Source organism: Cytobacillus oceanisediminis (genome assembly GCF_004366035.1).
In the GTDB taxonomy this organism is placed as follows: Bacteria; Bacillota; Bacilli; order Bacillales; family Cytobacillaceae; genus Cytobacillus; species Cytobacillus oceanisediminis_C.
Genome location: NZ_SOEE01000003.1, coordinates 457,719 through 515,389 on the forward strand (window position 1 = coordinate 457,719; position 57,671 = coordinate 515,389).

General features: G+C 38.9%; 50 protein-coding genes and 4 pseudogenes (2 of these 54 cut by a window edge). 42 read left to right on the forward strand and 12 right to left on the reverse strand.

Annotated elements, in window-relative coordinates; genetic code table 11:
• Nucleotides 1-4,123: the 3' portion of an AVAST type 4 anti-phage nuclease Avs4 gene (gene avs4, locus DFO72_RS10470; RefSeq protein WP_113881639.1), read on the forward strand. 395 nt of this gene lie to the left of the window's left edge; only the last 4,123 of its 4,518 coding nucleotides appear in the window; its start codon lies beyond the left edge, outside the window; its stop codon occupies nt 4,121-4,123.
• 629 nt (nt 4,124-4,752) lie between these two features.
• Here avs4 and DFO72_RS10475 read toward each other — a convergent pair.
• Nucleotides 4,753-4,965: a hypothetical protein gene (locus DFO72_RS10475; protein WP_113881640.1), complete on the reverse strand. Its 213-nt coding sequence runs from the start codon at nt 4,963-4,965 to the stop codon at nt 4,753-4,755.
• A 7-nt stretch (nt 4,966-4,972) separates the two neighbouring features.
• Nucleotides 4,973-5,680: pseudogene (locus DFO72_RS10480) on the reverse strand (ATP-binding protein).
• Between the two features lie 291 nt (nt 5,681-5,971).
• Here DFO72_RS10480 and DFO72_RS10485 point away from each other — a divergent pair.
• Nucleotides 5,972-8,860, forward strand: a complete 2,889-nt coding sequence (locus tag DFO72_RS10485) for a DUF3427 domain-containing protein (protein WP_113881641.1) — start codon at nt 5,972-5,974, stop codon at nt 8,858-8,860.
• Nucleotides 8,861-8,876: 16 nt separating this feature from the next.
• Here DFO72_RS10485 and DFO72_RS10490 read toward each other — a convergent pair whose 3' ends face one another.
• A complete protein-coding gene (locus DFO72_RS10490; RefSeq protein ID WP_113881642.1) occupies nt 8,877-9,287 on the reverse strand; it encodes a (deoxy)nucleoside triphosphate pyrophosphohydrolase in 411 nt (136 codons plus the stop codon).
• A gap of 207 nt (nt 9,288-9,494) precedes the next feature.
• Between DFO72_RS10490 and DFO72_RS29900 the strand changes: the two are divergent.
• From DFO72_RS29900 to DFO72_RS10500, 3 genes and pseudogenes are all read left to right on the forward strand, one after another.
• Nucleotides 9,495-9,629: pseudogene (locus tag DFO72_RS29900) on the forward strand (hypothetical protein); the annotation flags it as partial.
• 559 nt (nt 9,630-10,188) lie between these two features.
• Nucleotides 10,189-10,743 (forward strand): hypothetical protein, encoded by a 555-nt coding sequence (locus DFO72_RS10495; protein WP_113881643.1) that lies wholly within the window; start codon nt 10,189-10,191, stop codon nt 10,741-10,743.
• Nucleotides 10,744-11,289: 546 nt separating this feature from the next.
• Nucleotides 11,290-11,766, forward strand: a complete 477-nt coding sequence (locus DFO72_RS10500) for a carboxymuconolactone decarboxylase family protein (protein ID WP_113881644.1) — start codon at nt 11,290-11,292, stop codon at nt 11,764-11,766.
• Nucleotides 11,767-11,887: 121 nt separating this feature from the next.
• Here the strand turns inward: DFO72_RS10500 and sigJ are convergent, their stop codons facing one another.
• Nucleotides 11,888-12,757, reverse strand: a complete 870-nt coding sequence (gene sigJ / locus DFO72_RS10505; protein ID WP_113881645.1) for an RNA polymerase sigma factor SigJ — start codon at nt 12,755-12,757, stop codon at nt 11,888-11,890.
• A 363-nt stretch (nt 12,758-13,120) separates the two neighbouring features.
• Here sigJ and DFO72_RS10510 point away from each other — a divergent pair, with 363 nt between their 5' ends.
• The 5 genes from DFO72_RS10510 (at nt 13,121) to DFO72_RS10530 (ending at nt 18,521) form a co-directional block, all read left to right on the forward strand.
• Nucleotides 13,121-14,242: a sensor histidine kinase gene (locus DFO72_RS10510; RefSeq protein ID WP_113881646.1), complete on the forward strand. Its 1,122-nt coding sequence runs from the start codon at nt 13,121-13,123 to the stop codon at nt 14,240-14,242.
• A gap of 214 nt (nt 14,243-14,456) precedes the next feature.
• Nucleotides 14,457-15,089 carry a response regulator gene (locus tag DFO72_RS10515; protein WP_113881647.1) on the forward strand — a complete coding sequence of 211 codons (633 nt, stop codon included), beginning with the start codon at nt 14,457-14,459 and terminating at the stop codon, nt 15,087-15,089.
• A 117-nt stretch (nt 15,090-15,206) separates the two neighbouring features.
• Entirely contained in the window at nt 15,207-16,139 is a 933-nt protein-coding gene (locus DFO72_RS10520; RefSeq protein WP_113881648.1) for an ABC transporter ATP-binding protein, read from the forward strand.
• A 13-nt stretch (nt 16,140-16,152) separates the two neighbouring features.
• Nucleotides 16,153-17,418, forward strand: coding sequence for an ABC transporter permease (locus DFO72_RS10525; protein ID WP_113881649.1), 1,266 nt, complete (start codon nt 16,153-16,155; stop codon nt 17,416-17,418).
• The gene (locus tag DFO72_RS10530) at nt 17,418-18,521 is read left to right on the forward strand and encodes an ABC transporter permease (RefSeq protein WP_113881650.1); all 1,104 of its coding nucleotides are present in this window, start codon (nt 17,418-17,420) and stop codon (nt 18,519-18,521) included. Before DFO72_RS10525 ends, DFO72_RS10530 begins: the two co-directional genes overlap by 1 nt.
• Nucleotides 18,522-18,793: 272 nt before the next feature.
• Here DFO72_RS10530 and DFO72_RS10535 read toward each other — a convergent pair whose 3' ends face one another.
• Entirely contained in the window at nt 18,794-19,327 is a 534-nt protein-coding gene (locus tag DFO72_RS10535; protein ID WP_113881651.1) for a DUF3231 family protein, read from the reverse strand.
• 496 nt (nt 19,328-19,823) lie between these two features.
• Between DFO72_RS10535 and DFO72_RS10540 the strand changes: the two are divergent.
• The 4 genes and pseudogenes from DFO72_RS10540 to DFO72_RS10560 form a co-directional block, all read left to right on the forward strand.
• A pseudogene (locus DFO72_RS10540) lies at nt 19,824-20,016 on the forward strand (thiamine pyrophosphate-dependent enzyme); the annotation flags it as partial.
• Nucleotides 19,994-20,122, forward strand: coding sequence for a helix-turn-helix domain-containing protein (locus DFO72_RS10545; protein ID WP_347876532.1), 129 nt, complete (start codon nt 19,994-19,996; stop codon nt 20,120-20,122). The pseudogene DFO72_RS10540 and the gene DFO72_RS10545, both read left to right, overlap by 23 nt.
• Before the next feature lie 248 nt (nt 20,123-20,370).
• Nucleotides 20,371-21,270 carry a formyltetrahydrofolate deformylase gene (gene purU / locus DFO72_RS10550; RefSeq protein ID WP_113881652.1) on the forward strand — a complete coding sequence of 300 codons (900 nt, stop codon included), beginning with the start codon at nt 20,371-20,373 and terminating at the stop codon, nt 21,268-21,270.
• Nucleotides 21,271-21,693: 423 nt separating this feature from the next.
• On the forward strand, nt 21,694-22,182 hold the full coding sequence (locus DFO72_RS10560) for a DinB family protein (protein ID WP_113881653.1): 489 nt from the start codon (nt 21,694-21,696) through the stop codon (nt 22,180-22,182).
• Between the two features lie 93 nt (nt 22,183-22,275).
• Here the strand turns inward: DFO72_RS10560 and DFO72_RS10565 are convergent, their stop codons facing one another.
• Nucleotides 22,276-22,746: a DinB family protein gene (locus tag DFO72_RS10565; protein WP_113881654.1), complete on the reverse strand. Its 471-nt coding sequence runs from the start codon at nt 22,744-22,746 to the stop codon at nt 22,276-22,278.
• 350 nt (nt 22,747-23,096) lie between these two features.
• Nucleotides 23,097-24,440: a short-chain fatty acid transporter gene (locus tag DFO72_RS10570; protein WP_113881655.1), complete on the reverse strand. Its 1,344-nt coding sequence runs from the start codon at nt 24,438-24,440 to the stop codon at nt 23,097-23,099.
• Between the two features lie 200 nt (nt 24,441-24,640).
• Between DFO72_RS10570 and DFO72_RS10575 the strand changes: the two genes are divergently transcribed.
• The 5 genes from DFO72_RS10575 to DFO72_RS10595 all read left to right on the forward strand — a co-directional run bounded on the left by DFO72_RS10575 (nt 24,641) and on the right by DFO72_RS10595 (nt 30,529).
• Entirely contained in the window at nt 24,641-25,234 is a 594-nt protein-coding gene (locus DFO72_RS10575) for a TetR/AcrR family transcriptional regulator (RefSeq protein ID WP_166672461.1), read from the forward strand.
• A 225-nt stretch (nt 25,235-25,459) separates the two neighbouring features.
• Nucleotides 25,460-26,974 carry a class I adenylate-forming enzyme family protein gene (locus tag DFO72_RS10580; protein WP_113881657.1) on the forward strand — a complete coding sequence of 505 codons (1,515 nt, stop codon included), beginning with the start codon at nt 25,460-25,462 and terminating at the stop codon, nt 26,972-26,974.
• 41 nt (nt 26,975-27,015) lie between these two features.
• Nucleotides 27,016-28,332, forward strand: coding sequence for a GntP family permease (locus tag DFO72_RS10585; protein ID WP_243856120.1), 1,317 nt, complete (start codon nt 27,016-27,018; stop codon nt 28,330-28,332).
• Between the two features lie 17 nt (nt 28,333-28,349).
• Nucleotides 28,350-29,297, forward strand: coding sequence for a 3-hydroxyacyl-CoA dehydrogenase family protein (locus DFO72_RS10590; RefSeq protein ID WP_166672462.1), 948 nt, complete (start codon nt 28,350-28,352; stop codon nt 29,295-29,297).
• Nucleotides 29,298-29,350: 53 nt separating this feature from the next.
• Nucleotides 29,351-30,529, forward strand: a complete 1,179-nt coding sequence (locus DFO72_RS10595; protein WP_113881659.1) for a thiolase family protein — start codon at nt 29,351-29,353, stop codon at nt 30,527-30,529.
• Nucleotides 30,530-30,663: 134 nt separating this feature from the next.
• Here the strand turns inward: DFO72_RS10595 and DFO72_RS10600 are convergent, their stop codons facing one another.
• Nucleotides 30,664-31,221 (reverse strand): helix-turn-helix domain-containing protein, encoded by a 558-nt coding sequence (locus DFO72_RS10600; protein WP_113881660.1) that lies wholly within the window; start codon nt 31,219-31,221, stop codon nt 30,664-30,666.
• 113 nt (nt 31,222-31,334) lie between these two features.
• On the opposite strand from DFO72_RS10600, the gene DFO72_RS10605 reads away from it, so the two are divergent.
• The 9 genes from DFO72_RS10605 (at nt 31,335) to DFO72_RS10645 (ending at nt 42,947) form a co-directional block, all read left to right on the forward strand.
• Entirely contained in the window at nt 31,335-31,931 is a 597-nt protein-coding gene (locus DFO72_RS10605; protein WP_113881661.1) for a LysE family transporter, read from the forward strand.
• A gap of 172 nt (nt 31,932-32,103) precedes the next feature.
• Nucleotides 32,104-33,681: a helix-turn-helix domain-containing protein gene (locus DFO72_RS10610; RefSeq protein WP_113881662.1), complete on the forward strand. Its 1,578-nt coding sequence runs from the start codon at nt 32,104-32,106 to the stop codon at nt 33,679-33,681.
• Between the two features lie 111 nt (nt 33,682-33,792).
• Nucleotides 33,793-34,977 (forward strand): metal-dependent hydrolase family protein, encoded by a 1,185-nt coding sequence (locus tag DFO72_RS10615; protein WP_113881663.1) that lies wholly within the window; start codon nt 33,793-33,795, stop codon nt 34,975-34,977.
• Between the two features lie 192 nt (nt 34,978-35,169).
• On the forward strand, nt 35,170-36,585 hold the full coding sequence (locus DFO72_RS10620) for a sodium:solute symporter family protein (RefSeq protein WP_243856121.1): 1,416 nt from the start codon (nt 35,170-35,172) through the stop codon (nt 36,583-36,585).
• A gap of 38 nt (nt 36,586-36,623) precedes the next feature.
• Nucleotides 36,624-37,745: a M24 family metallopeptidase gene (locus DFO72_RS10625; protein WP_243856127.1), complete on the forward strand. Its 1,122-nt coding sequence runs from the start codon at nt 36,624-36,626 to the stop codon at nt 37,743-37,745.
• Between the two features lie 70 nt (nt 37,746-37,815).
• On the forward strand, nt 37,816-38,982 hold the full coding sequence (locus DFO72_RS10630; RefSeq protein WP_113881666.1) for a metal-dependent hydrolase family protein: 1,167 nt from the start codon (nt 37,816-37,818) through the stop codon (nt 38,980-38,982).
• Between the two features lie 232 nt (nt 38,983-39,214).
• A complete protein-coding gene (locus DFO72_RS10635) occupies nt 39,215-40,738 on the forward strand; it encodes a spore germination protein (RefSeq protein ID WP_113881667.1) in 1,524 nt (507 codons plus the stop codon).
• Nucleotides 40,738-41,835: a GerAB/ArcD/ProY family transporter gene (locus DFO72_RS10640; protein ID WP_113881668.1), complete on the forward strand. Its 1,098-nt coding sequence runs from the start codon at nt 40,738-40,740 to the stop codon at nt 41,833-41,835. Before DFO72_RS10635 ends, DFO72_RS10640 begins: the two co-directional genes overlap by 1 nt.
• Nucleotides 41,832-42,947, forward strand: a complete 1,116-nt coding sequence (locus DFO72_RS10645; protein ID WP_113881669.1) for a Ger(x)C family spore germination protein — start codon at nt 41,832-41,834, stop codon at nt 42,945-42,947. The genes DFO72_RS10640 and DFO72_RS10645 overlap by 4 nt, the downstream gene beginning before the upstream one ends.
• 159 nt (nt 42,948-43,106) lie before the next feature.
• On the opposite strand, the gene DFO72_RS10650 is transcribed toward DFO72_RS10645, so the two are convergent.
• Nucleotides 43,107-43,505 carry a DUF1259 domain-containing protein gene (locus DFO72_RS10650; protein ID WP_113881670.1) on the reverse strand — a complete coding sequence of 133 codons (399 nt, stop codon included), beginning with the start codon at nt 43,503-43,505 and terminating at the stop codon, nt 43,107-43,109.
• 277 nt (nt 43,506-43,782) lie between these two features.
• Between DFO72_RS10650 and DFO72_RS10655 the strand changes: the two genes are divergently transcribed.
• The 3 genes from DFO72_RS10655 to DFO72_RS10665 all read left to right on the forward strand — a co-directional run bounded on the left by DFO72_RS10655 (nt 43,783) and on the right by DFO72_RS10665 (nt 46,433).
• Complete coding sequence (locus DFO72_RS10655; RefSeq protein WP_009333910.1) at nt 43,783-44,145, forward strand: Na-translocating system protein MpsC family protein; 363 nt, start codon at nt 43,783-43,785, stop codon at nt 44,143-44,145.
• A gap of 126 nt (nt 44,146-44,271) precedes the next feature.
• The gene (locus DFO72_RS10660; protein WP_113881671.1) at nt 44,272-45,294 is read left to right on the forward strand and encodes a Nif3-like dinuclear metal center hexameric protein; all 1,023 of its coding nucleotides are present in this window, start codon (nt 44,272-44,274) and stop codon (nt 45,292-45,294) included.
• 17 nt (nt 45,295-45,311) lie between these two features.
• Nucleotides 45,312-46,433 (forward strand): hypothetical protein, encoded by a 1,122-nt coding sequence (locus DFO72_RS10665; protein WP_113881672.1) that lies wholly within the window; start codon nt 45,312-45,314, stop codon nt 46,431-46,433.
• 48 nt (nt 46,434-46,481) lie between these two features.
• Here the strand turns inward: DFO72_RS10665 and DFO72_RS10670 are convergent, their stop codons facing one another.
• Nucleotides 46,482-46,946: a hypothetical protein gene (locus DFO72_RS10670; RefSeq protein WP_113881673.1), complete on the reverse strand. Its 465-nt coding sequence runs from the start codon at nt 46,944-46,946 to the stop codon at nt 46,482-46,484.
• Between the two features lie 1,016 nt (nt 46,947-47,962).
• Between DFO72_RS10670 and DFO72_RS10675 the strand changes: the two are divergent.
• The 7 genes and pseudogenes from DFO72_RS10675 to DFO72_RS10710 form a co-directional block, all read left to right on the forward strand.
• Nucleotides 47,963-48,052: pseudogene (locus tag DFO72_RS10675) on the forward strand (YjcZ family sporulation protein); the annotation flags it as partial.
• Nucleotides 48,053-48,104: 52 nt separating this feature from the next.
• Nucleotides 48,105-48,194, forward strand: coding sequence for a YjcZ family sporulation protein (locus tag DFO72_RS10680; RefSeq protein ID WP_083390419.1), 90 nt, complete (start codon nt 48,105-48,107; stop codon nt 48,192-48,194).
• A gap of 177 nt (nt 48,195-48,371) precedes the next feature.
• On the forward strand, nt 48,372-48,602 hold the full coding sequence (locus tag DFO72_RS10685; RefSeq protein ID WP_113881674.1) for a hypothetical protein: 231 nt from the start codon (nt 48,372-48,374) through the stop codon (nt 48,600-48,602).
• A 321-nt stretch (nt 48,603-48,923) separates the two neighbouring features.
• Nucleotides 48,924-49,274: a hypothetical protein gene (locus DFO72_RS10690; RefSeq protein ID WP_113881675.1), complete on the forward strand. Its 351-nt coding sequence runs from the start codon at nt 48,924-48,926 to the stop codon at nt 49,272-49,274.
• A 1,209-nt stretch (nt 49,275-50,483) separates the two neighbouring features.
• A complete protein-coding gene (locus DFO72_RS10700; protein ID WP_113881676.1) occupies nt 50,484-51,128 on the forward strand; it encodes a hypothetical protein in 645 nt (214 codons plus the stop codon).
• A gap of 427 nt (nt 51,129-51,555) precedes the next feature.
• Nucleotides 51,556-51,774, forward strand: coding sequence for a hypothetical protein (locus tag DFO72_RS10705; protein WP_113881677.1), 219 nt, complete (start codon nt 51,556-51,558; stop codon nt 51,772-51,774).
• Between the two features lie 153 nt (nt 51,775-51,927).
• Nucleotides 51,928-52,494: a competence protein ComK gene (locus tag DFO72_RS10710; RefSeq protein ID WP_113881678.1), complete on the forward strand. Its 567-nt coding sequence runs from the start codon at nt 51,928-51,930 to the stop codon at nt 52,492-52,494.
• Between the two features lie 89 nt (nt 52,495-52,583).
• Here DFO72_RS10710 and madM read toward each other — a convergent pair whose 3' ends face one another.
• Together madM and madL are read right to left on the reverse strand one after the other, a co-directional pair.
• On the reverse strand, nt 52,584-53,348 hold the full coding sequence (madM, locus tag DFO72_RS10715; RefSeq protein ID WP_113881679.1) for a malonate transporter subunit MadM: 765 nt from the start codon (nt 53,346-53,348) through the stop codon (nt 52,584-52,586).
• Nucleotides 53,329-53,742 (reverse strand): malonate transporter subunit MadL, encoded by a 414-nt coding sequence (gene madL, locus DFO72_RS10720; RefSeq protein ID WP_113881680.1) that lies wholly within the window; start codon nt 53,740-53,742, stop codon nt 53,329-53,331. Before madL ends, madM begins: the two co-directional genes overlap by 20 nt.
• Nucleotides 53,743-54,028: 286 nt before the next feature.
• On the opposite strand from madL, the gene DFO72_RS10725 reads away from it, so the two are divergent.
• The 4 genes in view from DFO72_RS10725 to DFO72_RS10740 are tightly spaced (at most 30 nt apart) and all read left to right on the forward strand, a layout consistent with a single transcriptional unit that may run on beyond the window.
• Nucleotides 54,029-54,694 (forward strand): GntR family transcriptional regulator, encoded by a 666-nt coding sequence (locus DFO72_RS10725; protein WP_113881681.1) that lies wholly within the window; start codon nt 54,029-54,031, stop codon nt 54,692-54,694.
• Nucleotides 54,691-55,617 (forward strand): malonate decarboxylase subunit epsilon, encoded by a 927-nt coding sequence (gene mdcH, locus DFO72_RS10730; RefSeq protein ID WP_113881682.1) that lies wholly within the window; start codon nt 54,691-54,693, stop codon nt 55,615-55,617. Before DFO72_RS10725 ends, mdcH begins: the two co-directional genes overlap by 4 nt.
• 30 nt (nt 55,618-55,647) lie before the next feature.
• Nucleotides 55,648-57,294 (forward strand): malonate decarboxylase subunit alpha, encoded by a 1,647-nt coding sequence (gene mdcA, locus DFO72_RS10735; protein ID WP_113881683.1) that lies wholly within the window; start codon nt 55,648-55,650, stop codon nt 57,292-57,294.
• A 19-nt stretch (nt 57,295-57,313) separates the two neighbouring features.
• Nucleotides 57,314-57,671: the 5' end (the start) of a triphosphoribosyl-dephospho-CoA synthase gene (locus DFO72_RS10740; RefSeq protein ID WP_113881714.1), read on the forward strand. Its footprint extends 512 nt past the window's final position; the window shows 358 of its 870 coding nt (coding positions 1-358); its start codon is at nt 57,314-57,316; its stop codon lies off the right edge, out of view.

Here is a 57,671-nt window from a genome sequence, read left to right on the forward strand (position 1 = left end):
AGCAAGTTTTTTTGAATCTGAATTTGTTACAGTAAAAAATGATATTATTTCGAAGCACTTTTTTACGTTTGAAAAAAGCATATTCACAATATTAGAAGAAATGCGAGAACATAGTGATAATCTATTGAAATACATAAGCACGGACATCTCTTTCAACGATAAAAAATTTGAAATTGAAAAAGAGCATGAATTGAATCAACTTATCGTCGGTTCTAATCAAGTATGTATTATCAGTGGTGTTGGCGGGGTTGGAAAAACTGTCTTAGTAAAAAAAATGTATGAACGTTATGCAGAAGGTGAACCATTCTATATCTTTAAGGCAACAGAGTTTGAGCTTAGAAATATTAATGATATGTTTGGTGATTTCAGTATGAGTGATTTTCTTGGTGTTCATAAAGACTTAGAGCACAAGACAATAGTAATTGATTCTGCGGAAAAATTATTAGATTTAAGGAATACTGACCCTTTTAAAGAGTTATTATCAGCAATCGTTGAAGATAACTGGAAAGTAATTTTTACGACTAGAGATGCCTATCTTAAAGATCTTAACTATCAGTTTTTCGAAATTTATAAAATTGCTCCTTTAAATATTGGGATACGCCCTTTGGAACAGCATGAATTAACCACTATAGCTAGTGAAAATTCTTTTACTCTACCTAAGGATAAGAAATTATTAGAATTGATAAGGAATCCTTTCTATTTAAATGAATATTTGAAATTCTACAAAGATATTGATGAAATTGATTATGTTGAATTTAAGTCAAAATTGTGGGAGAAAAGAATAAAAAAAAGTAAGCCTGAAAGAGAAAAATGTTTCTTAAAAATTGCATCTCAAAGGGCGAATACAGGTCAATTTTTTGTTGATGTAAAAGCTGAGTTAGGTAGTCAATGTGATGAATTAATGCAAGATGGAATGATAGGCTATGAGGACATGGGCTATTTCATATCTCATGATATTTATGAAGAATGGGCATTAGAGAAAATTATTAATAAAGAGTTCGCTAATAGGTCTGATGAACATGGATTTTTTGCTTCAATTGGCGAATCGCTACCAATAAGAAGGTGTCTACGAAACTGGATGTCAGAGAAATTATTACTTGAAGACTATGAGATTGTAGAATTCATTGAAGAAACTATTAAAAATGATGAGGTTGAATCCTTTTGGAAAGATGAGTTATTTGCATCAGTTTTACTTTCAGATTATTCAAGAACTTATTTCAAAGTTTTTAAGAATGAACTATTGTTAGATGATTGTAGGCTACTGAAAAGGCTAACTTTCATCTTACGAATTGCATGTAAAGAGGTAGATGATGAATTCTTCTCACAATTAGGCATAAAAGATATAAATATCTTTACTCTGGAACACATTCTAACAAAGCCAAAGGGAATCGGCTGGGAGGCATTAATCGAGTTTGCTTACGAGAACATAGAAATAATCGGAATTGAAAATATTAATTTTATTTTGCCTATAATTAATGATTGGAATGACAAAATCAAAAGGGGAAATACTACTAGATGTGCTGGTCTAATTGCTCTGAAGTTTTATCAAAATACTATTCATAGAGATGCTTACTATTCTCGGGATGATACTCTAGAAACTATTCTTAAGACAATTATTAATGGCTCATATGAGTTGAAAAACGAATTGAAGGATATCATAACGGAAATACTAAGCAATGAATGGAAAAATCACAGAGACCCTTATTATGATTTATCTAAGTTTATTTTGACAAAGCTTGATGGTTTACCTGTCTGTAAAGTATTACCTGATGAAATTTTAGAATTAGCTGATTTTTATTGGACTTATACACCAAAAGAAAACCAATTGTTTTCGAGCTGGAGAGATGATGTCGAACATGATTTTGGTATTGAAAAAGATTATACAGATTATCATCCTGCTAGTGCTTTTCAAACTCCTATTTATTGGCTGCTCCAGATTAAACCCAAAGCAACTATGGACTTCATAGTAAGTTTTACAAATAAATCTGTAAAGAAGTATGTGTCTTCAAATCTGGCTACTAGACTTGATACGATAACTGAAGTTGAAGTTAAATTAAGTGATAAAAGTCAGAAAAAGCAGTACATTAGTCAGTGTTTGTGGGAGATTTACAGAGGGACGAGTTCTCCAGTAAGTCCTAACTTGTTGCAATCTGTTCATATGGCTTTAGAAAAGTTTCTTCTAGAAATAGCAGAGAGAATGAAAAACGAAGTGTTGGTCAGTTGGTTGAATTATTTACTGGAAACTTCTGAAAGTGCCTCAATTTCATCAGTAGTTACAAGTGTTGTATTAGCAAATCCAGAAAAAACATTTGACACTGCAAAAATATTATTTGGAACTAAAGAATTCATCATTCATGATACTCATAGATTGGCTTCTGAACAAGGTGCTAAGACACTATATTCAATAGGGGGAAATTGGGGTATTAGCAAAAGTAGTTTTTATGATAATGAGAGATTGAAAACGTGTGAAGATAAGCATCGGAAATGGAGTTTAGAAAGCCTCTGCTTAAACCATCAAGTTTTTGCAATGCAAGAATCAGAAGAAGATGAGGCGAAGAAACGTCAAGAAATTCTATGGGGTATTCTAGATGATCACTATAAAAAACTACCACCAGACTCAGAGCAGAACGAAAGAGATAAGACCTGGAGATTGTTTTTAGCTAGAATGGATAGGCGAAAAATGAATATTAGTACTGAAGAAACTGATGGTGGCATATTGATACAGTTTGAACCTGAGATAGAACCAGAAATAGATAAGTTTAGAGAGGAAAATCAAAGAGAATACAACGAACATACGAAGTATATTCCTTTAAAGTTATGGGCTGATTTCAAATTTAAAAATGATGAAAAATCTAAGGAATATGAGAAGTATGATAGTAATCCCCTAATTGCATTAGGTGAAGCTAAAGAAATATTAGAAAGACTTAATGAGTGTTACAATCCAGATTTACCTCAGGTAACACGCGCTGAAAATGAGAAATTCTATTTATTTAATTACCAAATACCATCATGTGTATGTGTGATATTAGTTGAGCATTATATCGATAAATTGAATGATGAAGATAAAGAGTTTTGTAAGGACGTTATAATTGCAAAAGTGAATTCGTGCGTGAAGCCAAATTATATCTATCAAATAGGGGATGGTGTACAGGAAGCGATTGCTTCATTACCAAAACTGATGAGATTATATCCTAAAGAAAAAGAAACAATAAAACAAGTGCTTTTACTTATACTACTTAAGGATGAATCTGTTGGAGGAATTATATCATCTGAAAGATTCAACGTTTTTTCTATGATTGCGATTCATAAAATGTGGGAAAAAGAATTTGAGGATGCTCATTCATTGCTATTGGGTTATCTAGTATTAAAGCACAAATATAATGAGTTAATAAGTGAAATTCGAAGAGAGAACTTTGAAAATGGGGTTTACGAAGCTGATTTAGGAGAGTTGTTAAACAGATTTTTAGCTGCAAACGAGATGAGTCTGAAAAAGATGGTTGCTAATGAGTTTTCAATTTCGGATTTAGGCAATATTCAAGAGCTTGATTTGTCTATATTATCCAATGCTCTTAAAATCATGCCTAGTAAATTAGAGCATACAGAACATATTGCCATTACACATGAGATAATTGCTGTGTTTGCAAGAGAGCTAACGCAAGGTAGAGATGTTGATAAAGTAGATTACATGGTACGTAATGAATTTTTGAAAAAATATGCTTATCTTGTTCTAAATTCTGAAAGGAGTGAAGTACCACTATTGATCCAACCCTTTATCGATAACTTCAACTCATCAGAACCAATAGCAGAGATGTTACAAGAATTTATTTATGCTGAAGATAGAATACAAAGTTATAATAATTTTTGGTTAGTATGGAATCAATTCAAAGATAAAATAGTTGAAGTAACTAATTATGGAAGCTGGTATGTAGACAAAATTATTAAAAGTTACCTATTTGCACAAACAAGATGGAACGATTCTACTAAAGAATGGAATTCATTAAAATCAACTAATATGAGATTGATAAAGGATGTATCTGAGCAGATAGGTCAACATCCTGCGGTTTTATATTCAATCTCTAAACTGTTGAATGATACGGGAGTCCGTTTGTTGCTGATGGAGTAATATGGATATCTAATATTTTATCGAGGCATTCAGAGTATTACACTTTAAAGCTTGAGGCGAACACCGTTTACTATTTAGAAAACTTGGTGAGAAAGTATGTCTATGAAGAACGAGAAAAGATTAAGAAGAACAAGCGATTAAAACAGAAAATTTTAGTTATACTAAATTTCCTTATAGAAAAGGGTTCTACAGTAAGTTATATTCTTAGGGAGAATATTATTTAGATTGACGAAATTATACTTAAGCAGAAATTGAGCATTATTATTAATTAAAAACCGCGTATTATACAGTAAGGTAATCCTTATTATGAGTTTAAGATAAACACCACTAGATCCATATGCTATAAAAAGGCATCAGTAAATTTGTCTACTGATGCTTTTTTTGCCTTTTAAATAACTACGCTGAACAGTATCAATAGTTTTTGGTTATTCAAATAGATAGGAGAAATAATGAAGATATGGATTTATTAAATGATGATTACAGCCAAGAGATTTTACCACCCTTGCCATCTTTTTTACCATCCTTCCGCCAAGGAATTTACCACGCTACGCTAACACGTTTACCAATGGATAAAAAAGCCCTACAGATTAACATTCTAGTAATCTGATAGGGCTTTTATTATTAACTAACTACTTAGAGTGATTACTGAAGTAATCGAAGATTATCTTTCTAGTCCCTTCAAATATATCTTGCTCAGTCCAGCTATAAGGAACAGGTTCCTCGCCGTATACCTTTAAAAGCCTTTCATTTAGTTCCTTTGGGAAAGGAATCCAGGTTTTGTAACCCACCCAATAATAGTATTCTTCAATCTTCTGAATCTCTTTAGGGGTTAATGTGGCCATATTAAGGTTACCTGCCTAACCCATGACGCTCACGCATAGAAACTTCTCCATCTAGTAGAATTTGATAGGAGTCATGAATAATACGATCTAAGATTGCTTCCGCAATCGTTTCATTTCCTAGCTTTAAATGCCATCCACTAGGATCAATCTGTGAACAGAATATAGTGGACCCCACCTTATGACGAGCTTCTGTAATTTCCAAGAGGATTGCTGCTTCATCCGTTGTTAAATCTGTTAATAGCCACTCATCTAGGATAAGGAGGTCTACTTTCGTATATTTTTTTATGCTCTTCCGATAACTTCCGTCTGCTGCTAATTTAGCGAGTGACAGCTCATTCAGTAATTCTGGTAACCGAATATATTTAACGTTAAAAACTGCCGACAAGCAGATACTCCGAAGGCAGTAGCTAAGAATGACTTTTCTGAACCAGTAGGTCCTTTTAATATAATGTTGTGACTATCCAGAATATAAGTACAACTAGCAAACTTCAAAATCAACTCTTTGTTTAGTCTTCGATCCTCATGATATTCTAGGTCTTCAATACAAGCATTGGAGTTAAGAAAAGTCGCAGTCTTGATTAGGCGTTGAAGCTTATTACTCTTTCTGCGGGCATGTTCTAAATCGACAAGTAAACTAAATCGATCTTGAAAGTTATTTTTGAAATTCTTTATTCGCTGCTTGTTCCTTATAGGCTTCTGCCATTGTAATTTGCATGAAAAATTTGTTTACTCTTATAAAATTTTACATATATTATATTTAGATCATTAAAACGATTCCAACCACCGGTATCAGAAGGATCATTTTAGCCAGTTTAAATAATTTAAATGCAATTGCATGAGCTTATTTCAAATAGAAAAATTAATAATCTACAATTAAATACCACCCGCAACAATATAGTGTGTGGTATTTTGTCAAGATTTTCTTATATGAAATTACTCCCTCCTACTCAATATCATCTAAATGCCTTACAATAATGGTAATGATATACAGGAGGGAATAACTAACATGTCAACTTTCATCAAAAGTTTAGAAGATTCCTTGTATAAAGGATTTATTGATCAAGATAGGATAATCAAGGGTAAGTATCCTCCTAAATTACTAGTGAATAATAGTAATAAAAATGAGTATGTATTAAATTCGATACACGAAGAGCTAGAGCAATGTGAATCATTTATTTTTTCTGTTGCTTTTATTACAGAAAGTGGGTTAGCAACTTTAAAGTCCTATTTATGGGATCTTAGGCAAAAAGGGATTGGAGGGCGTATTTTGACATCTACTTTTCTAAGCTTTAATCATCCTAAAGTTTTTAGGGAATTAATGAAGATTGAAAATGTAGAGGTTAGATTAACGGATATAAAAGGTTTCCATTCAAAGGGATATATCTTTAAACAAAAAACCCATTTTTCTTTAATAGTAGGAAGTTCTAACTTAACTTCTAATGCATTAAAGGTGAATTACGAATGGAATGTAAAGCTGACCTCACATGAAAATGGAGAATTCATTCACCATTTTCAGCAGCAATTTGAGGATGTCTGGGGAAAGGCATCACCGCTCACTGAGAATTGGATTAATCGCTATGAGGAATTGTATACGCCTTTGGTAAACAGTAAGATTATTGATCGAATTGGAGAAGCTTCTTCTCAATATGCTGGCAATGCGATTGAGGATGCACTTAAAATCATTCCAAATAAAATGCAGCAAGCTGCCTTGGAACAAATTCAAGCTTTAAGAGGGGAAGGCAAGCAAAAAGGATTAATTATATCTGCAACTGGTACAGGTAAAACATATTTGTCTGCATTTGATGTACGGAGGTTTACTCCTAAACGAATGCTTTTTATCGTCCATCGTGAACAAATATTAAATAAAGCAAAGGAAGACTTTAGAAGGATCCTTGGTGGTCTTGAAGAAGACTTTGGTATTCTTTCTGGTACGACTCGTCAAAAGAATGCTAGATATTTATTTGCTACAATACAATCAATCTCTAAAGAAGAGCACTTGTCTTCGTTTGCTAAAGATCACTTTGAATATATTTTAATAGATGAGGTACATAAAGCGGGAGCAGGCTCTTACCAAAAAGTTATGGAGTACTTTACTCCTCAATTTATGATGGGAATGACTGCAACTCCGGAACGAACAGATCATTTTAACATCTTTGAGCTATTTGATTATAACATTGCATATGAGATTCGTTTACAGGAGGCACTTGAAGAAGATATGCTTTGTCCCTTCCATTACTTTGGTGTAACTGACTTTGAGTATGATGGGAAATTAATTGATGATGCTTCAAAATTGAGTGAATTGGTAACAGAAGAACGAGTTAAGCATATTATTGATAAAATTAATTATTATGGTGCTTCTGGAGAAAAGGTCAGAGGGCTAATGTTTTGTAGTCGTAAGGATGAAGCAAAAGAATTATCCCTCTTGCTAAATGAAAAAGGCTTCAATACCGTCGTATTGACAGGAGAGGATTCCCAGGAAGAGAGAGAAGGGAGGGTAAATCAATTAGAAGCTGGCACAATCGATTATATTCTTACTGTCGATATATTCAATGAGGGAATTGATATTCCGAGTATAAATCAAGTCGTGATGCTAAGACAAACGAAATCAAGTATAATTTTTATTCAGCAATTAGGTAGGGGATTACGCAAACACGATACTAAAGAGTTTGTTACTATCATTGATTTTATTGGTAACTATAAAAGTAACTTTTTAATACCTATTGCTCTCTCAGGTGATAAATCTGTAAATGAAGATACAACACGCAGATATACTAAAAATACCAGTTTTATTAAGGGAGTTTCAACGGTTAACTTTGAAGAGGTAGCAAGGAAAAGAATTTTTGATGCAATTAATGATATGGGATCCCAGACAAAAAGGTTATTAAAGGATGCTTATTTAGAATTAAAGAATAAGATTGGCCGCGTTCCAAAATTAGTTGATTATAGAACCTATAACTCAATCGATCCAAATGTAATTATTAATGAATATGCAACTTACCCTAAATTTTTAAAGATAGTAGATAAGATTTCTACAAGTTTTTCTGAATACGAATTAAAAGTGATTAGTATGCTGTCAATCGAAGTGATGAATGGCAAAAGACTCCATGAGATTATCTTGTTAAAAGAAATATTATTAAATGGGGAAATAACCGTTCAAGACTACCTGAATGTCTTAAAAGAGAATAACTGCTATGTTGACGAAAATACTTTAAAATCCGTTGAGCGTATATTTAACTTATCCTTTTTTACAAAAACGGACCAAGCTAAATATGGTGAAGAAGAAATTATTGTATTGGAAAACGGAAGCTATAAATTCGGAGAAAAAACAAACAATTCCATTATTAACAATAAGGAATTTGAATTACATTTACGTGATATTTGTGATACTGCGTTCGAGATTAGTAAAAGATACATTAGTAATGAGCCATTAAAGCTGTACGAAAAATACTCGAAAAAAGACGTGTGTAGGCTATTAAATTGGGAGAATGATGAAAAAGGAACTATGTATGGGTATAAAACAAAGCACGGTACTTGCCCTATCTTTATCACTTACCATAAAGATGAATCAGTTGAGGCGAGCATTGCCTACGAAGATGCTCTCATTAATCAAGAGACACTACTGTGGTTTTCTAGAAATAGCCGCGTGATTGAATCGAAAGAATTGCAGCCGATTATTCATGCTGAGGAACGAGGTATTGAAATTCATATCTTTATAAAAAAAGACGATGATGAAGGTACAGATTCATACTATCTCGGAAAAGCTTCACCTATTATTGACACTGTCACACAAACAACCATTAATACTGACAATGGGGAAAAACCAATAGTCAATATGAATATGATCATGGAAACCCCAGTTGAATATAATATGTATAAATACCTTACTGCTGAATAAGGTGAAAATAGTCTTCTTAGATGAGAAGACTATTTTTTTCTTGGATCAATTGTTCAACCGCGGGTATATCTGCTGGTGCCCAAACTAGAGATTTTAGATTTTCTCGTTTAAACCAGACAAGCTTAGAATGCTCAGTTGCAGTTGGTGTTCCTTCAATTAATTTTGCTTTTATTGCAATTAAATTAATAGTGAAATTATCGTATTCATGTGTATGATCATTAAATATTCCTTCTGTATGTATGACGCAATTCATTTCTTCTTTAATTTCTCTTTTTAACGCTTCGTAAAGGTCTTCACCTTTCTCTACCTTACCGCCAGGAAACTCCCACATATTTGGAATACTCATTTCTGGGGACCTTAAGGCACATAAAATTTCATTTTCATCATTTTCAATGATCGCTGCTACAACCTTGATTGCTTTTTTCACTTTTGTCCTCCAATTTATATATTTTCTTTTATACTTGCTTTAAGTTTAAAGAAATATAAATAAGTTGTAAACATAATGATGGATACGAAATTTTTATCAAGTTGTTATATAGAAGAGACTTCAGAGAATTGAGTATTATCCTACCCGCGTAAGGAAAAGCTTCTTCAAGAATACCAGAAATTAAAACTCGAATTAGGCAGAAGACCCACTTATTTGGAACTTCATCTAAAAGGTGATGCTGACTCTGTTCAGTATAAGCACGAATTCAAATCTTATCACGGTTTCCTGGCATGGGCAGACGAGTTAGATGAAAGTGAAAAGATGGCCGGAGCATTGATATGATCCTATTACTCCAGAAAAGGCAGCACCGTTTTTCCATCACTATTTAATAGAGAAAGAACACTGGAAAAGAATAGACTTCTATGACAAAGCATCTAAAATGTTATGGGATTATAATAAAGCAGGGGTAAGCAGTTTGATCAGCCGGATGCCTATGAGTAAATGGAACGGTAGTTCAAAAGGGTTAATTAGTTTTGAGGATGGTATTTTCAAGCTAGAGTTCAATGTACGATTCTTAATTTATTGATGAGTTGCCCTTCCGCTCAAAAGGCCAATGTAATCGGTACTGACAGATCCCTTTCGTCCATTCATATAAAATATTATTATCATCTTTATCTTATTAAAAATATGAAAGAACCGTCCATTTGTGATCGGTTCTTTCTTTATTCCTGATAGGTAGTGAAATAAAGCAGGTCTTCTTGTCATTTTAAACTAAGGTAAAGTTTTGCATGAATACCTGTTCAATATAAGATTAAACTCAACACTAGGTAACCTATCAATAAATTGTTTAGCTTTAAAGGAATGTGGAAGGAATAAAGATGAAAAAGGAAGGAGCTTAATAATGAATAGAAAAAGAAAAACCACAGAAGAAACCAAGATAAGCGGGACTGATAAAACAATAATCGATTTCTGGAACTGGGGATTTTCTGATTTGCTAAGCAACTCCTTAAGAGGTATATTTGCAGAGTTTTTGGTGGGAAATGCTCTAGACTGTCTAAATGAATCAAGAGTTGAGTGGGATACGTATGATCTAGTTTATCGAGGGAAAAAGATTGAAGTGAAATCTGCTGCATATGTACAGTCCTGGCATACTGACACATTTTCAAAAATCAGCTTTAACATTGGGGTAAAAAGAGAATATAGTTATACGACCCGGAAATATAGTACAGAGATGAAAAGACACGCTGATATTTACGTCTTTTGTTTATTGAAGGAAAAAGATATTGATACTCTTGATCCATTGGATATGAGTCATTGGGAGTTTTACATTGTCTTGACTAAGAAATTAGATGAACGTTTTCCGAGTCAAAAATCAATTAGTCTATCTTCTTTAAGTAAAATGGCAAAACCGGTCAAATATGGTGAAATAAAGCTAAAGATAGATGGGATTACTTAAATATTCATTGGATTAATTTTTTCAAAAAGTCAGCTATAAAAATATGTGCCTGTTCCCAAAGTTTGTAATGCTTTTCGTTACTGGGGGCAGGCACTATTTTAAACAGGTTTATAAAAGTATTTAACTTTTGTACAGAGTATATTAAATATTATATTCCTCCCACTTTTCCATGTACTCCTGCCTAATTTCCGAAAGTGCTTTACCGTTTTTTTATGAATGGCAAATACGTAATTCCCGGATATCTTATAAAAGTAGTAAACCTCCCTTTTTCTGGGGTGTTTCTAACCAACTCCATATTTTGAGAGTCAATTCTTATAACTATTTTATTTTTCACAATCGAAAGTGTCACAAATGGAATCCTAGCATCGTTATATTTATGAACCTGGACTAAGGAGGGAGATGCAACAAATCAAGGGAGAATGCTAAACAGAAAAAGATGGCAGCTATGAACATTAAATAAGCTTAAGTTTGGCGGCCAAAGAGTTATATTCTTAGATTACATGCTAAAAGAAAATAAAATTATAAACGAAAAGGGGTACAACAATAATGACACAACGTATTAATTACATGCAGCAATCTCCGGAATTTGTTAACAATATGATGGCACTGAGCAATGCAGAGAAGGAAAGTTCAATTGAGGAAAAAATCCGTCATCTCGTCCACATTAGAGCTTCCCAAATGAATGGATGCGGATTTTGCCTGGATATGCATATCAAGGAGGCAAAAATCCATGGCGAGAGAGAGCTTCGCCTTTATCATATCCCGATTTGGCGCGAATCTACTCTATTTAGCCCACGCGAACGGGCAGCGCTTGAATGGACAGAGATTTTGACTAAGCTGCCGGCACACGGTGTTCCTGATGATATTTATGACAGTGTTCGTGAGCACCTATCAGAAAAAGAACTATCAGATCTTACCTTCTCTATCATGGCAATTAATGCCTGGAACCGTATCAGCATAGCTTTCAAAACGGTACCGGGTTCTGCTGACGCAGCTTTTGGATTGACTAAAGCGGGACTATGAGCGGTATAAACCCGTAATTATCATGGGCTTCTGCAGTTTAATCTATACAAAAAAGACCGGTAAGATGGAAGTGACCATCTTATCGGTCTCCGTATAAATAGAACCCGGATGTAGTCTTTGTTTAAATCCCTGTATGCTTCAGTTTATCGGGGTTTCGGATAATGTATATGTTTCGGATCAAATTTCCCTCTGTATGAACGATTCCCACCGTATGAATGCCATTATTAGAACGTTGTATAAAAGCAGGTTGTTCGTTAATTTGACTGATTTCAATTTGAGAAATTCCCTCAATCGTTGATGCTTTGCGTAAAACGCCGAGAAGAAAGCGAATAACGTGATCACTCGTTTTAATTGGAAAAATAGCAGCCTTTGCTTTTCCTCCTCCATCAGAGACCAGTATAACATTAGGATCAAGCATAGAGACCATTCGCTTCATGTTCCCCTGTTTGAGTGCTGTCAGAAAGTCAGTAATCAGTTCGCTAGGGGCAGTTTCAGTATGAACAAGCTCTTCAGAGGTAATCCCCATTTTTGCACGTGCACGGCTGAACAGTTTACGGCAATTCACCGCACTTTTTTCCATAAGCTCTGCAATTTCCTCATAGTCAAAGCCCAGTGCCTCACGCAAAACAAACACAACACGCTCTGCTGGTGTAAGCCGTTCAAGAAGTACGATCATCGCATAAGACAATAAATCACCGCGCTCGACTGATTCTATGGAATCATCATTCGAACCCGATTGAAACAGGGGCTCTGGCAGCCATTCTCCAAAATATTGCTCCCGCTTTTTGCGCGCTGATTTTTGTAAATCATAACATCGATTCGTGACCATTTTACAAAGATAAGCTTTAGGCTCAGATAGCTTCTCTTTAGGAACATCATATAATTTCAAAAAAACATCATGTACAACATCCTCTGCATCAGAGGCAGATCCTGTCAATTGATAGGCGAGCTTAAACAGCAATCCTTTATATTGCATGTACATTTCTTGCATCATTTCACTTCCAATCTTATTCTGCCAAATGCTGATTCAAAGCAAAAGGCTGCAAAAATAAAACGAGGTAAGGAGAGTTTTTGTGACAAAGAGCAGAGGTGCTCCTGAATTTAGTACACAAGCTTCTTTGTACTTAATATGTGTGTTGGCTTAGGAAAAGTTCGTTTTTTAACTATTAATAAACGGCTGTCGAGTTGAAATGCCGCATACGCCCTTTTTAAAAACGGGTGTACATACTATAAGACTTGGAATTTTATATATATTATATCTGAGCCACGTTGCTTGTAAGAACAAAATATGGTTAATTTGGTTATTAAATGATAAAATTTACTGTTGTAAACCCTTAAGAAAAGGGGGCATATTATGAAATCCTACTGGCTATGGATCCTATTAAATGTGGTTGTTTGGCCTTTTGCTATTGCTTATCTTAACCTTCCTATAAACCAATTACCAGTATACATATTTGGAGTATCATTTTACTTCCTGCTTTTTTTTCTCGTTCCTTTAATCGAGAAAAAGCCAATTGTTTTATTGTTCATATTAGGTACTAATACGATTATTGCAGCAGCAACCCTGTTTCCCTACAATGACCATTTTAATCCCTTTCTTATTCTCATCCTTTCCCTTCTAATCGCTGAGGGCTTTTATCGACTTCCGTTTCGATACAGTATCGTGAATGGGGCATTAGGTGTATTCGCATTAGGGTTCACCACTTTACATAGTAATCTGGGCTGGTTCCTTCAGACTTTCATAACTGTATATATCCTATTCCTTTTGATTGCTCTCATCCATTATAAAAAAACCAAGGATCATCTAATGGATCTGGAAGCACGCCATGAGGCTATTTTCAGTGAATTTCGCGATTTAAAACGGAGAGCTGTCACAGAGGAGGAGCTTGCCAGGCAAGAGGAGCGGGTGCTGATTGCCCATGAAATCCATGATTCAGTTGGCCATAAACTGACCGCCCTTATCATGCAGCTGGAAATGTTTCGTCTGCAAACCTCTGAAAACGAACAGAAAAGAGTAGAATCATTAAAGGAACTGGCTAACGAAAGCCTCAACGAAACACGCAGGGCCGTAAAATCTCTCAAGGCAAATGACACCGGCGGGCTTCCAGCCATCCTGCGGTTAATTCGCAGGCTCGAATTGGAAAATATGATGCACATTCATTTCTCCGTTAAATACGGTGCCTTTTCTGCCCCGTTGACTGGTGAACAATCCTTTGTGATCTACAGATCAGTCCAGGAAGCCTTAACCAATATCATGAAGCATAGTGATGCAAAAGAAGCAGAAATCACCTTCGAAGCACCAGGCGGCAGCATATTCCGATTCGAAATTCGAAACCCAACCACTGGAACGGAAGGCTATCAGGAAGGCTTCGGACTAAGTCAAATGCGGCAACGGTTAGAGAAGCATAACGGTGGTATGAAGGTGTACCAAACCGAAGGACATTTCATAGTTACCGGATTCATAAAAATAAGGTAGTTCTCGTAAAGGCTTTTGAGCGCTTATCTATGTATTATCACTGAGTTGATTGAAGCGGAAGGTTCGAGACTCCTGTGGGAGTAGCGAACCAGGGGAGACCCCGCAGACGCGCAGCGGCGAGGAGGCTCCCGGTAGCCCCACGGAAAGCGAGTGCCTGCAGCGGAAATCAACGGGCAAAATTCAAAGACAATCTATGTTAATAGAGGTGATAACCATGATTCGAATACTCCTCGCTGAAGACCAGGTAATGGTAAGACAGGGCTTAAAAATGATGATTGAAACCGAACCTGAGTTTAAAGTCACAGGCGAAACAGATAACGGCAAAGAAGCCATCGCCCTTTGTGAAAAAATGCAATTTGACATTGCGATCCTTGATATCCGCATGCCTGTAATGGACGGACTAAAAGCGGCAAAGACCATCCAGTCCCGCTGGCCGCAGACAAAGATCTTAATGCTGACAACCTTCGATGACGATGATTATGTCATGGAGGCGCTTCGGATTGGCGTGAGCGGATACATTCTAAAAAACGGTGACACGGATTCACTGCTCCGTTCGATCCGTAGTGCACTAAAGGGCGGATTATCCATAGAAGAAGGGGTAGCCGCAAAGGTCGTTCCCCAGTTAATGAAACAGCAGAACACCAAGGAACCCGATCCATCCCTAACACCCAGGGAACGGGCTATATTAAAGTGTATTGGGGAGGGGCTCAGCAATAACGAAATTGCAGAACGGCTTGCTATTTCAACAGGCACCGTAAAAAATAATACAAGCCAGATATTGACGAAGCTGGATTTAAGAGACCGGACACAGCTCGCCATCTATGCAATCCGCCATAACCTTGTCTAATTCAGAAAAAATGATGAAAGTAATGGTGAAATACATAACCCGTGACGGGAGACAGTAGTGATGCTGTTTCCTTTTTTATATCTTAAATGTATCAACTAAATAAAGGAGTGTGGAACCATGCTCGAAACGGTAAAACTGACGAAAAGCTTTAAAGATAAAAAAGTGGTGGATGAAATCAACCTTTACTTGCAGACAGGCGAATCAGTCGGCCTGCTGGGACCGAATGGCGCCGGTAAATCAACGACGATTTCCATGATTGCATCCCTCATTAAGCCGACTTCCGGGGATGTGAAGCTTAATGGGAAAAGCACGATTCAAAACCCTTCAGATCTTCGAAAAATGCTGGGAGTAGTCCCGCAGGAAATCGCGTTATACGAGGAGCTATCAGCGTATGAAAACCTGAAGTTTTTCGGAAAAGCCTATCGTGTTGAAAAAGAAACCCTTGAAGTCCGTATTCAGGAAGTCTTGGATATGGTCGGCTTAAAGGATCGCCAAAAGGAGCTGATTAAAACCTTTTCCGGCGGAATGAAACGAAGAATTAACATCGCTGCTGCGCTGCTGCATAACCCGAAAATCCTCATACTCGACGAACCGACTGTCGGCATTGACCCTCAGTCACGAAACCATATATTAGAAACCGTTCGGGAATTAAATCAAACCCAAGGCACTACCGTCCTGTATACAAGCCATTACATGGAGGAAGTCGAGCAATTATGCAATCGGGTCTACATTATGGATCATGGGAAAATTATCGCAACTGGCAGCAAGGAAGAATTGCTGAGTATTTTATCCAGTGAAGATACCATCGGGGTTCAGCTCAGCAAGAGAAGCGAAGCATTTACGGACAAAATTAAAACACTGCCGGATGTCCTTCAAGTGGAACAAACGAGTGAGGGCCTTCGCATTATGGCGAAAAAGAATCATCATCTTTTAAGCAGCCTTGTGCACGCTGCAGAAAAAGAAGGCATTCAAATCATGAACTATAAAGTAGAAATACCAAGCCTGGAGGACGTCTTTCTGCACCTGACAGGGAAAACATTGCGGGATTAAGGAGAGGTGAAAAATGGGCGCTTTTATTAAAAAAGATCTTCTCGTTTTCTGGAGAGACCGCAAAGAGATCTTAATGGCATTATTGCTCCCCATCCTAATCATTGTGATCTTGAATTTTGCCTTTTCAGGCCTTTTTAAGGATGAAAAAGCGATGCAAATAGATATTTCAGTGGTGCAGGAGGATGATGTGAAGAAGGGGATGGAGCAATTTGCTGCTGCTGTGGAAGCGAAGGGATTATCATCTGAAGAAAAAAGTGCAGTACTTGCAGAAGCAGATAAGCTTGATCCTGTACAGCTTATTCATGATTTTCTGAACAGCTCTGATTTGAAGGAATGGGTGACTGTAAAGGACTTCAGTGAAAAGGAAGCAGCGGAACAAGTGAAAAACGGGGAACTGGATGCGATTATTAAAATTCCAGAAGGGTTTACGTTCGAATCGTTATCACATGTTCTATTAGGGGAAACATCTCAAGGGTCCGTAACCATTTTAGCCGAGGAGGAATCGGCAGGAGTCAGCACTCTTCAAGAGGTCGTCCATAGCTTTATTAATACGGTAAATACACAATTTGCCCTTGGGAGTAAAGGAGTCCAGGCCACGGCAGAACCCATTTTGCCGAAGGGTGGCAAGGAAGTGGTTGAAGGGAATGATGGTGCGGATGCGTATACCATTTCCCAATATTTCACGATCGCAATCGGCACCCTTTTTGCCTTATTTATGGCTCAAACGGTTTCGTTAAAGACGATGACAGAAAAGCGGGAGCAGGTGTTCAATCGGATTTTATTAACGAATAGCCATCCGTTGTCCTTCTTAATTGGGAAAACGGTATCCGCTTTTATTCTCTCCATTCTGCAATTCGCGATTACCCTGACGGTCGTTCAATTGCTGTTAAATGTATTTCCGGATAAATCATTCACGTTTTGGGCGGGATTAATGGTTGTCCTGATCGCATTTGCCTTAACAGTAGGGGGACTTTCCGCTTTATTTACGGCTCTTACACTCCATTTAAGCGACACTAACGCAGCAAGTGGAATATCTACCCTGGTCATTATGGGATTTGGCGTTCTCGGCGGCAGCTTCTTCCCGCTGGAAGGACTTCCGGAGCCTATTCAAAAAATCGGCGAATGGACACCAAATGGCCTGACACAGACAGCCCTTATTGAATGGGTTCAATATAGCCATTTCAATGACTTGCTATTCCCGATTTCTTTTCTTATGGGTGTATTTATCATTTGTTTTGCCATCAGTGTGTCAATCTTTCCAAAAAGGGGGCGAAGCTGATGTATCCAGTGTTTTACGCTCAATTTCTAAAGGACAAACGAAAGCCGCTCCTAATCCTGACATTTATAGGCCTAAGCATTTTAGCTACTCTCATTTTTGGAAACTCAGCCTGGCAGACAAATACCACTGTTGCTGTGTTTGCCACTGGCCCAAATGCAGAGGAGATTGAACAAAAATGGGTAAAGTTATTAAATAAGGATAATGAAAATACCGAATATGTTATTTCAGAAGAAGGGGAAGCACGTGAACAGGTTAGAGAGGGAAAAAGGGATATTGCCATTCTATTAATGGAACAGGATTATCGCCTAATAACCGCATCCGATATGCCCAATATTCAGCTCATAGAGCAGGAGGTTCATAAAGTATTTACGGAGGAAGCACAGCTTCAGGCGATCGCAGGTTCAGCTGATACAGCAGAATTAAGAGAAGAAATCGATCGCTACCTGGAAAAACCGCCCTTGACCGTTAAAATCAAAAGCGTGAACGGCGGAGAATTGACCAGCCATAATATGGGGACCCAGCTGCTGTTTGGCTTTACCTTATTTATTGCCATGTTCACCATTGGCTTTAAGGTTAATGGCATAAATGCGGATAAAGTCAGCGGGGTATGGAACCGTCTGAACCTTTCGCCTGTAAGTAAAACCAATATGTATACCGGTCATTTACTGTATAGCTTTTTCATTGGATTTTTTCAAATGGCCGCTGTTTTTCTGATATTCGAATATGTCATGAACTATGAAATAGGGCCGCTTTCCCTTATTCTGACGATTGCCGCCGTCTTTACATTAAGCAGCGTAAGCCTGGCTATGCTGGTTGCCGGCTTTACCAAAACGCCGGAAAAGTTCAATATGGTTTATCCATCTGTTATTCCGATTATCCCGATTATCAGCGGTGTGTATGTGCCGCCGGGTGTAATGGATAATCCGGTTTTCACCTTTATTGCGGACCTGTTCCCTATGGGTTATGCGGTTGAAGCGATGATGGATGCTGCTCTTTTTGGTGCTGACTGGAGTGAGATCATGCTTCCGGTTTCATTAATGCTGTTAATTGCGGTTATCTATATGGGAATCGGAATAAATCTTGGTGAAAGAAGCAGGAGGTAAGAAACAGGCATGTTTGGATCACAAGATGGTATTTGATAAACCTGCATCGTGGAAGAGAAGAAGAAATTGGGTTCTGATAACGGGATTCTTATAGAGAAAATATCATTTGCGATGTGTTGGATACCAAAAAGGTCCCCAACCTCTGCTTTAAATCGTTTATGTCAAGGGTCCCGGCAAGGGTACTGCCCTTTTTTAAACTCTTTTGCCCCGTTAGAAATAAGAAAAGCCGCCTGGTTTGGCAGCTGATTTATATCGTGAGTTCAACAGAATTTTCACTTGAAATTATTTATATACGGAGGAGCTTCCAGAATCCAATTACGTTCTAACATAAGTTGTTTTAATGGTATTGAAACGGATATATGTTTGAGTAAAAACTTTGAGACCATAAATCCCACGTCTGCGCGTATTGATTCCGTTATTATTCTCATTCCTTGAGTCATGGCAATAAGAAGGTTAAAAGATAATAAATTAGCTATTTCCTGCTCCGTAAACCTTGCCCCATCAGGTATAGACTGATAATCAGCTATTGGCTTAGGTGCACTAGGTTTGGGTAATGGTACACCTTCTTGCAATAGAAATTCATTTAAATCATTTACAATTTCTTTATGAACATGGAAAACACTCGTAATTATCTCTTTAAATTCATTATCTTGAACTGTATTTATCCAAACTTCCTCAAGTCGTAATGTATTTTGACCCATTCCTGCATATAACCATAAATTACTTGCTTCTAATGTATTTAATGGCTTTTTTTCACCATCTAAAAAAGGTTTAATGGTATCAAATAATGTTTCAAAATAATTCATTTAGATCCTCCCGAAAATAGAACATTTTTGAGTTAATTTAACCTTAGAGGTCACATTTATACAGATAGGGAATTAGATTACACTAAATTTCCCCATTAGCTAGTGGTCAAATCTTTTTTAACCTACTTGTCCTATTTGACTGACCCGCCCTGTTAATACAATAAGCACTGCTTGGCATTTACGTATAAGTATACGTTTATACAGTTTTTCATTGAGAAATTAGTAAACATACTGCCAAAACCTACATCATTTAAATGTAAGAAAAAATAGAAAACCTTTTAATTGAAACAAAAGTAGACAAATCGAGACACTGTCTTAATTTGTCTACTTTTTTTTGAGCATAAATTACCCTGAAGTGCTGAAATTAGAGCATTGGGTTCATGGCACGGTTATTGCAATTAAGTTAGATGAAATCTATTTTTCCAAGGAGGCTGAAAAAATGAAAGCATTGTAAAGCAGTAAAGATGTAGCTTTAACGAAGGAAAAAGCCCAGTGGATGTATCAAAAATGGTTGAAATCCGAAATTTTGAGGACAGAGTTCATTAGTTGTTTGCAAAGCGAATCTTACCGGGATTTGTTCATTTATATGCTGTGGAGGAAGCTGTCGCTGTTGGGGTTAGTGCACATTTAAATGACAAGGACAGCATAACTAGCACCCTCGCGGACATGGTCACTGTATTGCAAAAGGCTTTCATGACAAGAAAGTTAAGTATGTCAGGGGTAACAGCAGCAGCAAAATTCCTGGGCATCCCAAGAAGTAGCTTTTATAAAAGGCTGAAGAAGTTTGGAATGTGAGTATAGGAAACGAGGGACGGTTCTTTTGCTTTCGGGAAGAAAGTAAGGGAACCGTTTTTGACATGTATCTGCATGCTGGAAGTTTCCATCACTTGGAGCTGGCTTTCTTTCATCTATAAGTTCCAGCATTACTCCATGTTTACTATCCCATAAACCCAAATAAATAACTTTATAAAAAATAAAAATATACTTTTAAATCCAAACCAATAAGTCTATTATAGTTATTAAAATTAAAAAAGGAGATTCATATGCATTCATCTATTCAAGAACAACTTCAGGTATTTAGAGAAAGTCAAAAAAACAGGGGGCGGCTGCTTATCAATTGTCCTGATCAACCGGGTATTGTGGCTGCTGTATCCAAGTTTCTGTTCCAGCATGATGCTAATATTATTGAATCGAGTCAATATTCGACAAATCCAGAGGGTGGAACCTTTTTTATACGAATCGAGTTTGAATGTCCTGGTTTACGGTCGAAGGAAGAAGAATTGAAGAGTCAATTTAAGGAAATCGCAGAAACATTTTCAATGGAATGGAAATTAGCATTTGTTTATGAATTGAAGAAGACAGCTATTTTCGTATCAAAAGAACTTCATTGTTTACGTGAGCTGTTATGGGAATGGCAAAGCGGTGATTTGCTTACCGACATCGCTCTTATTGTGAGCAACCACGAGGAAGCAAGAGAAATTGCAGAATCCTTGCATATTCCATTCTTTTACCTACCAGCAAGTAAAGAAAATAGAGAGGAAGTTGAAGAAAGACAGCTGCAGCTTTTAAAAGAATTTGATATTGACTTAATCATCTTAGCAAGATATATGCAAATTTTGACGCCAGCCTTTGTTGGGGCTCATCCATTCAAGATCATTAATATTCATCACTCTTTTCTTCCTTCATTTGTTGGTGCGAGGCCATATGATCGAGCCCATCAGCGCGGAGTAAAAATAATTGGGGCAACGTCTCACTATGTTACAAACGATCTTGACGAAGGACCAATCATTGAACAAGATATCAAGCGTGTTGACCACCGGGATCATATAGATGATTTAAAAAAGAGCGGACGTTCTATTGAACGAAGTGTTCTTGCCAGAGCGGTTAAATGGCATTTAGAAGACCGGATTATTGTTCATGAAAACAAAACAATTGTTTTTTAAGGAAAAGGAGCGGTAATGAGTGCCTGTCCCTCAGTTTAGTAATGCATTGTCATATGATCTGCCCCCTGTCAAGAAGACAGTAGAAATAATAAAAAAGCTTTAGGCGGCTTTAGCTCTATATTCTATAGGGCTAAGGCGGTTTAAGTGTTTTGGTTTTCTGCTGAAGATTTTACCGAAATGAAATGGCAAGAACTTGTACGACGATTAGACGAGGGATTAGCTTAGCGGCAAAATGAGATTGAGGCAGCCACGGAATTAAAATTGCATGAACAAATCCCCCATTTTCCTGTAGACGCGCTTTGGTGGGGGGCGTTATCAAATTTGTGCACACATAACACTTATCATATTGGACAGATCATCTATATTCGAAAAGTCCAGGGGTTCAAGGCAAAGTAAAGAGTAAAAAGAAAAGAGGAGGATACAATGGAGCGGAAAGAATATGAATGGGTCAAAGAGAATCGAGAAGTGCTTTTGGACTTTTGCAGTAAAATGGATCCAAAAGATTTTACGTGTGAACTGGGTTTTGGCTGGCAGAGTGTGCGTGACACACTTGTTCATGTAGCGAATTGTTATCATGGCTGGCTAGGATCATTTGTTTTATTAAAAACGAAGAAGCCTATCACGCCTAGAGAAAACATTCCGACAATCGGTATCGAGGAAATCAGGACATTGTTTGAACAAGCAGATGCTTATGTGTATGAAGTTCTTGAGTCATTTTCTCAAAAAATGGATGAGTCAATCGTGCAGCCTATTCCTTGGAGAGAATCAACTGAGGAGATTTCAATGACTCCTCGAAAACTGTTCATGCATACTGTCACTCACGAATACCATCACAAAGGACAGATAATGGCGATGGCCCGCCAGTTAGGGTATGAACCGCCAAATACAGATGTTCTGGGGACGAGAGAGTAGATAGATAAGAAAGGATGCCCAATGGTGCTGTACGTAATATCGATGGGCACCCTTTGTACTATTAAGACTAAAATTAAAATGATCTTTGCTTTTTTAGTTCTTTACTCCTGTATGATGAATAACCCGTTCCATCGCTTGAATATGCCCCAAATGGTTTGCCTCATGAAACAGCGCAAATTCGGCTAATTCACCAAAGGTTTCAAGTCCCAAAAATGGTTTATCCAGCTTTTCATTTAACCGTTCAGCTGGAATTTGCTGGATTCGGGCCAATTGATCCTTCAGCTGTATAATGAGCTCATCTGCTTCAGGTATATCACCTTTCCAATCAGCCGGCTTTGTACCGTTTCCAAATAATTCAATATAGTTTGCAGGGATATGGGTCGTTTTGCGGGGAAAGCCGAACATAAACTGTTCACAGACCGTTAATACATGGCCAATATGCCAATGGATCGTGTTGTTAAAACCGTCTGGCTGTATACTTGCTACATCCTTTGATACTGACTCGATCTTTTTAATAAAATAACCTCTTGTCTTCTCAAACTGTTTAAACACTAGTTCATTCATTCTTTTCTCCCCTTCCAAATATTCTCATCTGTTAATATACCAAAAATCCGGAAAGATTAGGAGTGTCAATGGACTGAAAAATTGATAATTGTTTTCTTTTATATACGGCGAAGGTTTTGTTTGAAATTAATAAATTTACATTTTGTAAATGGCAGGACCTTACATCCAACTAATTATAATGTCACTTACTCAACGTTAAGCTAACCCGTAAGCTTTACTTTCTTTACACACCCCTGCCACCCGCCTGTATTCAATGATGAAACCACGGAAGAAGCAAGACGCGACTGCAATGGAGGGATTAAAGCAAGCAGGCTATTGATAAGGTCATTTATTATCATTCAATTTGGTTGTTAAAATATCATCGGAATAAAAGTAACCCCAACCACAGCAATCACAAACAAAATAATAAGCGATACTAAACAATATCCCCAAATATCTTTCAAAGACAACCCGGACAAACCTAAAGCAGGGAGAACAAAGAAGGGCTGCAGTAAGTTTGTTACTAGATCTCCTATGGAGACCGTGTTGATTGCTGCTGATACAGGGATTCCCATGGTTTGTGCCGCTTCAACCATGATTGGGCCCTGGATTTGCCACTGGCCCCCGGCTGAAGGCACGAAAATATTAACAATAGAAGCAGACAACAGACTAAAAAACGGGAAAGTGAATTCATTTGAAATAGCCACAATGCCGTTTGATATCATGACAATTAAACCAGAGCCGATCATCATCCCCATGATTCCAGCGTAGAAAGGAAATTGCAGGGCGATTCCGCCGGCTGAAGGCATGGCGCTGGTAATCGCGCTAATATAGCTTTTTGGAGAACCATGTAAGGCCAGGCCAAGAATAATAAAGCCAAAGTTCAGAATGTTAAGGTCGAGATTGAACCCACTTTTTGAGAAATACATAAATAGCCAGATCGCACCAATTGCAACAATTAGATAGTTTAAAACTTTACTATTATCCAATCGATCTGCAATAGTTGGAGTTTCTCCAACTGTAACAGGAGATGCTTCCAAGCTGGCGGCGATTTCATCGTTTCTGTAAAATGGAACGACTTCATCCGATTTAGGCATCATTTTTATATAGGCAAAAATGACAGCTGCCAAGCCGACTAATGCCACAAACAGCATGGTCGGGCTTAAGATTGTTTCTGTTAATGGTATTAGTCCGATTTTCTCTTCTAAGGAGTGCTGTGGAGTATTCACTAGGAGAGGTGCAGTCAATGTAATGCTGATTGGGAGTATGGCGATTGTTGCGGTGTAAGCTGCAGCGATGAGAATTCGAAAGTCTGCTGTCTGGACGTTTCTAGCTACTTCCATTGCAAAGAGTGTTCCTAATACGAATCCTAATCCCCAGCTAAGATAACCGCCGAGAGCAGCGACAATCATCGTAATTATAATTGCTGACTTCTGTGTTTTAGGAATGGTCGCTCCTTTTTGAACCCATCTCTGGACAAGCGGTGCTTTAACGAGCGCATATCCAGTTATAATGATCAGGATCATTTGTGTTGTAAAAGCTAGAAAGCCCCAAAAACCGTTGTACCAGTGTTCAACCATGCCAAAGAAGCTTTCACCAGTCATAATCATACCCATTGCCAAAACAATTAGGGTCAGTAGCAGGGCAAAGATGAAGGCATTCGGTAAATACTTTTCAACACCAACTTTAAAACTCTGCGAAATCGTTCTTAACATCTAAATCCTCCTTAAATTTAATCTTACGCCTATTTTTTGGTAACAGGCTTTAATAAAGCGCTTACATTTACATAGAAAACAGGTTGACGAAGTATGGATCAATTGAGAATATATAAACTATAGTCTATGAATGTAGTTTTACAAACCGTAGTCTATTTGTCAAGTTTATTTTTAATTTTCTGAAAAGGAATGATAGTCCGGTGAATAAAAGGCAGCTGCAAGCATTGGAGACAAAGAAAAGAATTTTAAAAATTGCATTGGAATTGTTTCAGGAGAAGGGCTTCAGCAATGTGACTGTTGATGAAATCATTGAAAAATCCCAAACGTCCAAAGGCGCATTTTATAATCATTTTAAAAGCAAGCATGATATTTTCTTTGAAAAGTTTCAGGAAGTTGACCAATATTATGTGCAGAAATTAGAACCGGAATTTCATTTATTCAACTCTGCAGAGGAAAAACTCGGATGGTTTTTCTTCAAGCAGATGGAGTATATTGAGTTGAATCTTGGCTGGGATGTTATAAGAACCATATATGAGCACGAGCTTAATGTTGAAGCAGAAAGTTTTTTCTTAATACCTGACAGACCGCTTTATCAAATCCTAGGAAAGTTATGTGACGAAGGAAAACGGAATGGGGAGTTACGTACGGATCTTTCCACAGTCGAAATGGTTGATATATTTGCCCGCACCATAAGAGGAATTCTTTATGACTGGGGGATCAATAAAGGTGCTTTTTCGCTGCAAAATGAACAGAGGTTTTTATTTGACGCGGTAATCAGAGGGTTAAAAAAGTAAAAGAATAAAAGTAAAAAGGCATCCCAAGAGGGGCCTTTTTATTTTTTAAAATTATAATCTAGAATTCTAAGATTTTGGGACAATGAACATAAATGAATTGAATTCTGAATATAAAAAATATTGACACATAGACTACAGTCTGTAAAATAGCAATTAAAGACTATAGTCTATATAAAACACTTACTATTTTGAAAGCGTATTCAAAAAAAGAAAGGTGGATCTATTTTGCTTACGTACGGAAACTTGACATTGCATTCATTACTGAAAAAACAAACAGAAAGATATCCTGATAAGGAATTCATTGTTTTTAAAGATGAATCCATCACCTATCGTGAATTCCTCAATCGAACAGAAAAGATGGCGGGCTGGCTGTTGGATAGAGGAATACGAAAAGGTGATACTGTCGCTGCTTTTCTCTCCAATTCTCCGTTGTTTTACGAGACCTGGTTCAGCTGTGCGGCCATCGGTGCTATTCTGTTGCCGATCAACACAGCTTCGACACCTTCTGAATTGGAGTATTTCTTAAGCCACTCTGATTCAAAGGGATTTATTTATGAAGAGAACCTAGTTAATGAGCAGCATTTGATGGTGGCAGAAGATCTATCTCTCCTTTTTATTCAAAAGGATGAAGAGAATTGGAAAAGAGAGAAGGAGGCAAGCCAGTTCACCCCATCGGATGAACCGATTGACCCTGATGATGTTGCCTGCATCATGTATACCTCCGGAACGACTGCAAAGCCCAAAGGTGTGCTCATTACACATGAAAATTACTTGTTTGCAGGTCATTCATCTGTCCTTTATCAGCAGCTGACTTCAGAAGATCGCTATCTAATCTTTTTGCCGCTATTCCATGCCAACTCACAGTACTATACTTCCATGGCCATGCTTGCTGCTGGTGGAACCATTATCTTATTGGAACGGTTTAAATCTTCAACATTTTGGGATGATGTAAATCGGTATCGCCCAACCGTCTCAAGTCTTGTGGCTACTGTTATTAAAATGCTGCTTGAATGTCCAAACCATCCAGCTGAAAAGGAGCATACCCTTTGCAAAGCTGGGTATGGTTTATTTATCACCCATCATGATTTGGTCAAATTTAAGGAAAGGTTTGGTATTAAGCTCTATCAATGGTATGGCATGACAGAATCGATCACCACTAACATTGTTACACCTCTTCATGAAGAAATGATTACGGACCCTGTTTCCGGGATTGTCCCGATTGGGAAGCCAGGCTTGGGCCATGAAATAAAGATTGTTAGGGAAGATGGCAAAGTGGCGATCCCTGGGGAAGTTGGAGAAATCATTATTAAAAGTCCATCTCTTATGAAAGGTTATTACAAGAATCCAGAGGCTACAGCCAAAACATTGCAGCATGGCTATCTTTATACAGGGGACAAAGGCTATTACAATGAGGAAGGATTTATTTGGTTTGTTGACCGGAACAAAGACATGATTAAACGTGCTGGGGAAAATATTTCTTCCATAGAAGTTGAGAATGTTCTATCAAACCACGGTTCCGTGGAAGAGTGCGCCGTGATCGGGGAACCGGATTCATTGCGGGAAGAAGCAGTTATAGCCTATATAAGATGCTCAGAAGGAAAACAGGTTTCATCAGATGAGCTTTATGAATTCTGTAAAGATCGTCTATCCTATTTTAAAGTTCCGCAGGAGTTCCGATTTGTGGATGACTTCCCAAGAACCTCTATAGGGAAAATCCAAAAGAATTTATTAAGAAAATAAAAATAGATTAAGAGATTTTTATTTTAAAAGGGGGAAAATGAGTGGAATTGTGGAGTGTCTTTACAATCCTGTTATCGTTGGGGCTTTTAATTTTCATGGCCTTGCGCGGATTCAGCATTATCATTATTGCTCCGATTGCGAGTATTATTGTCATCCTGTTAAATGGCATGCCTTTTCTTGAAGGGATGCAGGAAAGTTATATGGCAGGATTCATTAACTTTGCGAAAAACTATTATTTGATATTCCTTTTTGCTGCTCTTTTCGGCAAGTTCATGGAAGACAGCGGTGCAGCGAGAAAAATTGCAGAAGCACTTTTGAGGATAATTGGACGTGAAAGCAAGTTTAAAGTCCTCATCGCCGTAGTGGTTATTAGTGCCATTCTTACTTATGGCGGGATCAATGTTTTTGTGGTAATCTTCGCGATGCTTCCGATCGCAAAGCCATTATTCAAAGAGCTGGAAGTACCGTGGCACTTATTTGTCGGCGCATTCTTTTTTGGTATTGCGACCTTTACGATGACGATGACACCAGGAACCCCCTCCATCCAGAACATCATTCCCACTAAATATTTCGGTACAACGGTTACGGCAGCCCCGCTGCTTGGGATCATTGCTACGATTCTCGTCATTATCATCAATGTGTGGTACTTGCGTTTTGCATTAAAACGTGCAGAAAGTCGTGGAGAAACTTACAGCAATATGAAAAATCCGGATAAGAATCCAAAGCGGGAAATGACAGATCAGTATGCTGATAAAAAACTGCCTCCTTTATTTGTCAGCATCCTTCCACCCGTATTTTTACTTGTTGCTTTGAATGCCTTTAAGCTCGATATCCTTTTAACCCTAATGTTGTCAGTAGCTGTCTGCTTTGTGCTGTTTTGGCCATTTATTGAGAAGAAATTCAAGACTATCAATGTTGGTGCCACGAATACGGTTCTGCCAATCGTTAATACAAGTGCTGATGTGGGGTACGGTACAGTCATTGCTGCTACTGCAGGGTTTGCGGTTGTATCTGATTGGCTAACTAGTATACCGGGGTCTCCGTTAATTTCATTATACCTGGCGACTACATTACTTGCGGGAATTACTGGATCGGCTTCAGGGGGACTTGGCATTGCCATGGAAACGCTCGGAAAAACCTATTTTGATATGGGTCTGGATCCAGAAATTCTCCACCGAATTGCCGCTATGGCGTCGGGCGGATTTGATGCACTTCCGCACAATGGTGCTGTTATTACGATTCTGGCAGTGGTCGGTCTCACTCATAAAGATGCTTATCGTCATATTTTTGCAACCGCCGTTATTGCTCCTGTTATAGCTGCAATCCCGACTATTATTATTGCCTCATTATTCTATTAAGAAAGGATGTAATGACTATGTTTAAACAAATTGCCATTATTGGTGCTGGCACAATGGGATATGGCATTACCTTTCAATTTGCTCAAAACAATCAAAATGTTATTTTAGTTGACCAATCTGAAGATGCACTTGTAAAAGCGAAAGAAAAGATCGAAAAGTACGCGGAAATCTTTCATCGGAAGGATCCAGTGCAATATGCTCGTGCTAATAAAATTATGAAACAGTTGACGTTTACCACTTCCTTAAGAAACGCAGCAGAAGCCGATTTAGTCACAGAATGCGTAGTTGAAAACCTTGAAGTGAAACAGCGTCTTTTTAAAGAAATGGATGAATTATTTCCGGAAGATACGATCTTCGTCTCCAACACATCAAGCTTAAAATTATCAGACATTATTCGCGATGTTCAGAAGCATCGTTCGAGAAGCCTGCTGACACACTGGTTCAATCCTGCCCATATTGTCCCGCTTGTTGAAATGCTTCAGACGGATGAGACCGACCCGGCAGTGTATGCGAAAGTGAAGCAACTTTTAACTCAATGCGGAAAAGTCACGATTGATGTGAAAAAAGAGCTTCCTGGCCTTGTTGCGAACCGAATTCAAATTGCGATGGCCAGAGAAGTTTTGAGTCTTCTTGAAGATGATGCTGCAACAAAAGAGGATATTGACCGGGCTGTAGCCTATGGTCCAGGATTCCGATTGGCACAAAGCGGCCTATTGGAGATTATGGATTTCGGCGGTCTGGATGTTTGGATCAAGGTGATGGAACAGCTTCAGCCTGCCATTGCTTCAGGTGTGAAGGAATATCCTACACTTACCAGCAAAGTGGAGGCAGGTAAGTTCGGAGTTAAGAATGGGGAAGGATTCTTTACTTATCCAAATGGAAGCATGGATGATTATATCTTTGAAAGAGATGAGAAACTCATTGACCAGATGCTATTAAAATCAAAGCAGCAAGAAAGAGTGTGAAAGGAAAGAACGGTCGGGCGGTATTTAATAGACATTTAAAGGAGGAAATCTTTATGCAAGGAATCTATATACTCGATGGTGCACGCACACCTTTTACTGAATTCGGAGGATCATTTAAAGACATAACCGATATTGATCTTGCTGTCCACGCAGCAAAAGAAGCGATAAAACGTAGTCAAGTGTCAGAGGAGGATATTAAGGATGTTACGTTTGGAAATGTCATTCATACGAATCGATCATCCTCCTATTTAGCTCGTCATATCGGTCTGAAGAGCGGTATTCCTCAGAGTACCCCCGCATTAACCGTGAACCGGCTTTGCGGTTCAGGGATGCAGGCGATTGTATCGAGTGCCAGTACCATCTTACACGGAGATGCGGAGGTGGCACTTGCGGGAGGAACAGAGAATATGAGCCAATCACCTCATGTTCTTCGCCATACACGCTGGGGATCTCCAGGTGGGGCACCTCCAGTTGATGATATGCTTTGGGGAACTTTAACAGATTCCTATATTGGCTATGGGATGGGTGTTACGGCTGAAAATCTCGCTGAGCGCTATTCGACCTCGAGAGAAGAGCAGGACCGGTTTGCAGTGGAATCGCATAGAAAAGCGGCAAAAGCAGCTGAATCTGGACGCTTTGCAAAAGAAATCGTGCCCGTGACAGTTAAGCAAAAAAAGAAAGAAGTTGTGGTAGATCTGGATGAACATATTCGACCGGATACAAATGTTGAAAAAATGAGCGGTCTAAAAACAGCTTTTAAAAAGGATGGAACTGTAACGGCAGGGAATGCGAGCGGAATCAATGATGGAGCGGCTGCTGTTGTTCTGGCTAGTGAATCTTACGTCAAGAAGCACAGCAAAAAGCCGCTGGCTCGGATCGTTTCCTGGGGGATTGCCGGTGTGGATCCTGAAACAATGGGGATTGGTCCTGTCCCTGCTATGCAAATCGCTTTAAAAAAAGCGGGACTGGGCTGGAATGATATTGGATTAATTGAGATCAATGAAGCATTTGCGGCACAGTCATTGGCTGTGATCAAAGAATTGAAATTAGATCAGGAAGTCGTCAATGTGAATGGAGGAGCAGTCGCTCTGGGACATCCGGTTGGAACGAGTGGGGCCCGAATCAGTTATTCACTGGCAGTGGAGATGAATGAAAGGGATGTGAAATATGGGCTTGCGTCACTGTGTATTGGCGGTGGGCAAGGAATTGCTCTATTACTGGAAAAACCTTAGAATACAAACTTTACTGGTCAAATACACAGTATGAGAATGACAAAAGGAAAGCAGCCCCGGGAGGCTGCTTTTTATGTGATAGAGTTTGTCAATTTAAGATTTCAGTTAAATTTACACCAATCATAGAAGTGCTTTTATTCTGCCGGATAAAATAAAATCATATTTACACGTGCCAAAGATTTCCCTGAATTATGATAGGTATGGGGCTTATCCGCTTTGAATCTGATGGAGTCACCGCTTTCTAATGTATATTCATCGTTATTAACCCGTATGGTTATTTCCCCATCAAAGACCACAATCAGCTCCTCGGTTCCCTCGATATGTGGCTCAGCGCTAAGGTATCCTCCTTTGTCGATTTCGACGGTATACACTTCAAAACGCTTATCGTTTTCGAAAGGAAAGTAAGGATATACCCGATACCTGCCATGATCCTCTGATAATGTCTGAATGTCCTTCCTTAAAACAAGCTGAGTATCCGGCTGGGGATGATTAATCAGGGAGGTAAAAGAGATCTTTAAACCATTTGCAATCTTCCAAATGGTTGTGATGGTCGGGCTTGATTCCCCCCGTTCAATTTGGCCGATCATCGTTTTGCTTACTCCCGTTAATTCGGCCACCTTCTCTAAACTTAATTTTTTATTTTCTCGAAATGCTTTTAAATTCTTAGCAAGAATTAAATGAATTTCCTCCATAGCTGCATTCCTTTCATCTGTACAATATAACGTCCATAATATACAATATATAGTAAATCGTTATATTGTCGTTTTTGTACATTATAACATACATGGAAAGGAGGAAAGCAGCTATGTCTTTATTATCCTTTTTCTTATATGTTTTTGTTACCAGCTTTACACCAGGTCCAAACAACATTATGGCCATGGTATTCGCTAACCGGTTCGGTTTAAGAAAGACGATTCGGTTTTGTTTGGGGGTAAGCGCAGGGTTCTTTGTCATAATGATACTTTGCAGTTATTTTAATCTATTGCTTCATCATTTCATTCCAAAGATTGAATTGATCATGACCATCATTGGGGTAATTTATATGCTGTTTTTGGCTTATAAAATCATGACCAGTAAATCGGATGACCAGAACAATAATGATGATAAGCATAATGGCTTTTTAATCGGGATGCTTTTACAATTTATTAATCCAAAGGGGATCTTATATGGGGTTACAGTAATATCAACCTTTATCCTCCCATACCATACCTCACATACGAGCCTGATTTTCTTTTCCATTTTCCTTGCATTTGTTGGTTTCCTGAGCACTTTTTGCTGGAGTGTTTTTGGATCGATTTTTCAATCCTTCCTTGCGAAGTATAGAAGTCAGTTTAATGTGATAATGGCTTTACTGCTGGTGTATAGTGCCGGGTCAATTCTTGTGGGGTATTTGATTCAGTAAAGATCAATCTTAATGATGGGGTACAGCCAACAGCTGTACCCCATACATGTTTAAATCGGTTTTATCCATTTTATTTAGCAGAAGATGCCTTTATAATATAAACAAACTATTAGATATACATAACAAATTCATAGATTAATGGTAATGTTTCATCTTTAAAGGGGGGATTTTTATGATTACAGTCAAAGACTTTGCTCATGTGTTAGAAAGCGATAATATTTTGCTTGTGAGCGGCGGCAGGCAAAATATAAATAAAGAGATCGCCTACTTAACAAGCATGGAGCTTACTGAAAAAACATCCCGTATGAAAGAAAAAGGGTTTGTTATGACCACGTTTCATGCTTTCAAAGATGTGAATCAGATGATTAGCCATTTAGAATGGATGCAGGAAATCGGAATTAGTGCTATTGGTTTTCATACAGCAGCTTTGAAAACGATTCCAAAGGAAGTTGTTGACTACTCCAATACTCATTCCTTGCCGCTTTTTGAAATCCCCCAAGAGGTCCCTTACTATATCATCCACGAAAAATACAATCAGCTAGTTAATCAAAGGGAAAATGAACAGGCTGCGAAAATCCATAAATTAAATGAGAAACTAATGGAAATTGTTCTCCTGGAGAAGGATTTGAATTCAATTGTAAAAGTAATAGGAGAATATATAAACAATGTTGTGTGCGTGTTAGACCCGTATTTTGATTTGATGGCGTATTGGAAAACGAAAGACCACACCAGAAATGAGATTAAGCACCTGATTAATTTAATCATAAACCAGCATAAAGAGAACGTATTAAAAGTGCGCTTCACCAATCGTGAAACAAATATAGCTGTGAAAATGGATCGTTATCCTGATCAGACTTTCAAGGTAGCCCCTTTGTTCTCTAAGATGAACTTTCTTGGCTATCTGATCATTTGTCAAAATGGAGCGACGGATAAGTATTCAGAAGAGGTTATTAAGAATGGCATTCGTGCTTTAAGTTTGGCAGCCTATAATAAAAATACAATGCTTCACTATCAAAAAAGCAAAGATATCGAAATGCTTGAACGTATTTTTGAAGATGAGTCCGATGATAAAAATCTATCAGATTTTTATATGGACCTTAAGAAAGTTAGATGTATTATCCAAGTGCAGTCCTCCTCTCCGGCAACACTTCAGTCAAAACTTCAAATGCTTTCTGAGCTTTTAATAGAAAATGAAACAAATTCGCGATTATGGATTTATAACAGAAAAATTGTCGGGGTGATCGATTCAATTTTAGACAGAGAGAAGGTAGCGGACATTCTGACAGACTTTCCTGGAATCCGTATCGGTGTAAGTGGGATAAACGAAGTGAACCATTGCAGCAACATTAAGGCTATGTATGACCAGTCATCAATGGGGTTACTGCATGGTCAGATTCATGATGCACCATTGGTGTTTTGGGATGAGATGGGGATAGAGAAAATAGCCTACAATTTACAAGCACATCATTTGTTTCAAAACTTCGATGAAGAATTACTGGGTCCTTTGATTGCCTATGATCAGGAAAAAAATGCTTCCTTAACCGAAACACTCTATACATATTTAAAACACTTTTTCAATTTGCAAAAATCGAGCGGCGAATTATTTGTGCATCCTAATACGGTCAAGTACCGATTGCAGAAAATAAACGAATTACTGCATATGGACATACAAAATCCATCCAATTATTCAATGCTGATGGTGGCATTTTCTATGCACAGCTATAAACAGAAGGCAGTTCTGTTTCAATAGAATTGTTTAAAAGAGACAAATTTATGTCTCTTTTTTGTTTGTAGTATACAATGATAAATAATCTTTCTATTGTTATGATTTTGAATAATCAAATAATAGGAGGACTTTAGAATGCCAGCTAACACGAAATGGATATTAAAAAATGGCAGCATAATTGACGGAGTTAATGATGAGGTGCTGGAGAATGCGTACATCAAGGTTGAAAACGGGAAAATTTCAGAGGTGCAGCAAGGGGAGCCAAGGGAAACAGAAGGGTTTGAAATCATTGATTGTACCGGAAAACATATCCTTCCCGGCCTGATTGACTGTCATGTACATCTCGTTTGGAATGGCAGTGCAGACCCGCAATCTGTCATAAAAAATGAAGAAAATGACAGGATTGCCTTGGAAGCCTACAAGCATGCATTAGATACACTTAAATTAGGAGTCACTACGGTCAGAGATTTGGGTGCACCGGATCGAACCGTGTTGCATGTAAGAAATGTCATTGATTCCGGCTTGCTTGAAGGACCTACCATTATTGCTTCCGGAGCACCTATTTGTATGACAGGGGGACACGTCTATTATTTAGGCTATGAATCGGACGGGCCGGACGAAGTGCGAAAGAATACTAGAAGGGTGCTCAAGGAAGGGGCAGACCTGGTGAAAGTGATGGCAACGGGCGGTATTTATACAAAAGGGGAGGAGCCTGGTTCCGTCCAATTAACAATTGAAGAATTGAGTGCGGCAAAAGAAGAGGCACTGAAGAAAAATAAGAAAGTCTCTGCTCATGCAGATGGAATTGAAGGAATTATGAATTGTTTAGAGGTCGGGATCGATACAATCGAACATGGAATTTACGCAGATCGTCAGGCACTTGAAATCATGAAAAATCAGGGTACTTTCTTAGTGCCGACAATGGCTGTCATGAGACAGCTTATAAGCAGCCCGGACATCCCGGCATTTGCTCTTGAAAAAGCTAAGCAAGTAGTGGGACCGCATTTCTCCATGCTGCAGGAGGCTGTCCAAATCGGAGTGAAGATTGCGACAGGTACTGACTGTGGGTCTCCATTAACCCCGCCCCGCTATTATTATGATGAATTAGCGATTATGCATGAAGCGGGAATGTCGGAAATGGAAGTCATCAAAGCATCTACGGCTGTTGCCGCTGAATGTCTGGGGATTGAAGATCAGCGCGGCAGTATCTCACCAGGGAAATTCGCAGATCTTCTGATTGTAGACAGCAATCCTTTAAATGATTTAAATCGTTTGCGGGGAGACAAGCTGGTTATGAAAAATGGTGTTTTGGTCAGCTAACGTACACTAACGAAAAATGTTTGGTGTCATGATTTCAGTATGCTGTAACGGAAAAAACGGGGCTCTGCAATTGCGGAGTCCCCCTTGTATACAACGTTCCTAAAGAAAATTAAATAGGAAACAAGGATCCATGTTCCAGGATAAAATCTGCATTAAGCTTCCACACAGCCTTATATAAAAATAGTAAAAGGAGTGAGCTTATTGAACATTTACTTAGTTGCAGTCATTCTTTATCTGATTCTGATGGCGTTGATAGGTGTGTATTTCGCAAAAAAATCGGTGAAAAACAGTGATGATTTCATGGTTGCAGGACGAAGCTTGCCGCTCTTCGTCGTAATGGGAACTCTTCTGGCAACGTTTGTTGGGTCTGGAACTGTGGTCGGCGGAGCGAGCTTTATTTACCAATACGGACCGTTTGCCGCTATTTTTAATCTTTCAGGCGGAATAGTTGGAGCTATCATTTTATATTTTATAGCTTCCAAGATTCGAAAGATTGAAATCTATACAGTACCGGAACTTTTGGAACGGCGTTTTGGAAAAACAGCTCTTTATATATCATCCGTTATTATCATCTTTGCATTTGTCGGAATAACAGCCTACCAGTTTACAGGTGGAGCCTATGTGCTGCAATTAACCACCGGTATTCCACTGGAAGTTGGCGCCATCATTATGTGTGCTCTCGTCATCTTCTTAACTGTGAGCGGCGGGCTATTTTCGGTGGCGTATACGGATGCACTTAGTGCCATCTTAATTATCATTGGCTTTCTATTCGGGGTTCCCTTTGCATTGAATGCTGTAGGAGGCTTTGAAGGATTATCTCTATCCTTGCCTGAAATGAATAAGACCTGGAATGGCGGATTAACATTTCCTCAGCTTCTCGGCTTCTTCCTGCCACTGTTTTTACTTGTACTGGGTGATCAAAACATGTATCAGCGATTTTCCGCTGCGAAAGATCCGAACGTAGCCCGGAAATCCACTATCGGCTTTTTTGTTGGCAGTGTGTTTGTCATTAGTTTAACCATCATCTTAGCAACTACCTCCATTGTGCTTTTCCCAGATATAAAACCCGATACAGCCATTTTATCACTTGCGATCGATGGTGTACCCCTTGTAATCGGATTGCTTATTCTCTGCTCAGCCGTTGCTTTTATTATCACAACAGCTACTTCTTACCTGTTATCAGCATCAGGAAATATCGTCAGTGACTTAATCCAGCGTTCAAGCAAAAGGAAGCTGCCTGAAAGTAAACTTCTATGGTACAACCGTGTCATTGTCGTGATATTAGGGGTTCTCGCTTATGTATTAGGACAATTCTTCCCGAGTGTCCTGGCCATCCAAATGTATTCCTATACGATGTATGGCGCGTCCTTAACTCCTGCCATTCTTGCAACCGTATTATGGAAAAATGCGACAAAAGCAGGCGTGATCAGCTCCATGATTGTGGGTGGTTCTGCAACGATGATTTGGGAAATTGGTCTTGACCGGCCATTAGATTGGAATAGTGTCCTGTTTGCCTTGCCATTGTCCGTTTTAACACTCATTATTGTCAGTTTGGCAACCAGAAACAAAAATGTCACAGCAGACCTTACGACAGATCATACAAGCTAAAAAAATTTTCAAAAAAGGAGCTGGATATCGTGGATTCAATGAAAAGAATCAATCGATTAAAAGAGTATATGAAGGATCACTCCATTTCTGCTGTATTTGTCTTTAATCCTGACCATCAATTTTATTTAACAAATTTTAAAGCACTCATTTACTCTCGGCCTATCATCTTTCATTTGCAGGAAAAGACAGCCATGATTGTTCCTGGCCTTGAAGAAACACATGCACTGGAACATTCACATGCAGATGATGTCTTGGTCTATTATGAGCATCCTGGTGCCGGCAGGGATGAGACATCACATATGGAGCATATAAGTGCATTGGTAAAGCAAAGTCCTGACTCATCAAAAATTGGTGTGGATTTAGCGTTTATTCCAGGTGAGGTTCTTCTCTATCTTCAGAAATCAGGCTATCAGGTGGTTGACATCGGGCAATTTATTTATCAAATGCGATTTATCAAAGATGAAGAAGAAATTCACATGCTCGAGCAGGCCGGGCAATTAGTGAACCTGGCAGTAAGCAAGTCATTAGCGCAAATTCAAGCGGGAACTACAGAATTGGAAATAGATGCAGCGGGAAATGCGGCACTGTTTGAAGCAACTGCGGCACAATATCCGGATTCAGTGATTGATATTGTGGTTATGTCGCCTTCCGGGTTAAAACGAAGCATCATGCCGCACGTCTTTTCCAACACAAGAAAAATTGAAGCGGGAGATGTCATTATTCACAGCAGACAGGTTGGACTAAATGGGTATCGCGCTGAGTTAGAGAGAACCGTGATTGTTGGAAAACCGACATCCCAACAGGAAAAGGCGTTTCAAGCTGCAATAGAAGCTCAGCAGCGTGCGATTGATTTTATTAAGCCAGGTGTGAAATTTTCAGAGGTAGATAGTGTTGCACGTGAAGTGTTTGAAAAGGCAGGACTTGAAAAATATGCAATTCACCGAACCGGACATGGAATAGGAGTATCAGCTCATGAGCAGCCATTTTTGCGTTATGACCATCATGATGTGGTAGAGGAAGGAATGGCATTCTCGATTGAACCTGGGATTTATATACCGGGGGTTGGCGGTTTTAGACACTCTGATACTGTTCTGATTACAGCTGATGGATGCCGATTAATTACAGAATATCCGCGTGATATGCAGTCCCTGCTTTTTTAACTCATATACCGAACGAGAAAGGGAGAAGTATTGTACTTCTTCCTTTTAAAAGTGATAGGAGGAACATGTGATGGAGCTTGTGATATCAAAAGTACAGCTATTATATGGCGAAGAATTGGAATATAAGAAGGGTTTAGCTCTTTGGATAAAGGACGGTTTGATAAAAGACATTATCCCTGAATCCGAACTGCCAGCCAACGTAAAGGTCATCGATGGAAATCAAGGGTTCCTCGCTCCTGGCTTAATAGATTTACATATTCATATGATGTGGGACGGTTCATTAAATCCAGTTCAAACCTCCGAAACAGAAGGTTATGAGCAGATGCTGATACGGGCTGTTTCTAATTGTCAAACATATCTCCAGCACGGCATAACGACTGTCAGGGACATTGGCTCAGTTGATGATATTGCCCTGCATGCAGCAAAAGGGATCAAAAGGGGGCTTATTTCAGGTCCCGATGTCATCGCCAGCGGAAAAACATTAACCATGACAGGAGGGCATGATCCGTTCTGGGCAAGATTTATTGATGGGAAAGAAGAGGCTTTAAAGGGTGTGCGCGAACAAATCTTTAAGGGTGCTGAAGTGATTAAAGTAAGTGCTACTGGAGGGGTCTATGGAAGAATAGAAGGGGAACAGGTCGGCCATGCAGAGCTTAGCCTGGAAGAGCAGGAAGTCATCTGTAAAGAGGCGCATCGGTTTGGACTCAAAGTTGCGTCACATGCGATTGGCCGTGATGGAATACTTAATTCAATTCTTGCTGGCGTCGATACGATTGAGCACGGTCATTTTCTGGATGATGAACTAGTTGACTTAATGGAAGAACGGAATACCGCCTGGATTCCAACATTGTTCGTCTATAAGCAAATTGCTTCACAGGAAGGGATTCCTTCTTATGCACGAGACAAAGCAGAAGAAATCGTCAGCATTCATCGGAATGCATTTGAATCCTATTTTAACCGGAATATCCTGATTGGTGCCGGTTCAGATGCTGGTTCACCATGCACATCTCACCGGGCGCTGCTGGATGAATTGTATACGATGTATGAGATGATTCCTGATGCAAAAGAGGTGCTAAAGACAGCAACAGTAAATGCCGGGAAAATTTTAGGTCGTGACGTTGGGCAAATTAAAGAGGGCTACAGGGCAAATCTGGTTTTGCTTAAGGAAAATCCGCTTGAGTGCCTGAGTAATCTAGAAAGCCTAGAAATGGTTGTTGTAAGGGGAGAAATAATTTAATTATCCTAATGATTAAGAAAAGACATTTCATGTTGGAATGTCTTTTCTTAATGAATAGCGAGCTTTTTATTTTATAAAGTTAAAACCAATTTCAGGTTTGATGGTTAATATTGTTTAGAGACGCTTCCGGCAAAATTCTTTTTAAATTTAATTGATATAAGAGGGACTAATTGCATGTTTTTCCAGCCTTAGATACAAACTAAGTTATCATAATTTAGGCGGGAACCATCTAATGAAATTCTTTCGGAAATACAATAATCAGCCCAATTTTACTCAGCAGCATAACCGCAATCCAATCAGTTCAGATTTAACGGAAAATATAGAAGAAATCCAGTCAATCTTTAGTGAAACACCTGATCTTGTTGTGAGGGATTTTGTCATAACACACTCAAATAGACAAGCAGCACTTGTCTATTTGAGCGGAATAACCGATAGTCAGACGATTAATAACCATGTGTTAAAACCTCTTCTATTTGAGAACGGTAAGGATAATAGTGAAACGGATTTGAGGGTATCACTGGGTCACATAAAAGAAACAAATAAGTGGCAGCAGATTGAAAGTGCGATTTTGAATGGCGAATGTGTCTTGTTTGTAGAAAAACGAACAGAGGCTTTTATTTATTTTACTTCTTCTTTTCCTAAAAGGTCCATTGAAGACTCGCCAATAGAATCTTCCATACATGGGTCACATGTGGGATTTACAGAGACCGGTGGCGATAATGTAGCGTTAATCCGTAAGCAAATTTACAACCGGGAACTGAAAATAAAGGAAATGACTGTTGGCGAAAGGGGGAAGTCGAAGTTAGCTATCTTGTATCTGGCAGATGTCGCGAATCACGAAGTGCTGAAGGAGATTGAGGAACGAATTCAGAAAGTGAATGTTGATAGCGTAATAAACGCGGGCGTACTTGCTGAATACATTGAGGATAATCCATATTCTCCTTTTCCACAGCTATTATTGACAGAACGTCCTGATTTTGCGGCTTCGGAAATATTACAAGGAAGAATCGCAATAGTGGTAGATCGATCGCCTAATGTCATAATTGGCCCGGCAACATTTGATTCTTTTTTCAAAACTATAGATGATTATAGCTCCCGTTGGATGGTAGCTTCTTTTATTCGTCTAATGAGATATTTCGGTTTTTTAATCGCAATATTTCTGCCATCAATCTACATCGCCATCATTTTCTTTCATTTTGAAGTCATTCCTTTAAAGCTGCTATTATCCATAGGCGAATCAAGAGAACGTGTTCCCTTTCCCCCTTATATTGAGGCATTTATTATGGAGATTACTCTGGAAATGCTGAGGGAAGCGGGTGTTCGGCTTCCGGCCAAAATTGGACAAACAGTTGGTATTGTAGGTGGTATTGTCATAGGTCAAGCAGCTGTGGAGGCAGGAATTGTAAGTAATGTAATGGTAATTGTTGTAGCTTTGACAGCTATAGCCTCTTTTATCATTCCAAATTATGAAATGGGTTCAGCCATTCGAATGGTCCGGTTCCCGATGATGATACTTGCTTCTCTTTTCGGATTTGTGGGACTTGCCATTGGATTAATGATCTTACTTGCACACTTCATTGCGCTTGAATCATTAGGAATGCCTTATGGAAGTCCGATCGCACCATTACGATTTCCAGATTGGAATGATGTATTTATTCGACTTCCGCAGTGGTCTATCAAAAAACGCCCTTTAAGTACAAGTGCCGTTCAAATGAAAAAAGCAGATTCTCATCGTCCAAAGGGTGGCGAACAGTGATGATAAACAAAAAAAATCAAATTACGCCGATGCAATTTATTTTATTGATTCATGGTGTGCAGATGGGAGTCGGAGTCTTAACACTGCCAAGGGAATTAGCTCAAAAAGCAGGGACAGATGGTTGGATTGCAATCATCATTTGCTGGTTTTTTTCGACATTGATTAGTTTAATCATTATACAAATTATGAAGAAGTATCCGAATGGAACGATCCTTGATTTGGTAACCCATTATTTTGGGAAATGGATAGGAAGGGCAAGTACCATAATATTTGCATTGTATTTTGCTATATTGACCCATGTTCTTTTTATTAGAGAGGCACTCTTTATTCAAGCGTGGATTTTACCTCATACCAATATCCTGATATTAATTTTGTTGTTATCGATTCCTAGCTATTTAATCGTTCGAAAAAACATCAGTATATTAGCCAGGTATTCTCAATTCGTTTATTTCATGACATTATGGGCAATTCTTATTTATTTAATTCCTATGAAACATGCTGAGTGGCTTCATTTGCTCCCTGTTCTTAAGGAAGGCTGGGTTCCAATTTTTACGGCTGTAAAAACGGCCATTCTTTCTTTTGTAGGTTTTGAAGTTGCCTTTTTTCTCTATCCTTACTTACAAAAGAAGGATAAAGCCTCTTTGGGTATTGTAGTTGCTAATACACTTTCACTCCTCATGTACTTGATGATAACCATAGGAGCCTTTGCATTTTTTAGCCCTGACGAAATTACCATATATAATGAACCTACAATAATAATTTTAAAGGTCATTGAATTTGAATTTATCGAACGGCTGGAAATTGTGTTTTTTTCTTTTTATATATTTGTTATTTCTACAACAGTCCTTCCATTAATGTTTATGACAGTATTTTGTACAAGTCAGCTGGCTGGAAGACAAGATCATAGTAGACATATAGCGTGGTTTTTACTGCTTGAATGTATATTTGCTGTGTTGTTTCCCCCAACTTTCGATAATAATTTCCTTCTTCAAAAAATGATCGATCAAGCTGGGCTAATACTTGCGTTTGCTTTTCCTATATGTTTATGGGGATATGTCTGGCTGCACGGATTGTTTAAAAGGAGGGCAAGTAAATGAAACGTTGGTTCCTTGTGATTCTTTTCTTATTTCTTGCTGCAATACTTTCAAGCTGTGGACGAAGTATTCCTCTAGAGGATTTAGCGATTTCCTTAATACTTGGTGTTGATCTCGATGAGGAAGATAATCTAATCATTTCTGAATCAAGTCCTGTGTTCAATAGTGAAGCCAAGAAAAAAATTGAAACATACGAATTAGAAGCAAAAACAATACGGGATTCCAGGAGGCATTTTGACGCTTTGACACCAGGTGCGGTCACTGCCGGGAAAATTCAAGTCCTTCTGATAGGAAAACGAGTACTGGAACATGAAGATTGGTTTAATGTCTTAGATACGATATATCGGAATCCCACATTTTCCGTAAATTCAAGAATCATAGTGGTTGATGGTCCTGTATCTGATGTTATTCATTATGAACCGGAAGATAAACCACAATTACCTTTGTTTTTGAAGGAAGTTATTGATAAGAACATTGATAGATCGAGGACTGTATTAGCCACTCCTCAGTCACTCCATAGGCAAATGTACGAGAAGGGCATGACTCCTTTGATATCAGAATTAAAAAAAGGCCAAGATGTTGAAATAGTTGGAGTATCATTGATGGATCAGTATGGAAAGTATGTTGACACTCTGGGTATGCAAGAGACGTCACTCCTAATTATCTTAAAGGATAAACAAACAGAAGAATTAACCATTTCCATTCCACTGCCAGAGTTAGGGGATGAGGGAGGAATCTTTAATAAGAACGAATTAAGTATAGATCTTAGCAGGATTAAATCTAAAGTAAAGACTACATATAACCAGGATAAGTTTCATTTCAACTATAAGATTCATATGACCGCAAGTATTGTGGAACAGCTATTTACTTCAGGTAATGTAAAAGAAAATGAACTTGAGAAGATGATTGAGCAAGAATTGAAATCCCGATTTGAAGGTCTTATTAAGAAAATCCAGAAAAACAAAATTGATCCAATCGGGCTCGGTATTTATGCAAGAGCCTATCAATATGAACAATATAAAAAAGTTGAAGGACATTGGGGCGAAGCTCTAGCGGATTCAAACATTGATGTTTCCGTAGACGTCACGATAAAATCAACGGGTGCTATAAGGTAATAAGGAAAATTCTCAGAGGTTTTACCCTCTTGTAATTATCTCTTGCAATCATCATTCAAATAATATCTTAAAAAGCCTAATTTTTTCACTTTCAGCACCAAGAATTAGGCTTTTTAAAAAGAATTGATTATGCGTGTGGCTAATGGCTCACCTTGAAATCTATCCATACATCTTAATTGCATTAAATGCTTCAGCAGCTTTTTGCGCAAACGATAAAGGAGGTTCAACTGATTGAAAATGAATATAAAGGATATGGGGCTTAGCGAACAGCCAGTGGTTGTGCAGGGCACTGATGCTGACTCCATTTCTGACTAATACTTGTGTGAAAAGAGGAATTTCTTCTTCCAGAAGAACTGTTTCACCAAGGTTAAGTGCAATTCCTTGATGGTCCAAAGACTCAAACGAAAGCTCAGCACCTACTTCCCCTTTGCTGGGCCGTCCCTGAATGGAAACGTCCAGGTTCCGTTTTATTTCCACAGAGCATACTCCATCTTCAAGCTTCATGCTTCCCTTTAATATATGGGCGTATTGATGGCATAATGTTAGGTATCCGTTCACGCTGAATGACCACCTTATCTATCTTTTTATATAGAAGCTATGAATATACTCTTTTTTTTATGACATAAAAGATAATGGGAATCGCTGAAAGATCCTGCTTTACTTCAAGAATCAGGAATGAACAGTTCTGTTTTTAGTATTGATACTAAATGAGAACTTGAAATATATCATTTAACTGCTAATAGATTTTTAATATAAACACTTTACAGATAGTATTATCTATGATAAATTCTATTTATCTAATGATTCTGAAATTTCAAAAAGATGGTGTGAGTAAATGAGTTGGACTGCTGGCCCATTTAAACAGGAGCTTATTAAGGACTATAATAATATCAACCTTCTATTGTTTAACATTGGTGTCAAAAGTCAAAGAATCGACTTTTTGGGGGATAAGATATTAATTTTCGCCTATCATAAGAGAATTCCATCTCTTAAACATTTGGACGAGATTAATCGCTTTGTAACCCGAATGACTGACATTGCCATCATAGATAGTTATAAGGAACATTTAAGGAATGTCCTGGAAGAAAAATATGGGATGAAGGTACTTTCTATTTTAAAGGACTATGATCCCGTTACTGAGCTTTCAGGTACTATTATTACCCTGGATCGGGATACGAGTGCCTATATTTCCAGGTAACTAAATATTGGTGACTGGTCCATTGAACTCTTAAGAGTGCATAAAAACCGTCAGTACAAGCTTTCAGACTAGCGTCTGTTTGTTTTGTGCTGACGGTTTTTTTTATAAAAAAAAGGAGGCAACATTATGAAAACAGTAGAAGATGTATTGATTGCGCTGGATGACCTTACAGGAGGAAGAGTGATTAAATCTCTAAATGATATTACAAGTGGTGAGCATCCCTTTGTCATCATGAAGTCTTCCAACCTTCCAGGAAAAGAAATCATAGAAACTCCTGGTCTTGTTTATGGTGAAATGAAAAAAGAAGTAAAAAAAGTAGCCGTTGCTATGACCATGACAGAAGGATGTATTGAACTTGCCGGCGCTACTGGTGTCGATGCCATTGTTGCTCATCACCCGATAGCTGAAGCGGCTAATTCAGGTGGTGTTATTTTGAAAAACTATCTGGATTTATATGATGTAGCTGCTTTTGAATTACATGAAGCTTTCCATGGATTGCATCCTGGCATCCCTTTTTTGCACGGCCATCAGGTATACAGGACAGAGGTTTCTTATGGAGGAGTACATGGAAATATTTTATATGTAGGAAAAGCACTCCCGGAGGTGAAAACGCTAGGAGATATTTTAACTCGGCTGGACAATTTTATGGGTCTAAAAGATGAAGATGATCTATTACATACCGAAAAGGAAATACGCAATGTTTCATCTCTGACTGAAACAAGTACAGTGACACGCGGGCGGATTGTCTGTGGAGAAGAAACCAGCACCGTGAACAATATTGTGCACATTTTCCCGCATACGGGATTTTCCCCTGACCATTTGCGTCAAGTCATCCAAGAACACCCTGAAGCTGACACTGTTCTCGCTTCCATTAGCCGGGTTTATGATGGACATCCACTTATTGAAACGGCTAAGGAGTTAGGGCTTAATTTTATTATTGGCAACTGCCATGTGTTAGAAATACTGGAAAATGGTTTACCTTTAGCTTATGCCTTAGATATACTGCTCCCTGATGTAGAAGTCGTTGTTTTCCGGGAACGTGTGACAAGCATGTCCATAAATGAAATGGGCTCTCCGCATTTAAAGAAATATGCAGAAGAAATGGCTACTGGTTATCTATTGAAAAAAACGGCTGTCCATACACTATAAAAAAGGAGTGCAGGTAGATGAGCGAGGTTAAATCTTTAGTACAAAAAGATGTAGAAATAGAAGAGACTAGTGCCCCGATTCCTTTAACTAGAAAATGGACACAAATCGAAGTAGTAGGTCTTGGTTTAGTCATAATCTCACTGTTAGTATTGTTAATCACTCCAGGAACATTAGCCGGGTTATTTACTTCCATTGTCGATCAAGTTTTCCCGGTTATCGTAGAGATATTTTTAACCGGCACAGTAGGCGTTTCCATTATTGTTAGTGTCATTATTGGAAGGTTTCTGGAAAGGTTAGGCTTTACTGATGCGTTAATTCGGATATTTATTCCTGTTACAAAGCTGATGAAAGTGAATTCAGCTGTTATCATTCCAAGTATATATAATATTCTTGGTGATATAAATGCGGCTGGAAAAATTGCCGGACCGATTTTAATCCGTTCGGGAGCAACAAAAGCAGAGCAAAAAATAGCGGTGGCAACCATGGTTCAATCGCAGCAATCCTTTGCTACATTTATGTTAGGCATGGTCGCTTTAACGGCTGTAGGGGCCAATGCTTTTGTAGTCGTTGTGTTAGCTGTATTCATGCCTGTCATTATTGTCCCGTTTCTTCTATCTAAAACCATTTATCGGGATACGAGAGCTGTCCAAATTGCAAAACTGCCTCAATTTACTCCCAAAACTGGTTTTTTGCCCACTCTATTTAATGCAGCCAGGGAGGGAGCAGAGCTTTTATTCCTTCTCATTATACCAGCTGCAGCTGTCGTGTTTGCTGCTATTGGTGTTTTGGACTATATCGGAATTTGGGCAAAAGTTGAATCTGGCTTGTCAACCGTATTGTTAGCTCTAAATATTCATCCTGAGACAGGCATTCTTTCCATATTGGCCAGCCCGGCTCTGGCCATGGCCCAGTTGTCAGAAGTTGCGGGTACTTTGGATCCGCGTTTGGTGATTGGATCTTTCGTGCTGGCGTCATCTGGTTTGCCTTTGTCTACTATCTTTGGTCAGGTTCCGGTTATATGGGCAGCTAATTCTGACCTTAGTGAAAAGGAGGCCATGGGAGCAGCTGTATTAGGAATCGGTATGCGTATTTTGACAGCCTTTTTAATTGTTTATTTCTTAACGCCGATATTAGTTTAATGCTCGGTGTGAAGATGAAAAAATGGCTTTTAGGATTGTTTATAAGATCTAAATTTTACCCAGTAAAAAAGAGAGATCGATAGAATATTGAACTGGAGGGTTCCATTCAATAGATTGGGGATCCAGGTGGAGCTCTGTTTTGCTTAAAAGCTGGTTTTCCTCGCTCCATAAGAAAAGAACGGCCGTTTGATGAATGGGTTCCATAATACCTTTATTCGGCGCAAGAAGTTCAATTTTAAGGTCATCCAGAGGAATTTCCGGCCGGCAAATAAGGTTACAAGGCGCTGTTTGTAAAGGTTCATAGTGATTTATTGTGTTTTCAGACAGATGGTGAATCCTCCCTGTAGCTGCAATTCTTTTATCAGGGAGAATCAGTCCAGGTTCATGATAGATGTCTCTTCCAATCGATGAAGGCATCTTTTTTTTGTTCCACAAAATGGACATTGAAAAAGTGTGGCCAGGCAAAATCGTCCATGCTCTTTTGGCTATCAGTTCAAATCCGATAAAGGACATGGCTCTCCCTCTTTTCTATTACTCGATACTGATGTTTATGCTCTAAAAAGCCAAAATATCTGATATGTTTCCATCAACGTAAAACTTACTATTTAGGAACATAGGTATTATTAAAGATCCATTCCGATTTTTTAAAGATGTATATATACCAACTAACTGGTATTCAACATGAGATACTCAATAACAGGGGAAGTTTGCGAAAAGGGCTAGAGTAATATGAAGTAAGGTTCTGGTTTAGGATACGGGGACTAGCGAAGCATTTGATAAAATTATTTATCCGGATTCGATTAAAGAGACAGAAGAAGAATCTTAAAACACCAATGAAAATTATCCAGACCATCATTTTTTTAATTAAAGTATTTCATGAAAATAAAGTTAAGAAAGCCAAGGGTTATGAAATTTCATTCCATTCTAATTTCTGAAATACTGTATGTTGTCGTAGCTGTCTATGCAACACTAGATTATTAAGCTGAAAAAATTATAAAAAGGGGCATTCTTCGTTTCAGTCTGAAGTATGGCCATGGTGTCCTTTGAAAGGGCACCAGTTGAGGTATGTAACTCTGCAAACAAGAAAAAAGCGTATCGCCGATATACGCTTTTTTCATCCATGAAAAAGTTTTGTCTTTCTATTGGAGAAGAAAGATGTGATTGCTCACGTTACCACTATATGGGTTTTATTCCAGAGTGTATAGGCTAATAGCGGATATTTTACAGAAAAGTTTAGGCTAATGTTTTTCTGAGTTTATTAACTGGTTTGCTTTATTAGGGAGCGTGCATTGCCATTTATACAATTAGTACTTATCTTTCAGTAGTGGCATTGGAAAAATTTAAGGGGATTAGCGAAGAATAGACAATTGCGGATATTATGGTCATTTTAGGTGTTTGTCCAGACCTATTTACAAGCTTTTCATATTGTATAGTGAGCTGAAAAATACAGCATTTAAAAATGGAGTTGGAGGTGACATTCTATGTGCTGGGGATTTAATGGCTGCGGATACGGCGGAGCTGGCTATGGCGGCGGATACGGCGGTGGAAACCGCGGGTTTGCTTTAATCGTTGTATTGTTTATTTTGCTTATTATTGTGGGTGCTGCAATTTTGAAATAATTGTTCAGCTACCACATATGAAGTAATTACTCCTTTTAGGAGGTGGAATAGAATGTCTGGAAATAGCAATGCTTTCGCTTTGATTGTTGTGCTTTTTGTTCTTTTGATTATCGTAGGCTGCTCTTGCACAGGAATCTACTAATTGATTGTTTGAAATCTAAATCATTGAAAGGAAGCAGGGTGAGTTCATGCTCTGTTTCTTTTTTGTTTTCTTTCTGAAAATACCTAAATTATTAAATGTTTATATAATTCAACAGCCTATACCATATTATGCAAAAAGAATATGATGATATTAATCTCATGGAGGAGGGCGATATCAGTGTCAAAGGAAAAAAAAGAAAAAATCCTGCGTGTCCAAAATTTGGTTATCCATGCCGATAATGTTGAAATTATCCAGGAAAGGGATAGAAAACATAAAGATCACCATGACCATATCGGACATGACCAACATAAGGAGCATGAACATATAAATTCAAGGAGAGATGTTTGGAGTTCTTTCTGGGGGAGACCTAGAATAAGCGGGAACGATGACAAAAAAGAGAATGAATAATCGTGAAGGGGCAGAATTTCTGCACCCTGAATGTATGTTCTTTCCTTCTGATTTTACTGTACATTTAAGTTTTAGATTCTTTTATTTGGAGAAGGTGCCCATAAATGGATTGGGCACCTTCTTAGGAGGTGGTAGCCAGGAACTTGTCCTGGCGGAGCTGGTCTGAAAGGTTGTTCACCCTTCAATTTAATATATGCAAAAGCAACTAGAGCGATTGGACAATAGTATAAAACAAAAAAAATTTATATTTATTTTTTATTTGGCTTTTCAAAAATACCATATTCTGTTCTTACCTTTTAAAGGAGATAGGAGGAAAACTACTTGTCAGAAAAAGATAATCAACAAACAGAACCATTTACTAAACAAAATGATCCCTTTACAAGTCTAATGTTTGGTAAAGGACATGACGATGAATCCTACGGAGATCGTGAAACAAAGCAGAATATAGCAGCAGATAAGACCAGCCACTTTGATAATTGGATATTTGGCCCAAAACCCAAAGAGAAAAACTCAGAGAAAAGCACAGCCCAAAATCAGATAGAGGACTTTTTAAATGAAATAGATTTTATTTTATTAATGGAAACTATCGACAGCATTCGCAACTCATCAAAACAACTAAAGCCATTGGTGAAAAAGCTGATCCCTTATTTAGAAAAATTTAAATCAACATAATATATAACGGAATTTCTTTAACCCGGCTGTAAATAGCTATGATTTGTTTGTAAGGTTAGTCATTAGATTATATCTGTCACACGCTCTCTCAAATGCCAGTATTTAATTTTGTCTAGAGATGCTTTGGGCAATACTTTTTTGCGCTTTTCTAAAAACTTATTTCCATCATCAAAGCATAATCATAAAGACAAGCATGCAATAGATTTAAAGCAAAAAGTCTCTTAGATAAGTTTTCTGCTGAACATAGAAACGATACTCAAAGGGATAGCAGACACGGAAGCCAGAAATGCTAGCAGGATAATGACTTCAAGCTTGTTATCTAACCTCTCGACTGATGTTCTTGATAATATAATTATAGATAAGTGTATGATAATAATGGGAGCCAGGGCGATATAGAATGAAACCGCTGTAAAAATTTTTAGATCTATTCTTCGCAAAATCTTTACCTCTCCCAAAAAATTTTAATTACAAATCTGAACGCTTTCAGTTTGTGTTCTGGGATTAGTTGATTTTAAAAGATAATAGCTGTAAATCAAGGCGGGAAATACTCCATGGGTTCTGTACATTGAACGTACTTATTTTTTTATAATAATTAACCGCTTCATCACTCTGCCATACGATGACAAATTCATTTTCATTGTCTTTGACCCATTTATTAATGGTACTTAATAGTTTGCTTCCAATACCCGCTATTTTTAAATTCCGGAATGGTATAGACATTGGTCATATAGACAAATTAGTGTGTTATTCTGCCAGGGCGGGGCACTTTTTATAGTATCTCCATGTAGATGTGTGAATTAATTTCCCCTTGATCCCCTGCAATCCAAATATACCATTGGCTGCTATTTAGGGTATTCTATAGAAATGTTCGACATTCTATTTCAAATTCGTTATAAGAGGCGTCTTTTTTGGCTCTCATCAAATTCAATGGTATTATCCCATCTAATGTTTATTAACTTATTGATGTCTTTTGCCTCAGCAAGCCTGATATCACTTAGGTGCACCTCGTTTATCAATATTATATTTTACATATATTCCTTTTTAATAGGTTCTACTCTATTGCTCTGCTTTTTGAATATTATTTTGTTATTTAACAGAGAAAACAACCGTTCACCCTTCCGATTTTTTGAGAACCCTCCCTGATAAGCTATGAATATACCAACTAACAGGTATTTAACAAGAGAATTTTATTAACAGGGGGAAAAAATTATGAGAAACAAGCATTTATTACGCCTGGTGTTGCTGTCATCATTTTTAATGATGGCAGGATGCAGCAGTGAAAAAGCAAAGGAAACAGGGACTGAAGCGGAACAAACGATAAAAGAAGAAGATCAGAACAATGCAGAAGGAAATGAGGCTGTCAAAGTTGATAAAGGTCTTTTAAATGTAGAGGTAACGCTGCCAGCTTCCATGTTCGAAGGGGAAGATATGGATAGCTCCATTGCAGAGGCTGAAAAGGAAGGCATTAAAGTCACCAGGTATGATGATGGCTCTGTCACTTATAAAATGTCTAAGAGTAAGCATAAGGAAATGATGAAGGAGATGGAAACTGAGCTGCAAAAAACCATTGCGGATACAAAGAATGGCGAAGATTATCCATCTGTAAAAGAAGTTTCTCATAACAAGGATTACTCAGAGTTTATCTTAGAGGTGGAAAGAGAAGCTTACGAAAATAGCTTTGATGGTTTTGCTGTGTTTGGACTTGGACTATCCGGAATGTTTTATCAGCTATTCAATGGGGTGGATCCGAAGGAATACGAAGTAAAGATCTTGGTTAAGGATACCGCAACCGGCGAAGTATTCGATGAAATCATTTATCCGGATGCGATGGAAGAGACAGGGGAAGAATCTTAAAATATAAATGAAGTTGGCGTGCCTTTGAAAAGATAAGGTACGCTTTTTTGATATCATAAATCAATAATCCGGACCATCTGCAGGCACATTCCAAACTCAGCTTGCCTCATGGATGATTGTCACAAAATATTCGAAATTAGAAAATAAATTTTCTTTGTTTGCTCCTGATTTTTCAGATAATGGCTAAAAAGAGGGAGGGGGCGAGTTATTTGTGACATAAATCACAAACAGAACACATATTTTAGGCCCTTTAATTTAAAGCATATATTATAATTATTCTTCCCTAACCTGTCAATAGTTTGGAAACAGTGTGAGTAAACAAAATCGATTCAAAGGCAATAACAATATCTTGGTATATTTAAAAAATAATTTACAATAATCAGACAAAATGCCTATAATAGACCTCGGGAAGGAGGTATTACAAATATTGGTGTATCTTCCAGGACTATGGGATTATTTCGGTTTGGTGAAAGGTGCCAGCCACTCAGCTGTCCAATGTTATTTTGAAAGCGCTTTTTTATATGGAGAAAGCATAGGAAGTGGCGGAGATTTCAAGGAACTGTTGATTGGGAATTACTTTTACCTGGAGAAAAGCAAAAGAATATTAATTGAGATTTCGTATTGGTTTGAGGATCAAAGGAGGTGAGTCATTTGTAAACCTAATAAAAACCCTCAGGCAGGTCCTGGCAGACGATAGCCTGAGAGTCTCACTGAGATGGAGTATACCAGCTCATAAGTTAGTATACTCCTTAAATATCATTTTTTAAATAGTTAAATTAAAAGGAGGGTTTTGCTAACAATGAAAGCAAAACAAATAGTCAGTTATATTATTGTTCCCGAAACGAAATCGATTAGAGCTGAGTTTAATGATAATGGGGAATGCCACAGTCTCGTTTTGGAAGGTGACTATACGTTTAAGGTAGATATGAAACCTGCTGAGATCATTGATGAAAGCCTCAAGTATTATGGATTTGACTTGAATGGTGCCATCAGCGGTTCGAGAGCCATTCTTGGCCAATGCAAGGCTGTCCCTGTACGAATTCCAGGAGAGATTAACATGTATTGGTTTCCTCATACTTCGCCGGGGCAGGAGGAGTGTGTGTGGTTTGCTCTGCATCATGTTGAAGCTATCCTGGCTGAAGATCATGGCCTTTCAAACGTTTATGTGAGCGGCGGACATTGCTTTAAGCTGAACGCCGCTGAAAAGGATCTTACTTTTAAATATGATCGGACAGAGAAGCTGGAATCAAGAATATCCAAACGCACGGTGAACACCTTCAGCTTTATTATGGAACGAACAACGAAAACCTACACAGTTGAAAAAGGGAAGAGGAATTACATTATCACAAGGAAAAAAGATAAGTAGAAGCTGGAGCCTGTTCCGATAAACTGGGGGCAGGCGCCCATTACAGCAGAAAAAAGCGGCACAATGCCGCTTTTACTGATTTAATGTATTTAGCCGAACACAGCTTTTGTCATTAAAAATAAAACAGAAGGTGCCATCAGACAGCCCAGTCCGGTGTAAAAGGTTGCTGTAACCGCTCCATAGGGCACCAGCTTTGGATCGGTAGCAGCCAATCCGCCGGCTACTCCGCTTGTCGTTCCCATAAGTCCTCCGTAAACCATTGCTGTGCGGGGGTTGTTAAGGCCGATATACTTTGCGACAAAAGGTGTTCCGATCATCGTAAGAATAGATTTTACTAAACCTGCTGCGATACTGAGAGTAATGACTTCTGAGCTTGCTCCAATCGCCGTTCCTGTTACGGGCCCAACTATGTACGTTGCAGTACCGGCACCAATTGTTGTAAGGCTGACCGCGTCTGTATATCCAAATGCCAGGGCAATTCCGACTCCGACCACAAAGGAGAGGACAACACCCAAAAAGAGGGAGACAACGCCATTTACACCAGCCTTTTTGATTTCACTGAAGTTGGCGCCGAAGGCAGTTGCCACAATGGCAAAGTCACGGAGCATGCCTCCTCCCATCAATCCGATTCCAGCGAAAATGCCGATATCCGATAGGCCTTTTTCTCCGCCGGTTACCATTCCGCCTATATAGGCGAGCACTAACCCAAGAGCTATGGCAATGGCTGAACCATGTATCCTTCCTTTTGTTAGTTTATCAGAGAGGTAATAAGAAACTAGCATTGTCAGCCCAACGACAGTAAAAGCAACGATAAGACCATTGTCCGTAAGAGCATTACCTAATGTTTCTAACACGCTGATCCCCTCCAGTCATTTCACTTTCAAGCGTTTCGTTTGAGTTGCCGCCCTTGCTTAAAAGAGGTACAATAGCCCAGCTGATGACGACTGCAGCTACTCCCGCTGTTAGGGCAAGAGGTCCTCCGTCCAGAGCTGCAGCCACATTTTGCTGTGCTGACATGGCAATAACGATGGGAATATACATGGCACTCCAGAACGATAGCCCTTCCTGGGTCGGAGCCTTTAATTTATCTTTCTTCTTCAAGTATTCAGCCAGAAGAATTAACATCAGCATGGCGATGCCTACACCGCCGACATTTGCGTCGATTCCAAGAATGTTTCCAAGAAGATCTCCCAAAAATACACCCGTTAATAAGCAAATAGATAACAAAGCAACCCCGTAAATAACCATCTCATCTCTCCTTTAATATTTTTGCTTTGGGCTAAGGAATAGAGAAGCAAAGAATCTAGTATTCTGACTGAACATAGGGGCCGGTAATAAATTTTGAAAAAAAGAAAGCGTTTGCATTTTTGAAATCTACAGTCGACTGTATTCCTAGAACTCATCATAAAACGAATGAAAAGACGAAGTCAATTAAATTTTAAAATTTTCTCAAAATATTGAATTATCCAAAAGGCAACGTTATAATTAAAATCGACAGTCGACCAAATATTTTTAGACTGAAGGAGACAGTGTCATGAAAGCAGATAAATTTAATCAAAATGCATTATCAAATCATATAGCAGAGCATATCACCGAACAAATCATTAAGGGAGAGCTGGTTCCAGGGGATAAATTGATTGAGCATATTTATGCCGAAGAGTATGGAACAAGCCGTGCACCAGTAAGAGAGGCCATTTACTTGCTTTCGATTGAAGGACTTGTGGAAAGGATACCCCGAAAAGGAGCCGTCGTTAAGGATTATACAGAAAATGAAATTTATGATTTGCTGGAAATTCGCATCATGCTTGAGTCAATGGCTATGGATAGAATCAGCAGAAACGGAATCGATGAGCATGAGCTGAAAAAAATGAAAGAGCTCCTGGACAAGATGAACGATGTTACGGATGTTCATCAGTACACACTGTTGAACCACTCTTTTCATACTGCGCTTGTGGAAATGAGCAAAAGTGAAACGATCAAGACCATGTATTCCCGGCTTGGATGGCCATTGCTGAGAATACAGAGTCTTTCTTTTGCCAGCCAGGGAAATATTGAAAAGTCAGTGCGTGAACATGAACTGTTAATTGGCCTTTTAAAAGATGGGAAATTAGACGAGGCAGCAGAGTTGCTGACAAGGCATAATCAGGATGTAATAGCCAGCATGAAAAGAAAGATGGGCAAGCGGGAGGGTATGCAATGAAGCTTGCATTCGTATTTCCCGGCCAGGGCTCCCAAAAAAATGGCATGCTGCACAGCCTGCCGGACCACCCAGCGGTTCTTGAGGTTCTGCAGGAAGCAAGAGAAGTAATGGGGGGAAATGTCTTTACTCTTGATACTGACAAAGCCTTAAAGTCCACTGTTTCTGTTCAATTGTCTTTGCTTATTGCTTCAGTGGCTGTATCAAAAGCATTTAAAGCAGAAGGGGTGATGCCGGATTTTGCTGCAGGCCATTCAGCCGGAGCCTTTGGAGCTGCCGTTATGTGCGGGGCGGTGGATTTTACCGATGCTTTGGAGATTGTAAAGCTGAGAGGAGAGCTGATGGAGCAGGCTTTTCCATCGGGCTATGGGATGGGGGTGATTACTGGTTTTGATGCCAGGACTGTAAACGAAATCGCTGCAGCCATTTCTTCGGAAGAGTATCCGGTATATCCCTCGAATATTAATGCAGCTGATCAAGTAACCATTTCCGGCTCCATTCCAGGCATCAAAAAGGTTCTTGATCAAGCCGGTCAACGCGGTGCAAGAACAGCCGAGCTTTTGAATGTAAGTGTGCCATCCCATTGTCCTTTGCTGAAATCAGTCGGTGATTCCTTATATGACAAGCTTGCTTCTGTCAATGTCCGTGTCCCGGCTATTCCATATGCCGGCAATCGGACAGCCAGGCTATTAAGAGATTCGGAGCAAATTCGAGAAGACCTCGCTTTTAATGTTTCGCATCCAGTCCGCTGGTATGAAATCAGCTCTTTGCTTTGTGAGCATGGCACAAGGCTTTTGATCGAGATGCCTCCAGGGAATGTCCTGACCACTTTAAATAAAAGAACACTGCCTGGTGCCCGATCTGTCTCTGTGGATGAAAACGGGTTAGATAATTGCCTTTTCCTGGCAAAGAAATTTTGTTCTTAAAAAATATTTTAATAGAAAGGGGATTTTATCATGCAGGCTGCCAAACAGCGATCATGGAATACACGTCTTGAAGCCAAGCAAAAACGATTAGAGAAAATGAAGGGTATCACCAGCAATCGAATTATTCCAACACGCCAAATTGTCGAGGCTCTAGAAACACTGATTATGCCGGGGGATCGGGTGGTGCTTGAAGGAAATAATCAAAAACAGGCATCCTTTCTTTCAGCTGCTCTAGCTCAGGCTGACCCGAAAAAATTATTCGATTTGCACATGATCATGTCCAGCATTTCCCGTCCTGAACACCTGGATGTATTTGAGTACGGCATTGCCAGCAAGGTGGACTTCTCATATGCTGGCCCGCAAAGTCTCAGGATGGCGCAAATGCTTGAAGATGGGAAGCTGACAATGGGAGAGATTCATACATATGTAGAGTTATATGGAAGGCTCTTCATTGATTTGATTCCTTCAGTGGCTTTAGTGGCTGCGGATAAAGCTGATTCAGAAGGCAACTTATATACAGGTCCTAATACGGAGGAAACACCGACTCTTGTTGAAGCAGCAGGCTTCAGCAGCGGAATTGTCATTGCACAGGTAAATGAACTGACTGACGAATTGCCTCGCGTAGACATTCCCGGCTCCTGGATTGATTTTGTTGTTGTTGCTGACAAGCCCTATCAGCTTGAGCCGCTATTTACACGTGACCCACGCCATATTACAGATATTCAGATTCTGCAGGCCATGATGGTCATAAGGGGAATCTATGAAAAACACGGAGTAAAATCACTGAATCACGGGATAGGCTATAATACTGCCGCGATTGAACTGCTTCTCCCTACCTACGGTGAATCTTTAGGCTTGAAGGGGAAAATTTGCAGGCACTGGGCTTTGAATCCTCATCCTACTCTCATCCCGGCCATTGAAAGCGGATGGGTAGAGAGTGTGCATTGTTTTGGCGGAGAAGTCGGAATGGAAAAATACGTCGCTGCCCGGCGTGATGTGTTTTTTACCGGCCATGATGGAAGCTTGCGCTCAAACCGGACACTTTGCCAGCTTGCAGGACAATATGCAGTTGATCTATTTGTGGGCTCCAGCCTGCAGATTGACGAAGCTGGGAATTCTTCAACCGTAACGAGGGGGCGCCTTGCCGGTTTCGGGGGAGCGCCGAATATGGGACATGATCCGGGAGGGAGGCGCCATTCCTCTCAAGCTTGGCTTGACATGATGACGGACACGGACCCGCTTGCGCGCGGGAGAAAATTGGTTGTTCAGGTAGCTGAAACCTTCCAAAACGGAAATAAACCTGTATTTGTTGAATCGCTGGATGCTGTAGGCGCTAAAGCAGATATTGGTCTTGAAACAGCACCTGTCATGATTTATGGGCAGGATGTGACACATATAGTCACCGAGGAGGGCATTGCCTATCTATATAAAACGGACAGCATGGAGGAGCGGAGGCAGGCTATCGCAGCCATTGCCGGTGTGACTCCAATTGGCCTGAAGCATGATGTAAGGGCGACGGAAAAATTAAGAAGAGAAGGATTAATCGCTCTGCCGGAGGATCTCGGAATTAGAAGGACCGATGCAAAACGATCCCTGCTGGCTGCCAAAAATGTTGAGGAGCTTGTGGAATGGTCGGATAGGTTATATGAACCGCCTGCCAAATTTAGAAGCTGGTAAAGGGGGCTGAATGGATACAATGAAAGACGTAGAATCTTACAGCCTATATCTTGGAAAGCTGGCAGTACAATCACTCATTGAAGAGGCAGAGTTGACGCCAAAACCAGGACTGGTCGATAAGAAAAGCTCCGGCTCGCATAGGGATATGTCTTTAAACACAATGATACGGTCAGCTTATGCACTTGAAGATACATTTAGGAAAATTGCTGAAACAAGCTTTAACAGCACCCCTTCTCAGGAGCTGCGCGAAGAGATTGCGATGATTGGCCGGCGGGGTGAACAGGAAATGTTCCAGGCTACAGGTGGCGTAAATACCCATAAGGGAGCGATATGGGCATTAGGCCTGCTCGTTTCAAGTGCTGCAATGGACCTGGGAA

Excerpts from the sequence above, each read along its gene's own strand:
- DFO72_RS10475 (WP_113881640.1), bottom strand. The coding sequence starts at position 4,965 with ATGGCCACATTAACCCCTAAAGAGATTCAGAAGATTGAAGAATACTAT.
- DFO72_RS10485 (WP_113881641.1), top strand. The coding sequence starts at position 5,972 with ATGTCAACTTTCATCAAAAGTTTAGAAGATTCCTTGTATAAAGGATTT.
- DFO72_RS10495 (WP_113881643.1), top strand. The coding sequence starts at position 10,189 with ATGAATAGAAAAAGAAAAACCACAGAAGAAACCAAGATAAGCGGGACT.
- DFO72_RS10500 (WP_113881644.1), top strand. The coding sequence starts at position 11,290 with ATGACACAACGTATTAATTACATGCAGCAATCTCCGGAATTTGTTAAC.
- sigJ (WP_113881645.1), bottom strand. The coding sequence starts at position 12,757 with ATGCAAGAAATGTACATGCAATATAAAGGATTGCTGTTTAAGCTCGCC.
- DFO72_RS10510 (WP_113881646.1), top strand. The coding sequence starts at position 13,121 with ATGAAATCCTACTGGCTATGGATCCTATTAAATGTGGTTGTTTGGCCT.
- DFO72_RS10515 (WP_113881647.1), top strand. The coding sequence starts at position 14,457 with ATGATTCGAATACTCCTCGCTGAAGACCAGGTAATGGTAAGACAGGGC.
- DFO72_RS10520 (WP_113881648.1), top strand. The coding sequence starts at position 15,207 with ATGCTCGAAACGGTAAAACTGACGAAAAGCTTTAAAGATAAAAAAGTG.
- DFO72_RS10525 (WP_113881649.1), top strand. The coding sequence starts at position 16,153 with ATGGGCGCTTTTATTAAAAAAGATCTTCTCGTTTTCTGGAGAGACCGC.
- DFO72_RS10530 (WP_113881650.1), top strand. The coding sequence starts at position 17,418 with ATGTATCCAGTGTTTTACGCTCAATTTCTAAAGGACAAACGAAAGCCG.
- DFO72_RS10535 (WP_113881651.1), bottom strand. The coding sequence starts at position 19,327 with ATGAATTATTTTGAAACATTATTTGATACCATTAAACCTTTTTTAGAT.
- DFO72_RS10545 (WP_347876532.1), top strand. The coding sequence starts at position 19,994 with ATGGTCACTGTATTGCAAAAGGCTTTCATGACAAGAAAGTTAAGTATG.
- purU (WP_113881652.1), top strand. The coding sequence starts at position 20,371 with ATGCATTCATCTATTCAAGAACAACTTCAGGTATTTAGAGAAAGTCAA.
- DFO72_RS10560 (WP_113881653.1), top strand. The coding sequence starts at position 21,694 with ATGGAGCGGAAAGAATATGAATGGGTCAAAGAGAATCGAGAAGTGCTT.
- DFO72_RS10565 (WP_113881654.1), bottom strand. The coding sequence starts at position 22,746 with ATGAATGAACTAGTGTTTAAACAGTTTGAGAAGACAAGAGGTTATTTT.
- DFO72_RS10570 (WP_113881655.1), bottom strand. The coding sequence starts at position 24,440 with ATGTTAAGAACGATTTCGCAGAGTTTTAAAGTTGGTGTTGAAAAGTAT.
- DFO72_RS10590 (WP_166672462.1), top strand. The coding sequence starts at position 28,350 with ATGTTTAAACAAATTGCCATTATTGGTGCTGGCACAATGGGATATGGC.
- DFO72_RS10595 (WP_113881659.1), top strand. The coding sequence starts at position 29,351 with ATGCAAGGAATCTATATACTCGATGGTGCACGCACACCTTTTACTGAA.
- DFO72_RS10600 (WP_113881660.1), bottom strand. The coding sequence starts at position 31,221 with ATGGAGGAAATTCATTTAATTCTTGCTAAGAATTTAAAAGCATTTCGA.
- DFO72_RS10605 (WP_113881661.1), top strand. The coding sequence starts at position 31,335 with ATGTCTTTATTATCCTTTTTCTTATATGTTTTTGTTACCAGCTTTACA.
- DFO72_RS10610 (WP_113881662.1), top strand. The coding sequence starts at position 32,104 with ATGATTACAGTCAAAGACTTTGCTCATGTGTTAGAAAGCGATAATATT.
- DFO72_RS10615 (WP_113881663.1), top strand. The coding sequence starts at position 33,793 with ATGCCAGCTAACACGAAATGGATATTAAAAAATGGCAGCATAATTGAC.
- DFO72_RS10625 (WP_243856127.1), top strand. The coding sequence starts at position 36,624 with ATGAAAAGAATCAATCGATTAAAAGAGTATATGAAGGATCACTCCATT.
- DFO72_RS10630 (WP_113881666.1), top strand. The coding sequence starts at position 37,816 with ATGGAGCTTGTGATATCAAAAGTACAGCTATTATATGGCGAAGAATTG.
- DFO72_RS10635 (WP_113881667.1), top strand. The coding sequence starts at position 39,215 with ATGAAATTCTTTCGGAAATACAATAATCAGCCCAATTTTACTCAGCAG.
- DFO72_RS10640 (WP_113881668.1), top strand. The coding sequence starts at position 40,738 with ATGATAAACAAAAAAAATCAAATTACGCCGATGCAATTTATTTTATTG.
- DFO72_RS10645 (WP_113881669.1), top strand. The coding sequence starts at position 41,832 with ATGAAACGTTGGTTCCTTGTGATTCTTTTCTTATTTCTTGCTGCAATA.
- DFO72_RS10655 (WP_009333910.1), top strand. The coding sequence starts at position 43,783 with ATGAGTTGGACTGCTGGCCCATTTAAACAGGAGCTTATTAAGGACTAT.
- DFO72_RS10660 (WP_113881671.1), top strand. The coding sequence starts at position 44,272 with ATGAAAACAGTAGAAGATGTATTGATTGCGCTGGATGACCTTACAGGA.
- DFO72_RS10665 (WP_113881672.1), top strand. The coding sequence starts at position 45,312 with ATGAGCGAGGTTAAATCTTTAGTACAAAAAGATGTAGAAATAGAAGAG.
- DFO72_RS10670 (WP_113881673.1), bottom strand. The coding sequence starts at position 46,946 with ATGTCCTTTATCGGATTTGAACTGATAGCCAAAAGAGCATGGACGATT.
- DFO72_RS10680 (WP_083390419.1), top strand. The coding sequence starts at position 48,105 with ATGTCTGGAAATAGCAATGCTTTCGCTTTGATTGTTGTGCTTTTTGTT.
- DFO72_RS10700 (WP_113881676.1), top strand. The coding sequence starts at position 50,484 with ATGAGAAACAAGCATTTATTACGCCTGGTGTTGCTGTCATCATTTTTA.
- DFO72_RS10710 (WP_113881678.1), top strand. The coding sequence starts at position 51,928 with ATGAAAGCAAAACAAATAGTCAGTTATATTATTGTTCCCGAAACGAAA.
- madL (WP_113881680.1), bottom strand. The coding sequence starts at position 53,742 with ATGGTTATTTACGGGGTTGCTTTGTTATCTATTTGCTTATTAACGGGT.
- DFO72_RS10725 (WP_113881681.1), top strand. The coding sequence starts at position 54,029 with ATGAAAGCAGATAAATTTAATCAAAATGCATTATCAAATCATATAGCA.
- mdcH (WP_113881682.1), top strand. The coding sequence starts at position 54,691 with ATGAAGCTTGCATTCGTATTTCCCGGCCAGGGCTCCCAAAAAAATGGC.
- mdcA (WP_113881683.1), top strand. The coding sequence starts at position 55,648 with ATGCAGGCTGCCAAACAGCGATCATGGAATACACGTCTTGAAGCCAAG.